The sequence below is a fragment of the Nocardia speluncae NBRC 108251 genome (assembly GCF_001613245.1).
GTDB classification, from domain to species: domain Bacteria; phylum Actinomycetota; class Actinomycetes; order Mycobacteriales; family Mycobacteriaceae; genus Nocardia; species Nocardia speluncae.
On the sequence record NZ_BDBZ01000050.1, the window covers coordinates 1 to 57671 of the forward strand.

48 protein-coding genes and 2 tRNA genes (1 of these 50 running past the window's edge) are annotated in these 57671 nt (G+C 66.3%); 41 read left to right on the forward strand and 9 right to left on the reverse strand.

All coding sequences use genetic code 11. The features are described 5' to 3' along the window. The 3 genes from NS6_RS32750 to NS6_RS32760 all read left to right on the forward strand — a co-directional run. On the forward strand, positions 1-1711 hold a 1711-nt coding region (locus tag NS6_RS32750; RefSeq protein ID WP_174552662.1), incomplete at its 5' end, for an NAD-glutamate dehydrogenase domain-containing protein. A gap of 41 nt (positions 1712-1752) precedes the next feature. Continuing rightward, positions 1753-2199: an acyl-CoA thioesterase gene (locus NS6_RS32755; RefSeq protein WP_068050204.1), complete on the forward strand. Its 447-nt coding sequence runs from the start codon at positions 1753-1755 to the stop codon at positions 2197-2199. Beyond that, complete coding sequence (locus tag NS6_RS32760; RefSeq protein WP_068050124.1) at positions 2172-2864, forward strand: DUF8185 domain-containing protein; 693 nt, start codon at positions 2172-2174, stop codon at positions 2862-2864. Before NS6_RS32755 ends, NS6_RS32760 begins: the two co-directional genes overlap by 28 nt. A gap of 287 nt (positions 2865-3151) precedes the next feature. On the opposite strand, the gene NS6_RS32765 is transcribed toward NS6_RS32760, so the two are convergent. Then, positions 3152-3880, reverse strand: coding sequence for an HNH endonuclease (locus NS6_RS32765; RefSeq protein ID WP_174552663.1), 729 nt, complete (start codon positions 3878-3880; stop codon positions 3152-3154). A 281-nt stretch (positions 3881-4161) separates the two neighbouring features. On the opposite strand from NS6_RS32765, the gene NS6_RS32770 reads away from it, so the two are divergent. The 3 genes from NS6_RS32770 (at position 4162) to NS6_RS32780 (ending at position 5462) form a co-directional block, all read left to right on the forward strand. Then, positions 4162-4593 (forward strand): globin, encoded by a 432-nt coding sequence (locus NS6_RS32770; RefSeq protein ID WP_068050208.1) that lies wholly within the window; start codon positions 4162-4164, stop codon positions 4591-4593. 124 nt (positions 4594-4717) lie between these two features. Next, positions 4718-5011 (forward strand): aa3-type cytochrome oxidase subunit CtaJ, encoded by a 294-nt coding sequence (gene ctaJ / locus NS6_RS32775; RefSeq protein ID WP_068050209.1) that lies wholly within the window; start codon positions 4718-4720, stop codon positions 5009-5011. Beyond that, positions 4998-5462 (forward strand): DUF5130 domain-containing protein, encoded by a 465-nt coding sequence (locus tag NS6_RS32780; protein WP_068050125.1) that lies wholly within the window; start codon positions 4998-5000, stop codon positions 5460-5462. Before ctaJ ends, NS6_RS32780 begins: the two co-directional genes overlap by 14 nt. A 74-nt stretch (positions 5463-5536) precedes the next feature. On the opposite strand, the gene pepN is transcribed toward NS6_RS32780, so the two are convergent. Continuing rightward, a complete protein-coding gene (gene pepN / locus NS6_RS32785; RefSeq protein WP_068050128.1) occupies positions 5537-8107 on the reverse strand; it encodes an aminopeptidase N in 2571 nt (856 codons plus the stop codon). A gap of 127 nt (positions 8108-8234) precedes the next feature. Here pepN and NS6_RS32790 point away from each other — a divergent pair, with 127 nt between their 5' ends. Beyond that, positions 8235-9059: a phosphoribosylaminoimidazolesuccinocarboxamide synthase gene (locus NS6_RS32790; RefSeq protein WP_068050129.1), complete on the forward strand. Its 825-nt coding sequence runs from the start codon at positions 8235-8237 to the stop codon at positions 9057-9059. A gap of 78 nt (positions 9060-9137) precedes the next feature. Here the strand turns inward: NS6_RS32790 and NS6_RS32795 are convergent, their stop codons facing one another. Further along, positions 9138-10358, reverse strand: coding sequence for an NAD(P)/FAD-dependent oxidoreductase (locus NS6_RS32795; RefSeq protein WP_068050131.1), 1221 nt, complete (start codon positions 10356-10358; stop codon positions 9138-9140). A 180-nt stretch (positions 10359-10538) separates the two neighbouring features. Between NS6_RS32795 and NS6_RS32800 the strand changes: the two genes are divergently transcribed. Then, a complete protein-coding gene (locus NS6_RS32800) occupies positions 10539-11186 on the forward strand; it encodes a mycothiol-dependent nitroreductase Rv2466c family protein (RefSeq protein WP_068050211.1) in 648 nt (215 codons plus the stop codon). A gap of 54 nt (positions 11187-11240) precedes the next feature. Here NS6_RS32800 and NS6_RS32805 read toward each other — a convergent pair whose 3' ends face one another. Beyond that, positions 11241-12284: a M48 family metallopeptidase gene (locus tag NS6_RS32805; RefSeq protein ID WP_068050133.1), complete on the reverse strand. Its 1044-nt coding sequence runs from the start codon at positions 12282-12284 to the stop codon at positions 11241-11243. 119 nt (positions 12285-12403) lie between these two features. Between NS6_RS32805 and NS6_RS32810 the strand changes: the two genes are divergently transcribed. Beyond that, positions 12404-12877 carry a ribose-5-phosphate isomerase gene (locus NS6_RS32810; RefSeq protein ID WP_068050135.1) on the forward strand — a complete coding sequence of 158 codons (474 nt, stop codon included), beginning with the start codon at positions 12404-12406 and terminating at the stop codon, positions 12875-12877. Positions 12878-12882: 5 nt separating this feature from the next. Continuing rightward, complete coding sequence (locus NS6_RS32815; protein ID WP_068050137.1) at positions 12883-13695, forward strand: Fpg/Nei family DNA glycosylase; 813 nt, start codon at positions 12883-12885, stop codon at positions 13693-13695. Positions 13696-13714: 19 nt separating this feature from the next. Here the strand turns inward: NS6_RS32815 and NS6_RS32820 are convergent, their stop codons facing one another. Next, on the reverse strand, positions 13715-14671 hold the full coding sequence (locus tag NS6_RS32820; protein ID WP_068050213.1) for a GGDEF domain-containing protein: 957 nt from the start codon (positions 14669-14671) through the stop codon (positions 13715-13717). 477 nt (positions 14672-15148) lie between these two features. Here NS6_RS32820 and NS6_RS32825 point away from each other — a divergent pair. Next, positions 15149-15219: transfer RNA gene (locus tag NS6_RS32825), tRNA-Gly, on the forward strand. 37 nt (positions 15220-15256) lie between these two features. Further along, a tRNA-Pro gene (locus NS6_RS32830) sits at positions 15257-15330 on the forward strand. A 37-nt stretch (positions 15331-15367) separates the two neighbouring features. Here the strand turns inward: NS6_RS32830 and NS6_RS32835 are convergent. Further along, positions 15368-16147 (reverse strand): MerR family transcriptional regulator, encoded by a 780-nt coding sequence (locus NS6_RS32835; protein ID WP_084471671.1) that lies wholly within the window; start codon positions 16145-16147, stop codon positions 15368-15370. Between the two features lie 492 nt (positions 16148-16639). On the opposite strand from NS6_RS32835, the gene NS6_RS32840 reads away from it, so the two are divergent. From NS6_RS32840 to NS6_RS32885, 9 genes are all read left to right on the forward strand, one after another. Then, positions 16640-16891, forward strand: a complete 252-nt coding sequence (locus tag NS6_RS32840) for a hypothetical protein (RefSeq protein WP_157113072.1) — start codon at positions 16640-16642, stop codon at positions 16889-16891. Positions 16892-16936: 45 nt separating this feature from the next. Beyond that, a complete protein-coding gene (locus NS6_RS32845; RefSeq protein ID WP_068050140.1) occupies positions 16937-17848 on the forward strand; it encodes an ROK family protein in 912 nt (303 codons plus the stop codon). Between the two features lie 398 nt (positions 17849-18246). Beyond that, positions 18247-19365 (forward strand): GAF domain-containing protein, encoded by a 1119-nt coding sequence (locus NS6_RS32855; RefSeq protein WP_068050215.1) that lies wholly within the window; start codon positions 18247-18249, stop codon positions 19363-19365. Positions 19366-19498: 133 nt separating this feature from the next. Beyond that, positions 19499-20443, forward strand: coding sequence for a conjugal transfer protein (locus NS6_RS32860; RefSeq protein WP_068050143.1), 945 nt, complete (start codon positions 19499-19501; stop codon positions 20441-20443). Between the two features lie 15 nt (positions 20444-20458). Next, positions 20459-20722: a hypothetical protein gene (locus NS6_RS32865; protein ID WP_068050145.1), complete on the forward strand. Its 264-nt coding sequence runs from the start codon at positions 20459-20461 to the stop codon at positions 20720-20722. Further along, positions 20719-21309 carry a hypothetical protein gene (locus NS6_RS32870; RefSeq protein ID WP_068050147.1) on the forward strand — a complete coding sequence of 197 codons (591 nt, stop codon included), beginning with the start codon at positions 20719-20721 and terminating at the stop codon, positions 21307-21309. The genes NS6_RS32865 and NS6_RS32870 overlap by 4 nt, the downstream gene beginning before the upstream one ends. Beyond that, positions 21309-23837 (forward strand): ATP-binding protein, encoded by a 2529-nt coding sequence (locus NS6_RS32875; RefSeq protein WP_068050148.1) that lies wholly within the window; start codon positions 21309-21311, stop codon positions 23835-23837. Before NS6_RS32870 ends, NS6_RS32875 begins: the two co-directional genes overlap by 1 nt. 7 nt (positions 23838-23844) lie before the next feature. Further along, positions 23845-24663, forward strand: a complete 819-nt coding sequence (locus tag NS6_RS32880; protein WP_068050150.1) for an NlpC/P60 family protein — start codon at positions 23845-23847, stop codon at positions 24661-24663. After that, positions 24660-26108: a C40 family peptidase gene (locus tag NS6_RS32885; protein WP_157113073.1), complete on the forward strand. Its 1449-nt coding sequence runs from the start codon at positions 24660-24662 to the stop codon at positions 26106-26108. The genes NS6_RS32880 and NS6_RS32885 overlap by 4 nt, the downstream gene beginning before the upstream one ends. Before the next feature lie 33 nt (positions 26109-26141). On the opposite strand, the gene NS6_RS32890 is transcribed toward NS6_RS32885, so the two are convergent. Both NS6_RS32890 and NS6_RS36305 read right to left on the reverse strand, forming a co-directional pair. Then, positions 26142-28460 carry a hypothetical protein gene (locus tag NS6_RS32890; protein WP_068050154.1) on the reverse strand — a complete coding sequence of 773 codons (2319 nt, stop codon included), beginning with the start codon at positions 28458-28460 and terminating at the stop codon, positions 26142-26144. Between the two features lie 7 nt (positions 28461-28467). Beyond that, the gene (locus tag NS6_RS36305) at positions 28468-28593 is read right to left on the reverse strand and encodes a hypothetical protein (protein WP_281211584.1); all 126 of its coding nucleotides are present in this window, start codon (positions 28591-28593) and stop codon (positions 28468-28470) included. A 274-nt stretch (positions 28594-28867) separates the two neighbouring features. Between NS6_RS36305 and NS6_RS32895 the strand changes: the two genes are divergently transcribed. From NS6_RS32895 to NS6_RS32935, 9 genes are all read left to right on the forward strand, one after another. Further along, a complete protein-coding gene (locus NS6_RS32895; protein ID WP_157113074.1) occupies positions 28868-30976 on the forward strand; it encodes a hypothetical protein in 2109 nt (702 codons plus the stop codon). A gap of 8 nt (positions 30977-30984) precedes the next feature. Then, positions 30985-33573 carry a hypothetical protein gene (locus NS6_RS32900; protein WP_068050158.1) on the forward strand — a complete coding sequence of 863 codons (2589 nt, stop codon included), beginning with the start codon at positions 30985-30987 and terminating at the stop codon, positions 33571-33573. A gap of 33 nt (positions 33574-33606) precedes the next feature. Next, positions 33607-35079: a PPE domain-containing protein gene (locus tag NS6_RS32905; protein ID WP_068050160.1), complete on the forward strand. Its 1473-nt coding sequence runs from the start codon at positions 33607-33609 to the stop codon at positions 35077-35079. Then, a complete protein-coding gene (locus NS6_RS32910) occupies positions 35076-35435 on the forward strand; it encodes a YbaB/EbfC family nucleoid-associated protein (RefSeq protein WP_068050163.1) in 360 nt (119 codons plus the stop codon). The genes NS6_RS32905 and NS6_RS32910 overlap by 4 nt, the downstream gene beginning before the upstream one ends. Beyond that, the gene (locus tag NS6_RS32915) at positions 35432-36112 is read left to right on the forward strand and encodes a hypothetical protein (protein WP_068050165.1); all 681 of its coding nucleotides are present in this window, start codon (positions 35432-35434) and stop codon (positions 36110-36112) included. The genes NS6_RS32910 and NS6_RS32915 overlap by 4 nt, the downstream gene beginning before the upstream one ends. A 17-nt stretch (positions 36113-36129) precedes the next feature. Then, entirely contained in the window at positions 36130-36492 is a 363-nt protein-coding gene (locus tag NS6_RS32920) for a hypothetical protein (RefSeq protein WP_068050167.1), read from the forward strand. A 43-nt stretch (positions 36493-36535) separates the two neighbouring features. Continuing rightward, positions 36536-36841: a hypothetical protein gene (locus tag NS6_RS32925; RefSeq protein WP_068050168.1), complete on the forward strand. Its 306-nt coding sequence runs from the start codon at positions 36536-36538 to the stop codon at positions 36839-36841. An 8-nt stretch (positions 36842-36849) separates the two neighbouring features. Further along, positions 36850-39360 (forward strand): hypothetical protein, encoded by a 2511-nt coding sequence (locus tag NS6_RS32930; protein WP_068050170.1) that lies wholly within the window; start codon positions 36850-36852, stop codon positions 39358-39360. Between the two features lie 86 nt (positions 39361-39446). Further along, entirely contained in the window at positions 39447-41396 is a 1950-nt protein-coding gene (locus NS6_RS32935; protein ID WP_068050172.1) for a type VII secretion target, read from the forward strand. Between the two features lie 372 nt (positions 41397-41768). On the opposite strand, the gene NS6_RS32940 is transcribed toward NS6_RS32935, so the two are convergent. Further along, positions 41769-42920, reverse strand: a complete 1152-nt coding sequence (locus NS6_RS32940; RefSeq protein ID WP_068050173.1) for a hypothetical protein — start codon at positions 42918-42920, stop codon at positions 41769-41771. 192 nt (positions 42921-43112) lie between these two features. Here NS6_RS32940 and NS6_RS36125 point away from each other — a divergent pair, with 192 nt between their 5' ends. From NS6_RS36125 to NS6_RS32995, 11 genes are all read left to right on the forward strand, one after another. Continuing rightward, complete coding sequence (locus tag NS6_RS36125) at positions 43113-44078, forward strand: C40 family peptidase (RefSeq protein WP_068050175.1); 966 nt, start codon at positions 43113-43115, stop codon at positions 44076-44078. Between the two features lie 15 nt (positions 44079-44093). Beyond that, positions 44094-45875, forward strand: a complete 1782-nt coding sequence (locus NS6_RS32950) for a WXG100-like domain-containing protein (RefSeq protein ID WP_157113075.1) — start codon at positions 44094-44096, stop codon at positions 45873-45875. 290 nt (positions 45876-46165) lie between these two features. Next, a complete protein-coding gene (gene eccA / locus NS6_RS32955; RefSeq protein ID WP_068050179.1) occupies positions 46166-47923 on the forward strand; it encodes a type VII secretion AAA-ATPase EccA in 1758 nt (585 codons plus the stop codon). Positions 47924-48025: 102 nt separating this feature from the next. After that, entirely contained in the window at positions 48026-49579 is a 1554-nt protein-coding gene (eccB, locus tag NS6_RS32960) for a type VII secretion protein EccB (RefSeq protein ID WP_068050181.1), read from the forward strand. Next, positions 49576-53586 (forward strand): type VII secretion protein EccCa, encoded by a 4011-nt coding sequence (gene eccCa / locus NS6_RS32965; RefSeq protein ID WP_084471673.1) that lies wholly within the window; start codon positions 49576-49578, stop codon positions 53584-53586. Before eccB ends, eccCa begins: the two co-directional genes overlap by 4 nt. Positions 53587-53710: 124 nt before the next feature. After that, positions 53711-54046: a hypothetical protein gene (locus tag NS6_RS32970; protein ID WP_068050184.1), complete on the forward strand. Its 336-nt coding sequence runs from the start codon at positions 53711-53713 to the stop codon at positions 54044-54046. Between the two features lie 27 nt (positions 54047-54073). Then, positions 54074-55465 (forward strand): PPE domain-containing protein, encoded by a 1392-nt coding sequence (locus NS6_RS32975; RefSeq protein ID WP_068050186.1) that lies wholly within the window; start codon positions 54074-54076, stop codon positions 55463-55465. Positions 55466-55505: 40 nt separating this feature from the next. After that, the gene (locus NS6_RS32980) at positions 55506-55922 is read left to right on the forward strand and encodes a hypothetical protein (protein ID WP_068050188.1); all 417 of its coding nucleotides are present in this window, start codon (positions 55506-55508) and stop codon (positions 55920-55922) included. A 61-nt stretch (positions 55923-55983) separates the two neighbouring features. Beyond that, positions 55984-56289, forward strand: a complete 306-nt coding sequence (locus NS6_RS32985) for a WXG100 family type VII secretion target (protein ID WP_068050189.1) — start codon at positions 55984-55986, stop codon at positions 56287-56289. A gap of 31 nt (positions 56290-56320) precedes the next feature. Further along, positions 56321-57181, forward strand: a complete 861-nt coding sequence (locus tag NS6_RS32990) for an ESX secretion-associated protein EspG (RefSeq protein WP_245669599.1) — start codon at positions 56321-56323, stop codon at positions 57179-57181. 30 nt (positions 57182-57211) lie between these two features. Continuing rightward, positions 57212-57671, forward strand: partial view of a CpaE/TadZ family protein gene (locus tag NS6_RS32995; protein WP_245669600.1) — the beginning only. 1226 nt of this gene lie beyond the right edge of the window; the window shows 460 of its 1686 coding nt (coding positions 1-460); it begins with the start codon at positions 57212-57214; the stop codon falls past the right edge of the window.

The following is a 57671-nucleotide window of genomic DNA, read 5'->3' on the forward strand; positions in this document are numbered from 1 at the left end:
CGGCGGAATCTACGACCGCACGGTGAAATCGGTTCCGATATCTCCGCAGGCCCGCGCGGCGCTCGGATTGCCGGCGAGCACGGTGTCTCTCGCACCGCCGGAATTGATCCGGGCTATTCTGCAGGCGCCGGTGGATCTGTTGTGGAACGGCGGTATCGGCACCTATATCAAGGCCAGTACCGAAACCAATGCCGATGCGGGCGACAAGTCCAACGACGCGGTAAGGGTCGACGGGAATCAGTTGCGGGTGAAGGTCGTCGGCGAGGGTGGAAACCTCGGTGTCACTGCATTGGGGCGGATCGAATTCTGCCGCGGTGGCGGCAAGATGAACACCGATGCACTGGATAATTCCGCCGGAGTCGATTGCTCCGATCACGAGGTGAACATCAAGGTACTGCTCGACGGTGTGGTCTCGGCGGGGGAGCTGGAAATCGCCGATCGCAATCCGTTGTTGGCGGAGATGACCGACGAAGTCGCACAGATGGTGTTGCAGGACAATATTTCCCAGAATTATCTGATCGGAATTTCGCGAGCCGAATCGGCGCAGATGCTGAATGTGCACAGGCGGTTGATCGAGGAGCTGGAGAACCACCGGGGTCTGGACCGGCAGCTCGAGGCGTTGCCGGCCGATACCGTGCTGAAGCGCCGGCTCGAGGAAGGGACCGGCCTTGCTTCGCCCGAACTCGCCAATCTGCTGGCTCATGTGAAGCTTGCGTTGAAAGCCGACCTGCTGGCGGGGGACCTGCCCGACAGTGCGTTCTTCGGCGCCCGCCTTCCCGACTACTTCCCGACTCCACTGCGCGAACGGTTCGGCGTGGCGATCAAGAAGCATCGCCTGCGCCGGGAAATCGTCACCACCATGATCGCCAACGAGGTGGTGGACCACGGTGGTCTCACCTACACCTTCCGGCTCGGCGAGGAGATCGGTGCCACCGCCACCGATACGGTGCGTGCGTTCGCGGCTGTCACCGAAATCTTCGGGCTGCACGAGATCTGGACCCGGATCCGCGCCGCCGACACCTCGGTCGGTGTACGCGACCAGCTCGAACTGGAAACCAAACGCACACTGGACCGGGCCTCGCGGTGGCTGCTCACCAACCGCCCCCAACCCATCGCCGTGGGCGCGGAGATCAACCGGTACCGGGTGGGTATCAGCGAACTCGCGCCCAAGGTGCCCAGCTGGCTGCGCGGGCACCATGTCACGACACTGACGGATCACGCGGCCGATTTGGTGGCGCACGGGGCGCCGCTGGATCTGGCCACCGAGGTCTTCGGGCTGCTGCACCTGTTCCCGCTGCTCGATATCGTCGATATCGCCGACATCACCGACCGCTCCGGTGACGAGGTGGGTTCGCTGTACTACGCGCTGAACGAGCATCTCAAGATCGACTGGCTGCTCGAGGCGGTGAGTCATCTGGAACGCGGTGATCGCTGGCACGCGCTGGCCCGGCTCAGCTTGCGCGACGATATGTACAGTTCGCTGCGCTCGCTCACTCTCGATGTGCTCTCCGGCGGCGACCCGGAGGAGAGCGCGGACGAAAAGATTGCATACTGGGAGTCCAAGAATCAGTCCCGGCTCGGTCGCGCCCGCGCGGCGTTGGCGGAACTGTTCGAGTCCGGAACCCACGATCTCGCCACGCTGTCGGTTGCGGCGCGGCAGGTGCGCAGCATGGTGAGTGGGGTGGGTGCCCAATCGGAGGTACCACGGTGACGAACGCTGTTTCTCACAACAGCAACGGTGCAGGTGCTGAGGTGGCCCCGGCCGCCCCGGCGCCGCGCTTCCACACAGCCGTCCATGTGCGCTGGTCGGATATGGACGTTTTCCAGCACGTCAACCACGCTCGTATGGTGACGCTGCTCGAGGAAGCGCGGATCCCCTGGCTGTTCGAGGACGACTGCCCCACGGTGGCGCTGCGCAACGGCTGTGTTCTGGCGGATCTGCACGTCAAGTACCGCGGCCAGCTGCGGCACGAGGACACACCGCTCGATATCGCCATGTGGATCGAGCAGTTGCGGGCCGTCGATTTCACTGTCGCCTACGAGGTGCGCGCCGCCAACGCAGCCCCCGGATCACCCGCCGCAGTCACCGCGACCACCCAGCTGGCCGCGTTCGATATCGAAACCCAGCGGTTGCGCCGGCTCACTGCGGCCGAGCGCGACTACCTGGCCCAATGGATCGCGGTGCCGAGCCCGTCGTGATATCCGACCAGCGGGTCCTGTCCGTACCGGATCCGGCAGAGCGCGAGAATCTGGCCACATTCCTCACCCGGGCCCAGCGGCTGGACCCGGCTGCGGTGGTGCGGCTGCGCCGGCGTGGAGAAGGGATGGTGACTGCCTGGGTCGCCACCGGGTTCGAAGCGCTGGCCACCCGCACGGTCGGTGCCGAACTCATGGTCGACGATGCGACAGTCGGCGCCGAAACGGTACTGGCCGCCCTGAACGCCCCTGGCCCGATAGACCTCGGTTACTCCCTGGATTCGGCCTGGCGTGGCGCTCTGCCGCCCGCCACGGGCTTCGGCCATATCGATGACCTGCCCGCCCGGACCCTGGTGGAGCTGGCCGAACGCGGAGCCGATCTGGCCAAGGAGCACGGATCGAACCACGGCCCGCCGGCGTCACTGCTCGATCAGACGGTGATCACCGTCTCGGCCGGCGAAGACGAGGTACAGATACCGATGCGGGTGGTGTTCGCGCTCACCTCCATGGGTTTCATCCCGCACTCCGGAGACCGTGCGCAGGCGAACCGGATCCCGCCGGAGGAGTCGGTCCGCGTCCGTGCGACCAGAACGTGGCTCCGCCTCGATGCCCGCTACGGTTCCGTCGCCCGGCGCAGGGCTGGGAGCATTTCGCTGACTCCCCAATAAGAGTCTTCACACACGCAGACTGCGCAGCCGGGTCCACCCGAATGCGACGTACTTACCGGCACCCGACTCGTAGAGCGGTCGCGCAGAGTTCTGGGTCGCCGGTCCGAGTCGGCTCTGCCCACGGCAGCGCCGAGCGCACAGCGATACTCGAGAATTCCCGCTGCCCCGAACCGAACGTGCCCAGCTCGCCCGGCGGGATGGCGGCCGGCGCACGGTCCGGCCGATCTGCAATGTCTTCCCGGTTGTGCAGCTGGAGAGGGAAGGGCCTGCGCCGCGGTGTGCCGGAACTATGCCGCGCCCTCGCCGAGGTATTGCAACCAGACCGGATCGAGTTCGTTGACCGTGGACAGCAGGCGCCAGTGCGGGCCTTTCGGGGAGACCAGCGGGGATCGCAGGGGCCAGCCCAGTTCGCTGAGCAGTTTGTCGGCTTTGCGGTGGTTACAGGGGGCGCAGCTGGCGACGCAGTTCTCCCAGCTGTGTTCGCCGCCGCGGCTGCGGGGGATGACGTGATCGATGGTTTCTGCCTTACCGCCGCAGTAGCCGCAGCGGTAGTGGTCACGCTGCATGAGGGCGGCGCGGGTCATCGGGACTCGGGCACGGTACGGGACACGGACATAGGTGCGCAGCCGGATGACCGAGGGAATGGTGACGGTGGCCCCGGCGGAGTGCAATACCGGGCCGGTGGGGTCGTGATGGACCGCGTCGGCCTTATCGCAGACCAGCAGCACGATGGCGCGACGAGCGGGTAGCGCGGTGAGCGGTTCGTAGGTGGCGTTGAGCAGCAGGACGCGGCGTTTGAGCCAGTTGATCTGCTGGGGGGAGTGGAGTACGGCGGGTCCGCCGCGAGAACGAGCGGAATCGATATCGGCTGCGGTCTCGGAAGTGTGCCGGTTGACCGCATGATCGGACAGCAGTTGCAGCGGAGGAGCCCCCGACCCACGAGCGTGGACGTCGGCGGGCTTCAGTTGTCGGTGGCGCATCGCCTCCGGTGATCGGGCGCCGGTCCGTTGCTTCATGTCGACCCCAAATTCTGCGTATCAAGATCATGTGGTATCTCGCCGCGAGACAAGATTCAGTTGACCATGGAACGCCCCGGAGTGCACGGTTATTTTGCACAATGGCTGGTGAACTGCCGCTGAAGCGACGTCCGAGGTCAACCGAGTCGAAGACGCCGGCGGGGTCCGGCCGTATCGGAGTGGCCGGATACTCCCTCGACGGTACGGGTATATCGCCGAATCTGCGAACCCGCGGTGACACGGGCACAATGGACGGCGCATCCAGCGAAACGAGAGGGTTCATGACTGCGGGTATTCCGGCTGCCGGTGATCCGGCCGGCGAACAGGCCACGATCTCCTTCTACGATGCCGTCGGCGGGGAGGCGACCTTCCATCGGTTGGTGGCAACGTTCTACCGCGAGGTCGCCGCGGACGAGATCCTGCGGCCCATGTATCCCGAACAGGACCTGGGCCCGGCCGAACGCAGGCTGCGCATGTTCCTCGAACAGTACTGGGGTGGGCCCCGCACCTACTCCGACGAACGGGGCCACCCGCGGCTGCGTATGCGGCATATGCCGTTCGAGATCGGGCCCGTCCAGCGCGACGCCTGGTTGCGCTGTATGCGGATCGCGGTCGCCGAGATCGAACCCGAGACCCTCGATGACGCCCACCGCCGCCAGCTGCTGGACTACCTGGAAATGGCCGCGAACTCCTTGATGAACACCACCTGGTAGCCCTTTCGCCCTCGCAGGGTGATCCAGGTAGCTGTTGCCGCTGTACGCCCCTACACTCCGGCGCCGAGAACACAGCACACCACCGGTGCACCATCTACTACAGAGGATCGTCTACCGTTATCGTGTGAGCATTCTCGAGACAGTGGCGATTTTCGCCGGTATCCCACTGGGGATCTACCTCATAATCGCTGGTTTGTCGTATCTCGGTAAGCCGCTGCCCGGTGAGAAGCCGGTCCACTTCGATATGAGCAAGAAGTGGACCTCCCCGCCGGTGCTGTGGAGTGCTACCGATGAGGTCACCGGACGCGGTCATTCCTACGATGCCGGTGAATCGTCGCATGGTTCGCATGTGGCGTTCGACGCCCTCGAATCCCCCCAGGAAGCGCTGATCGGAGGCCGGGCAAGTGGCAAGTACTAAGTGGCCTGCGGTGGTCGAGTCCGAACTGCCGCGGGGATATGTGATCACCACCAGCGGCCGGGTCTCCGGGGTGCACGAGGCCGGTGACGTGTTCAAGGAGGCGCCGTTCGACAACGACGAGCGGCTGGCCATGGACAATGTGCTCACCGAGGCGACCCGTGCCACCAAGGTCCGGTTCAACGTCTATATCGGCGACCTCGGTCCCGATGCCGGTGCTGCGGTGGACACACTGTTCCCCAGCATGCCCGAGGCAGCCCGTTCGGTGCTCATCGCTGTCTCCCCGAACGACCACGCCGTGGAGGTTCGCTCCGGCCGGGACGTGGCCGAGCGGGCCAATGACCGGGTGTGCCAGCTCGGTGTCACCGCCGCGCTGAGTTCGCTACGGCAGGGCGAGCTGATCGACGGTCTCGTTTCGGCGGTCCGCGTGATGGCGGCCGCCATCGGTCGCTGACCTTCCGGGAGCGCTCGCTATCGGCGACGACGGCGCGTCCACCAGTAGGTGGACGCGCCGTCTGCCGTCTCCGGTCAGGAGATATCGAAGGCGCGGGCGCGCAGCGACCGCTCGACTCCCGCCTTGCCTTCGCTCACCAGCCGCCGTAGGGCGGGCGGATGATCGCCGGCCAGGAACTCGCCGGCGCGGGCCACCGCTGCTTCGCTGATCGCCCAGGCGGGGTACAGACCGATCACCACGGTCTGCGCGACCTCACTGGACCGCCGCTCCCACACCGCGGGAATTTCCGCGAAGTACCGCTCCACGAAGGGCTGGAGCAGGGTGTCCTGTCCGGCGGGCGCGAAACCGTTGACGATGGAGCGCGCGGTGATGTTGGGCACCGAATCGTCCTCCATCACCGTTGCCCAGGCCGATGTCTTCACCTCGGCGATCGGGCGCGCCGTTGCCGCGGTGGCGGCCTGCCGGCGGCCCGCGGCGGTTTCGTCGTTGCGCAACTCGGCGTCGATGGCCGGGGTGGTGTCCGCGCTGCCGGTGTCGAGCTCCCCGGCCGCGGCGAGCGCGGTGAGCAGCCGCCAGCGCAGGTCGGTATCGACGGTGAGACCGGGCAGACCCACTCCGGCCGGGTCGCCGTCGAGCAGTTCACGCAGGACCTCGGTATGCCACGCAGACAGCTTCGCGCTGGTGAGAGCGTTGACGAACGCCAGCTGGTGGTCGGAACCCGCGTCGGCCTCCCGGGCCAGCTCCAGCAGGCGATTCGCGTAATCCTGCCAGCCGGTGGTATCGGCCCATTCCGGATCGGTGTAGCTGCGCAGGGCGGTATTGGCCTGCATGAGCAGTCGCTGCACCACCCCGATCTCGGATTCCGCGCCGATACCGCGCTGTACCAGCGCGACGAAATCCCGGGCCCGGAACTCGGCCTGCCGGGTCATCTCCCAGGCCGCCGACCAGGCCAGGGTGCGGGGCAGCGGTTCGGCGATATCGGCGATCTGGTTGACCAGGACGTCGAGTGAATCGGGGTCCAGGCGGACCGAGCAATAGGTGAGATCGTCGTCGTTGATCAGCACGAACTTGCCGCGCGGTACGCCGACGAGTTCGGGGATTTCGGTGCGTTCGGCGGCGGCGAGATCGAGTTCGACCCGCTTCGTGCGGACCAGTTTGCCCTCTTGATCGTCGTAGACACCGATCGCCAGCCGATGCACGCGCTGCTCGCCGGCTCCGGGGGCGGCGCCCTCCTGGATCACGGTGAACGAGGTGAACTTGCCGTCGGCGCCGACCTCGAAATCGGGCCGCAGAATATTGAGGCCGGTGGTCTTGAGCCACTGCGCGCCCCAGTCGGACAGATCGCGTCCGGAGGATTTCTCCAGGGCAGCCAGCAGATCGTCGAAGGTGGCGTTGCCGTAGGCGTGCTCGGCGAAATAGGCGCGCAGCCCGGCCAGGAACGGCTCCAGCCCGACATAGGCCACCAGCTGTTTCAGCACGCTCGCACCCTTGGCGTAGGTGATGCCGTCGAAATTCACTTCGACAGCAGCCAGGTCGGGGATATCGGCGGCGACGGGGTGGGTCGAGGGCAGCTGATCCTGCCGGTAGGCCCACGACTTCTCGACATTCGCGAACGTGGTCCAGGCGCTGGTGTACTCGGTGGCTTCGGCCTGGCACAGCACGGACGCGAAGGTCGCGAACGATTCGTTCAACCACAGATCGTCCCACCACTTCATGGTGACCAGATCGCCGAACCACATATGCGCCATTTCGTGCAGCACGGTTTCGGCGCGCCGCTCGTAGGAGGCCCGGGTGACCTTGGACCGGAAGACGTAATCCTCGAGGAAGGTCACCGCGCCGGCGTTCTCCATCGCGCCGGCATTGAACTCCGGCACGAACAGCTGGTCGTATTTGCCGAAGGCGTAGGGGAGGCCGAAGTTCTCGTGGTAGAAACCGAAACCCTGTTTGGTCTCGGTGAACAACCGCTCGGCGTCCATGAATTCGGCGAGCGAGGCGCGGCAGTAGATACCGAGCGGGATGCTGCTGTGATCGTCGGTGTAGGTATCGGTCCATTCGGCGTACGGACCGGCGATCAGCGCGACCAGATAGGTGCTCATCAGCGGGGTCGTGACGAACTGGTGCCGGCCGGCCTCGGCGCTACCGGCACCGTTGGAGATCACCTTCCAGTCGGCGGGCGCGATGACCTCGATATCGAAGGTGGCCTTGAGATCGGGTTGGTCGAAGCAGGCGAACATCCGTTTGGCATCCGCGGTCTCGAACTGCGAGTACAGGTAGACCGCATCGTCGGCGGGATCGACGAACCGGTGCAGGCCCTCGCCGGTGTGCGAATATTCGCAGTCGGCCTCCACCACGAGCTCGTTGCGTTCGGCCAGGCCGGGCAGCGGGACCCCGGTCGACTCGTCGTACTCTGCGATATCGAGAGGTTTGCCGTTCAGTACCGCCGAACGGATACCGCGGGCGACGATATCGATGAAGGTCTGCGAACCGGGCTTCGCGGTGAACGTGACCGTACTGCGTGAGAAGAACGTCTGCTCGCCCGGCTTCCCCGCTCCGTCGGTCAGGTCGAGGTCGATGCGGTAGTTCTCGACCGAGACGACGCCGGCGCGTTCGATCGCCTGTTCGCGGGTGAGGTTCGGTGCGGACATCGGGCTCCTTCGATTACACAGAGGTGCGGGCACGAGCGCTGTCCACAATGCCACGTCGGTAAGGTTTGCCTGGAGTCAAGTCGTATGACTCGACTCCAGTCGAGAACCAGAGGATCGGAGCCGCAACGTGAAGCATGTGCACGCCGGAAAGGTGCGCGACCTGTACGCCGACGGTGAGACGCTGCTGCTGGTTGCCTCGGACCGGGTCTCGGTCTACGACGTTTCGCTGCCCACGCCGATCCCGGACAAGGGCGCCCTGCTGACGCAACTCTCGAACTGGTGGTTCGAGTTCTTCGCCGATATCCCCAACCATGTGCTGTCCACCACCGATGTGCCTGCGGAATTCGCCGGCCGCGCCGTGCGGGTGAAGCCGTTGAAGATGGTGCTGGTGGAATGCGTGGCGCGCGGATACCTGGTGGGGTCGGGGTGGAAGGAATATCAGCGCAGCGGTTCGGTATGCGGGGTGGCGCTACCTGCGGGACTGCGCGAAGGTGACCGGCTGCCCGAACCGATCTTCACGCCGACCACGAAGGTATCCGACACCGGGCACGACGAGCCGATGACTTTCGGCCAGGTCGTCGATCAAGAGGGCCGCGAGATCGCCGAGCAGCTGCGCGACCGCACCCTCGGCCTGTACGCCCGGGGTGCGGCGCACGCCGCGGAGCGGGGCGTGATCATCGCCGATACCAAGGTCGAATTCGGCTGGGACGGTGATGTTCTCACCCTCGGTGACGAACTGCTGACCTCCGACTCCTCCCGATTCTGGCCGGCCGGTGAATGGGAGCCCGGCCGGCCGCAACCTTCGTTCGACAAGCAGTTCGTCCGGGATTGGGCCACGTCCACCGGCTGGGACAAGGAACCGCCCGGCCCGGAGATCCCGGCCGATATCGTCGCCGCCACCAGGAACAAATACGTCCAGGCCTACGAGCTGATCACCGGCCGTACCTGGTGAGGCGTTCCCGCGGCTGTTGCTGTCCGATCAGTGGCCGCCGCGGCGATCCGGCCGCGACGCTGTGCTGGGACCTGCTGTTCAGAGGGACGTCGAGGTGTCGGCCAGCCGGTCCGGGTCGACCGGGTCGCCGGAGAGGATGAGTTCTTCGATGCGATCGCCGACATCCCAGATGTTCACGTTCATCCCGGCCAGGACCCGCTGCTGATCGTCGAGCCAGAACGCCACGAATTCGCGGCTGCCGAGATCTCCGCGCACGACCACTCGCTCGTAGTCGCCGGGGGCGGCGAAACCGGTGTACTCCATACCGAGGTCGTACTGGTCGGTGAAGAAGTAGGGGAGGCGGTCGTAGAAGGCAGCCTTGCCCAGCATGGTCCGGGCGGCCACGGCGGGCTGATTCAGTGCGTTCGCCCAGTGCTCGACACGGATGCGGCGGCCCAGTACCGGGTGTTGCTGTTCCGCGATATCGCCGATCGCGACGATATTCGGATCGCTGCTGGTGAGTCCGGCGTCGACGAGAACGCCGGTGCCGGTGAGCAGGCCGGCGGCTTCGGCGAGTTCGATCCGGGGTCGCGCACCCACCGCGACCAGGACGGCGTCCGCATCGAATACGGCTCCGTCCGCCAACCGCACACCGCCGGCCCGGCCGTCGGAAACAGTGATCTCCTCGACGCGCGCATCGAACCGGAACTCGACGCCGTGCTCCCGGTGCAGGTCGGCGAATACCTCACCCATCTCCGGGCCCATCGCGCCCAGCAGCGGTGTGGTGGCCCCTTCGACCACGGTCACCGCCACGCCGGCCGCGCGCGCCGCCGCGGTGACTTCGAGCCCGATCCAACCCGCCCCGATGACAACCAGCCGGCGCGCGGTGCCGAACAGTTCGACCAGTGCGTCGGATTCTTCGACGGTGCGCAAGGTGTACACGCCCGCCGCGTCGGCGCCCGGGACGGGCAGCGACCGGGATGCGGCACCGGTGGCCAGGGCCAGCTTGTCGTAGGGCAGGGTCGAACCGTCCGGCAGCGCAACCGTGCGGGCGCCCCGATCGATAGTGGTGGCCTCGGTGCCCAGTAGCAGCTCCACATTGTGGTCCCGATACCAGGCGGAGTCGGCCACGGTGAACTCGTCCAGGGTCTTCTTCCCGGCCAGATACTCCTTCGACAGCGGCGGGCGTTCGTAGGGCAGCCGCTCCTCCGCGCCGATGAGCGTGATGTGGCCGTCGAAATCGTTGCCGCGCAACTCCTGTGCCAGTTTCGCCCCGGCCAGGCCGGCGCCGGCGATCACGAAACGCTGTGCAGATGTCATGGACGGACTCCCTTGTCGTGAGATGTTTCAGCGACGATCCGAACCTCTGGGGCCAGCCTACTGAGGCCGGCGGAGATGATCGCCGGGATCGGGAACGAAATCGGCGCGGCGGCGGTTGCTCGGTGGGAGGCCGGGACTGCGGCGCAGTGCCCGTCGAGGACCGAAGGAGAGGAACCGCCCGTGACCGATACGGCCGATAAATTGGACCTTGCCGAATTCTGGTTCGACCCACTGTGCCCGTGGTGCTGGATCACCTCCCGCTGGATCCTCGAGGTGGCGAAGGTGCGCGATATCGAGACCCGTTTCCATGTGATGAGCCTGGCGGTGCTCAACGAGGGACGTGATCTGCCGCCCGAATATCAGGAACTGATGGCGAGCGGGTGGGGCCCGGTCCGGGTCGCGATCGCCGCTGCCCAGCAGCACGGCGACGATGTTCTGCCGGCGCTGTACACCGCCATGGGCACCCGGTTCCACGACCGCCGGTCCGAGTTCGAGCAGGAGGGCGATCTCCGGGGCACCTTCGCGGCGATTCTGGCCGACGCGCTCGCCGAGGCCGGCTTGCCGGCCGAACTGTCGGCCGCCGCGGACAGCGGCGACTACGACGAGGCCTTGCGGGTGAGCCATCACGCCGGGATGGACAAGGTCGGACCCGATGTCGGTACGCCGACCATCCACGTCAACGGGGTCGCGTTCTTCGGTCCGGTGCTGTCGCGGATCCCGCGTGGCGAGCAGGCGGGCAAACTGTGGGACGCGGTGGTCACGCTGGCCGCTTACCCACACTTCTTCGAACTCAAGCGCACCCGTGACGAGGATCCGCAGTTCGACTGAAGATCGCGCCGACCGATTCCCGCCGCCCGGCCGGAATCGGTCACCGGGCCCGGATCAGTACAGAGTTTTCGACATCGTCACCGGCCGGCCGCCGGGAGTTCCCGGCGGGGGCGGTGGCGGGGTGAGCGGCAGTGACCCCGATCCGGGCCGCCAGAACAATCGGCCGTGACTGCTGCGGTCGCGTAACGCCCACATCCGCCAGGTGAGCACGGGATGGGATGCCATAGCGTTCACCATCCAGACGAAGAAACCGCGTTCCCGGGCGGCGCGGTCGGCCATTTCGTCGAAACCCACCGAGGTGTTGAGGTATTTGCCGGCTGCCAATGTGCCCATTGCCGGCGCCGCGCCTTGCGGCCGGTGGCAGTAGCCGTGGTTGTCGGCCGTGTACTCCTGTGACCGGATGAGCGAATTACCCAGGATCGGCAGGAACGGGATGAGGAACATCCCCAGTTGCCGCCAATAGGACGTGTGCCCGGCCGCGATATGACCGACCTCGTGACCGATGATGAACGCCAGTGCGTCCGGTTCGCGGGCGGCGCCGCCGACCTCGAACAGGTCGCTGTAGACCACCACATAGCGGCGGAATCCGTGACCGGAGGCGAACGCGTTGATCTGCCCGTTGCCGAGTACGACGTACGCATCCGGCGCCGATGCCATACCGAACCGGGCCGCGGCCTCCTGCACCATCCGGTAGCCCTCGGGGAATTGGGTCGGCGACATCTTCACGCCGTTGACCCGCTGGCGCGAAAAGTTGAGCCCGCGGCCCAGCCAGATCAGCAGCGGCGCTCCCACCAGGATCAGGATGTACTCGTTGACGGCGCCGAGGGCCAGCAGCAGAAATGCCAGCAGATACGCGACCCCCGTGAACAGCACCACAACGGTCAGCAGCGGGATCTCCCAGCTGTGCCGGGCGGGCATACCGAACGGTGACAGTCCACGCGGCTCGTGCGCCGGCCCCGGCGGCGGTGGATAACCGGCCGGTAGGGCCGTCGGAGCGCCCGGACGGTCGGTGAGCCACGGGTAGGGCCCGGGCTCCGGCGGAGTCGCGGCCCAGTGGGGGCCGGACCCGGACGGTTGCTGTGGGTCGTGCGGCTGCATACCCCGACTCTAAGCGGACCTCCCCGTTCGCCCGGCCGGGTACGGATGGTTGCGCCGGGTTCCGCAGGCGTGGCCTGCCCGCCGTCATCGGCCGTTTCCGGGCCTGACACAATCGCGGCATGCGCGTATACCTGGGTGCCGATCACGCTGGTTTCGAATTGAAGAACGTTGTCTCCGATCACCTCGAGAAGGCCGGTCATGAGGTCGTCGACTGCGGCGCCCTCGTCTACGACGCTCTCGACGACTACCCCGCCTTCTGCATCGAGGCGGCCCGCCGTACCGTCGCCGATCCGGGCAGTCTGGGACTGGTCTTCGGTGGTAGCGGTAACGGTGAGCAGATCGCCGCGAACAAGGTGCCCGGGGCGCGGTGTGCGCTGGCCTGGAGCGTCGAAACCGCCCGGCTGGCCCGCGAACACAACAATGCCCAGCTGATCGGTATCGGTGGCCGGATGCATTCGCAGCAGGAGGCGCTCGAGATCGTGGACGCCTTCGTGACGACTCCGTGGTCGGAGCAAGAGCGCCACCAGCGCCGTATCGATATCCTCGCCGCCTACGAGAAGACCGGCGAAGCGCCCGCGCTGCCTACCTCCTGACGCGAGTGCCGGAGGGACATACCCTGCACCGGCTCGCCCGCCGCCACGAACGGCGCCTGGCCGGTGCGGTGGTGCGGGTGTCGAGTCCGCAGGGGAAATTCGCCGCGGGTGCCGCCCGGGTGGACGGGCGTACCCTGCTGCGGTCGCAGGCGTGGGGTAAACATCTTCTGCACGAGTACGAGGGCGAACTGTTCGTCCACATCCATCTCGGGCTCTACGGGACGTTCATCGAATCCGGACTGCCGATGCCGGAGCCGGTGGGACAGGTGCGGATGCGGATGTACGGGTCCGGCCGCGACGGATCCGGGTTCGGCACCGATCTGCGCGGCCCGACGGCCTGCGAAGTCCTGGCACCGCCTGAGATGGCAGCGCTCGTCGCCCGGCTCGGACCCGACCCGCTGCGTTCCGATGCGGACCCGGACCGGGCCTGGGTGCGGATCAGCCGCTCCCGGCGCAGTATCGGCTCCTTGCTGATGGACCAGAGCGTGATAGCCGGGGTCGGTAATGTCTACCGTGCGGAAGTATTGTTCCGGCACGGTATTTCCCCGTCGCGAGCCGGTACCGGGATCGGCCGGGACGAATGGTCGGCGCTGTGGGCGGATCTGGCCGGCCTGATGCGGGTAGGGGTGCGCCGCGGGAAGATGCACGTCGTTCGTCCCGAACACGATCACGGTGCGCCGTCCTATGCTGCCGACCGGCCCCGTACCTACGTCTACCGGCGGGCAGGTGAGCCGTGCCGCCGCTGTGCCGCGCCGGTGCGGCACAGTGTCCTGGAGGGCCGGAACCTGTTCTGGTGCGCTGGGTGCCAGCCCGGCTGAGCCTGCCTGTTCGGCCCGCTCAGCCGGCCACGGCGGTATCGACAGCCTCGCCCGCGGGTTCGGCGCCGACGTACCGGCGGCCACCCGCGGTTTTCGCCGAGTACATGGCGAGGTCCGCGCGGCGCAGCAGTTCGGCCAGCTCGGCGCGGTCCTCGGGGGGCGAATAGGTGGTGCCTACACTCGCCGATACCGGTACCGGACCGGCCGCGGTCCATACCGAATCATTGAGCGCCAGCACGATATTCGCGGCCAGCTCGGGGACGTGGTCCTTGTCGAGACCGGCCGCCAGCACGAACTCGTCCCCGCCGTAACGGCAGACCACGGTCCCCGGTGGCGCGACCTCGCGCAGGCGCTGCGCCAGTTCGACCAGAACCTCGTCGCCGACGGCGTGACCGTAGTTGTCGTTGATCTGTTTGAACCGGTCCAGATCGACAACCAGCAGCCCGACCCCGCGCTGCGGATGATCGGCCATCTGCCGGACCCGATTGCGGAGCAATGTCCGGTTGGCCAGACCGGTCAGGGCGTCATGGGTGGCTTCGTGTTCGAGCCGCTGCTGGAGGGCGGCGAATTCGCGTACCCGCTGCGTGGCTTCGTCGGAGAAGTTCTTCTTCTGCTGCGCCAGCGCCAGCTCCTGCAGCGCCTGGGCGTAGCTGTCGATGGCCTGACTGGCCACCAGCGGCCACTGGGTCGCCACCAGGGAGCCGCGTGGTCCGGCAGGGAAACCCAGCAGGGTACGGGTCACCAGCGCCAGCATCCGCACCTGGTGCAGCGGCTCCGCGCACAGCCGCGCTCCGAGCCGGCGGGCGGCGCGGATCGGGAACGGATCGGACACCGTGAGCTCGAGTAGCTGCTCGAGGATCTCGACGAGAACAGGTTCGATCTCGGCGGCGGTGAGACCGGCATCGGGCCGGGCCCCGGCCGCCAGGGCCCATTCGTGAGCGGTGGAATGGACGGGTGGCCGACTTTCAGCAGCCATTGCGATCACCACATGCGAAGGTAATCGCGCCGCGAATGTGCGGCTTCGGTGCCGGGGCCACCCGGCTGTGTCGTACTGCTGTGCGGATGGTCCACCTTGTCGGGTGCACGCCACCGCCCCCTTTCCAGATACCCCGTCCGGTAAGAAGATCGTAGCAAGATGGTGGGGCCCGGAGACCTGTGTTCTAGAACAAGTTCTCGAACCCCGGAACAACAGCAATCTCTGGCGTATCGTCCGGAATCCGCCGGTGTTACACACTTTCGCGAAATTTCTGTGCGCAGCGCCGTGGAGTATCCGGCCGCCGTGTCCATTCGGTCGATCATGCCGGTTCGGGCTGTCGGCTCACGGGGCGTGGGCGGCTGCCCCGGATGATGCGCCGGGACCCGGAACGGGGGCTGATTGGCGAAAAGAAAGTGGCATTCGGTACAGTCGCTCATGCACGCGGCATCGTGGCGATCCCACCGGTGCCGGATGTATGCGGGTGTAGTTCAATGGTAGAACCTCAGCCTTCCAAGCTGATGGTGCGGGTTCGATTCCCGTCACCCGCTCTCTGCGAGACCGGAAACCGCCCCTTCGGGGGCACTACGGGGTGTGGCGCAGCTTGGTAGCGCACCCGCTTTGGGAGCGGGTGGTCGCAGGTTCAAATCCTGTCACCCCGACTTTTCTCGCCGGTTTCCCGGATTCGACTCCGGTGCCTCAGCTACGCGCCCGGGACGGTTGCTTACCGTTGGGTGCCCCGTTCCGCCGGACGGGGTAGGCGCGTGGCGGTTGCGGAGTCTCCACAGGTAGTTCGGCGCGGCGTCCGAAAGCCTGGTCGATCAGCTCCGACGCGGCGCGGGTGACGATGAGGCGCGCGATGGCCAGGTCGGTCTCCAGTTTGGTGCGGTCCTTGATATTTCGTTCGGACTGCTCGTAGCTCTTTCCGGCGAGGATATGGAAGACATCGGCGGCATACCGGTCGGCGATGCGGTCGCAATCGGTGCGGAGGCGCTCGATGAGCTGGAAGGTCACGTTGGGGGGCAGGCCCGCGTCGTCGAGGCGGGTGGCCAGATCGCTGCACCGCGGGTTGGTGACCCGGTAGACGTCGAACGGGTCGTCGCTGGCGGCGAGTGCCTGTTGTACGTACTCGGGTAGTTCGTAGGCCGGCTCCTCGGGTTCCGGCTGGGGCGGATGGTCCGGTGCCGGGTGGGCGGTCGCGCCGGGGTTCTGATCGGTGACGCCCAGTACGTCGGCGAGGCCGTCACCGCGGTCCCAGGCGGAGAGCAGTTCCCGGATGCCGTTGAGTTTCATTCCGCGACCCAGCAGTCGGCTGATGGTCTGCAGCCGGTTGAGATGGTCGGACCCGTAGTAGCCGATGCGTCCCCGGACGTCGGGCGAGGGCAGCAGTCCCCGCTCGTGGTACACGCGGACACTGCGCACGGTGGTCTCGGCGGCCCGCGCCAGCTCGTCGATCGTGTACTCGGATTCGCCAGGCATACCTATAGGAAACCATAATCCGGCCCGTAGATAAACGGTCCATAACCAAACGAACCGATGGGCGGCGGCTAAAAGATTGTGAAATGAACGTCAACGTGCCGTTAAGTAGCGGCACGAGGTCTTGCGTCCGTGCCGGTCGGTGTTCTACCGTCGTGATACAGCTGACATCAGCTGATTTCCGGGGACTGTTGATCAGCCCTGACGATCCGCCCGACCAACGGGACACGTATCGGTACCCCCGGCGTGCCCTCGGCAGTTCCGGAGACGGTGATGAGCACAGTACGAGCACGGTCGTTGAGCGTTGTCCTACCTCGGTCAACGGACAAGTCGCGGATATCCGCGCAAGCCCCTTCCGCATCGGTCAAGTCGGCGCAGCGCCCACCGTGCGCCGAGGTTCCCGATAGCTGGGACCTGGATTCCGGCACCCCCGACGCATGGCATTCGGCAGTACGTATTTGCTATGACTGCCCGTTGTTCGAACAGTGTGCCCGTTTGGCGCAGACTCTCATCGAGCGGGGCGATGCCCCGCGCGCCATGATCTGGGCGGGCATCGCCTACGACAACTCGGGCAACGTCATCGAGAACCTGGACCGGCACCGTACCGTGCCGATCGATCACAAACGACCGATGCGGATCATCCGCAACGGCCCGCGCCCCACTCACGGTGCGGTGGTTTCCGGTGCTCCCAAACGGCATATTGTGCTGGGGCGTCCGCTCTGCCCGGCGGGAACCGCCGCTGTCTGACTATGCTGCTGGAGCAAACGCGGAACTAGTTCTGGTGGTGCGTAGATGACAATTCTGGCGTTGGAGATCGGCGCGACCAGGCTGGCTGCGATCGAGATCGCCGACGGTGTCGGCTCCGACCGGGTCCAGGAGATACCGGTACCGCGACAGGGTGCCTGGGGCAAGGTGCGCGAACTCCTTCTCCATATCGCGGCGGGCCGTGAGGTCACCGCGGTGGGAATCGCCTCCAGCGGGCCGATCGATATGAGCTCCGGTGTTGTGGCGCCCGCGCAGGTGCAGGAGTGGCAGGCCGGTTTTCCGCTGGTCGAATCGGTCCAGAAGCTGTTTCCCGCCGCCTCCGTCGCGATGGCATTGGACGGCGTATGCCTTTCGCTGGCCGAGCGGCATTTCGGCGCGACTCGTGAGGTCATGGATTCACTGTCGATCCAGTTGTCGGAGACGGTGTTCGGCGGGGTGATGGTCGGCGGTTTCGTGGTGGTCGGGCGGACGGGGAACGCCGGCCAGATCGGTCATGTCCTCGTACCCGGCCACGACGGCCCTTGTGGCTGTGGCGGCCGCGGCTGCCTGGAATCGGTGGCAGGTGCGCCGGCGCTGACGGCTTGGGCGCGGCAGCAGGGCTGGGGTGGGGATACGGTGGCGGATCTCGCGGCGGATGCGCAGGCCGGGGACCGTATCGCCGTGGCGGCGCTGGAACGGGCCGGGGCCGCGGTGGGCCGGGCCATCGCCTCGGTGGCGGCGCTGCTGGATATCGATCGGGTGGTTGTCAGTGGGCCTATCGCCACCGCCGGCTCCGGGCTGTGGAAACCGCTGCACAGCGCGGTCGCGATGCACGCGCGGTTGCCCTTCCTGCCCGGGCTGCGGGTAGTTCCCTCCGAGCTGGCGGATCTGGGCCTACTCGCGGGCGCGGGAGTTATCGCGTTGACCTCGCAGAACGAGGATCCGCGCACCGCGCAATAGGTCTCACCGGGCGGGCCGGCCGTAGCTGCGGCCGGCGTGGCTGCTCGGCGGCCGGAGTGCTGACCGGGTGGATTGCCCGGGGTTAACGCTCCCGCCGATTGCGCTCATGGCAAACTGATCGCGGGTTCGATTTTCGGTGTGGACCATTCATCGAAGACTCGAATCGGCCGTGTTCGTGCAGGTTTCCGCATCATTGCCGGTTCGGCCGGCTGGGCGGTCGGCCCTCTCCGGCGGCGCCCGGGGCCGGACTCGGCGCCGGCTGTCATAACGGTTGCGATTTCACTGTTGAGCGTACCGCTGTGTAACGGTACATTATCTTCTGCGGACATTGTCTCGATAGCGACATACGCCGCGAAACGGTTGGACGCACGCGATGAGAGGGCGCAGTGATCCCCTGGGTGACGGTCGAAACTTTGGCGCCGGAAGGGTTCTCGGTCGCGTCGGTCGGGGATACCGCACGCGAGTTCGCCGACTGGCGCCGCGTACTGCAACGACAGCTTGCACGTACCCCAGCCCTCTACGACGGATTGACCACCGGCGACATCACCGAGGCCCTGCGCACCGCCATCGAGGGCGCCATCGACCTGGACCGCACCTTCGCCACCAGATCCGGGCCGCACCGGTTGATGGTCCGGCCGGTATTCGGGCCTGCCGGGGAAGTGCACGCGGTGCGCTGGTGGGCCGGGCCGGCGGACGGCCCGGTGCCGCCCTTACCCGCGGCGGCAGGGGCGATCTGGGATCTGGACAGCCAGACCCTGGCTCAGCCGAGCGGGATCACCACGCTGTCGGGTACCGCGCCCGAAGAGTACGTACCGCGTATGTCGATTGCCGAATTCTTCCATCGAATCTCGGCATTCGACCGGCACGCGGAAGTCCTCGATCTGCTGTACTGCCCCGAGTCCGGGGAGAAAATGCAATTCGAGGTCACTGTCCTGCGTGCCGCCGGGCGGGCAACCCGCTGGCGGATCTCCGTGCGGGCCCGAAACGACGAACACACTCGTGGCGCGTGGTGGCTGATCGAGGACATCACTTCCGAGAGCAATCCTGCCATCTGGCCGACTCTGGAAAGCGTCGGTCTGCGCGAGGCGCACCGCCGCGCGGGTAACCATCTCGCGGTCGTCCAACTGGGGTACACCAGTATCTCCCACTGGCTCACCGATCCGGCGCCGTGGTTACGCTGGGACTACCTGTTCCGCCCGGTCGATGTTTTCCATCCCGACGATCGGATCCGGTTGGTGGAACTCGGGGCCCGTGTCCGAGGCGGGGAAAGTGCCGGTGTGACGGTCAGGGCATTGAACTACAGCGGCGGCTACACCCCTACCTCGCTGCTGCTGTATCCGTACCCGGGATTTTCCAACCGGGAACTGGCCATCGCCCAGATGGTGCGCGTGGCCGACGATATCCCGGTGATGGAACCGGATCCGGCGGGTCTGGGGACCCCGGAGGGGCCGATCGGTTACGACGATCAGCTGCGGTTCCGGCTGGCGGGCCGGTTACGGCACAGTTCGGTGTCTTGAGAACGACCATCCTCCGGGGTCCCCATGCCTGGGAAGATGTTTTACGGTGATGGACAGGCCGCTCTCTACCATTCCGAGAGTGAGGACTGGGGCGGCTAGACGCGCGGATTCGGGCGAGGCACTGCTTCGCCAGATGGCTGCACGGCGCCGTCGCGACAATATCGTCGTCGTCGTTCTGGCAGTGCTCGCGGTTCTCGGCGGCGGGCATGCCGTCTACAGTTTCTTCGCTCCCGACCCCGCCCCGCCGGGCGACGAGGAGATGGTGCGGGTCACGGGGCACGCGAGTCTGGCAGCATCGTTCGCCCAGGATTTCGTCGTCGCCTATCTGAGCGCCGACGCGAACGATCAGGACGCACTGGCTCGCTATGTCGACGGGACACAGCGGATCTCCTTGCCGAAAACAGGTGCACAGGTGAGTGCGCCGCTGGTGGTCTACCTATCCCGCACACTCGACGCGGGGACGGTCGAGGTGTGGTCGGTGACGGTATCGGTGCAGACGGGCAGGCCCGGATCGGGCGCTGCGCGCCACTATTACCGGGTCCCGGTATCGGTCTCCGAGGGCAGCCTGCGGGCACTCACCCTGCCCGCCGCGGTGGAACCGCCCGCGGTCGGATCGGATCTGGCGCAGGCATATTCGGCACCGTGCGGTGAGGAGACGGCCTTCGCCCAGGTCGCCACCGGATTCCTGAGCGCATATCTGGCCGGCGCGGGGGATGTGGCGCGCTATGTCACCGTCGATTCCGGACTCTCGGCGCTGCGCCCGGCGCCGTTCACCGAACTCAGCACGGTGACCGTCACCGCCGAGGACTCCGCCTGCGGAACCGCCGGCTCGAGTGCACAGGTACTGGCCACCGTGACTCCGAAAGGGGCCTCCGGGACGGCGCCCGCGCTGGTCTATCCGCTCACCATGGTCCGCGGTGAGGGCCAGTGGCAGGTGCGGGCCATCGAGACACTGCCGGCACTGAAAGAGCCACTGACGCTCGTCGTACCACCAGGGGAGGACACCGGCCCGGCCACCGGCGACACTACGGGAGCACCGACGACCACCGCGGAGATCCCCCCGGCGACCCAGAACTGATACGAGGCGGCAACCATGAGCAATCTCAGCAACATCCTCTACGGCATCCTGGTATTCGTACGCTGGGCCGGACTGATCCTCATCACCATCGTATCGATGGCCGTGCTGATCTCCGAGGCTGCGAAATCCAAGCTGTCCCCGGCCAAGATCCTCGGTGTCGCGGGGTCGGCGATTCTGGCCGCCGTACTGTTCTGGATGCTGCCGACGCTGGTGAACTTCGCCCGCGCGGACGCCAATATGATCGTTCCGGACCACCCCGTCGGGGGCGGTTATCGGTGACCCCTCAGGTGATCAAGGTTTTCACGCCGGTCAAACGTGTTCCCACCATGATCGGCAAGGCCCAGAACGGGCAGAAACTGCCGTTCGGGCCCTACACCCTGCCGCAAGTGGCCGGTGTCGCCATCGGACTGATCGTTACGGGCGCGGCGGCGATGACCCTGCCGGCGAATCCGGCGATCACCTTCCTGGCCGGGCTGGCGCTCACGGCCGTACTCGGTTTCGGGCTGGGCCTCGTCCCGTATACGGGTGTGCGGTTGTTTTCGCGGGTGGTCTGGTTCGCGCGGTTGATCTGCTATCCGAAACCGGTTCTCGCCTCGGGTATGCCGGTGACACCCGAATCGGCCCGGATCACCATGTTCGTCGAGGAGACCGTGGTGGCGATCCTGCCGCACGAACCATCGCCGGGAAGTGCCCGGCCGAGCCGCGGCCGGCGCGTATCTGCCCGCGGCGGGCAGTTGCTGGATCTGCTGAGTACCAATCGGAATTCGCGTGCGGTGGAAGCGGTGGACTCACCCACACCGTCATCCCGCTGGCGGACGATGATCAGCGGTAACGGGGGGCGGCCGACGAACGGAGAGGGCCGCTGATGGGATTCAACCGGGACCTGCAACCCACGGCCGCGATCCGCGGGCATCTTCAGTTCACGCATTCGGGCCTCGTCACGGCCACGTACTTCATCACGGCGCTCGGATACGGTCTACGCAACGCCGCCGATAAGTTCGATGTCAAACTCGCCCATCACGCCCTGATCAACAATCTGCCCAACGGGTCGCTGCTGCTGGGGATCCAGGCCCGGCAGAACACTCTCGATGTGCTGAGCAAAATGGTCGAGGGCGTGGATCTGGACGAATGCGTCGACTACGCCGACGAGGTGTTCGCCTCTTATGAGCGGGTGCGGGCCATCTCCCCGCAGACCCGGATCTACCTGATCTCCATACCGGTCGGCACCGCCAGTACCAGTGGGATATCGGCACTTTCCCGGATGTGGCGAGGTAGCACGACGACGATCGACGCGACCGCCGTTTCCCGGGCCGAACTGGACTCCTATGAAGAGGAAGCCAACGAGATCCTGTCCCGGATCGGCGGGGATTTCGAACCGGTGCCGGTGCCCGCCGCAATGTTCCAGTGGCTGTGGGAGCACTACCTGGCGCGTGGAGCCGTCGGTGATCCGGTGGCGCCGACCCGCGCCGGTGCGCTCGACGACGCGACGGCGGCGGTGTTCAAATCCGCGGCGCTGGACGAAGGCGCTCGGGCAGATTCCCAGCGAAGGGTGCGCCCCTCTTTCGTCCCGGTGATCAAAGTGGTGCAACCCGACACCGGATACCGGCCGTCCTACCAGGCGATGCTGACTCCGCGGTCGTTCCCCTATTCGGGCATGGCGTTCCCGGGCGGTAGCGAGTTCCTGAATGTGATCGACGGCCTCGGCGGCGCCGTCACCGTCGACTGGGGTATGCGGATCTCCACCAAACCCGCCGATCAGGTACTCAAGAGCAACGAGGTGAATCTGCGCCGCCTCGGCGAACAGATGGACCAGCGCGACCAGGAGGTTTCGTTCGCGCAGAACACCCTCATGTCCAAAGCGCAGATGCTGGGCGAGTACAACCAGCACTTCGAGGTCAACGGCGGCGAATCGGAGGTCTCCTTCACCACCGTCATCGCGGTGGGTGGGCCCTCCCACGACGAGACCATGGACGCGGTGAACACGCTGCGCCGTCGTTACAAGCGCTTCCAGGTGGAGATGGTCACGCCGGTAGGGGCGCAGGTCGATCTCTGGTCGCTGCTGGTTCCCGGGAGTCCGCCGCGGCGGGCATTCGACGATTTCGCCCATATCGTGCCCTCCGATATGTGGGCGGGGTTCGTTCCGTTCACGACGAGTCAGATCGGTGACGACAGCGGCCCGGTGATCGGACTCAATCTGCTGTCCGGGCATTTCGAGCCGATTCATTTCGGGATCATGGAGGCCGCGCTGCACGACCTCTCCGCTTCCTTCGCCGTCACCGGCGAACTCGGTTCGGGCAAATCATATTTCCTGAAGCTCATGGCCGTGCTCGTCCACGATATGGGCGGGCAGTTCCTGGCGATCGACCGAAGCCAGGTCGGGGAATGGGAGCATTTCGCTTCCGCCATCGACGATGCCGTGGTCATCGACTTGGCGAACCCTTCGGTCTCGCTGGATCCGCTGCGGCTGTTCGATCCGCGCGTCGCCGGGGAACGCGCTCTGGATTCCGTGCTGCCGCTGCTGGACCTGTCACCCACGTCGGGTACCGGTGCAGTGATCAGCAACCTGCTGTCGCCCAAGGGAATCGCCGAGCACCACATCACCAGCCTGCTGGACCTCTACCGGGTGGTGTGCCGGTTGCGTGACGAGCCCGGGGCTCTCGACGAGTACTCGGATCTCGCGTCCAGGCTGGGAACCATCGTCGAACGAGTGCCGGTGCTGTTCGACCCGAGTCTCGCACCGATCCGGCTGGACGCCGCCGCCACCGTGGTCCGCAGCCACAAGCTGGCCCTGCCGACCGCCGAGGAACTGACCACCCCGCATCTCTACAACCGGCTGCCGTTGACCAAACGGCTGGGTACGGCCCTGTACGAGCTGGTCGGGGTGACGGCGCGAGAAGCGTTCCTGTCCGACAACGGACGCTTCGGGCTCCTCGTCGGCGACGAGGCACACCATTTCACCCAGACCCAGGTCGGTGCGTCGGTGACTTCGGATTTCAGTCGTGACGGCCGTAAACACCTCGCCGCCATCGGACTGGCCTCCCACGATCCCGCCACCGACTTCCAGGGGGCGGCGCACAACCTGATCCCGAACCGGTTCGTCTTCCGGCAGCGGGACGAAACGCTGGCCCGCAACAGTCTGGAATGGCTGGGCGTGGACCTGGAAGAGGCCCCGTACCTGCTGCAAGCCTTGCGGGAGGAGACCTCGCCACCGGTGGGAGCCGGTCGGCAGGTTCCGGAGGAACGTCGCGGTGAGATGTTCATGCGGGACGCGTTGAGCAGGATCGGGCGTGGCAAAGTCCTCGGCCCGGCCCGTACGGACCGGGCGGAGGCCATCACCAGTACGCCGAGCGTGGCGCCCCGTACCGCCCGGAGGGAACCGGAGGTGATCCGGTGAGCGGGATGTGGCGGGTGGATCGGTTGTGGTGGTGTCGAAGAAGAAGCTGATCGTGGTGCTGGCTTCGCTGCTGCTCTGTTGTTGCGGCGGGCCCGCGCTCTTGGTGGGGGCGCCGTTCGCGGAGTGGACTTCGATGGTGAAAAAGGATTTCGGGCTGCAGTGCGATGTTGCGCTCGGACCGGCCACCGGTACCACGCCCACTACCCCGGCCACCACCAGCGTCGTATCGGTTCCGGCCGCACCCGTTTCGGCTTCCCCCACGCCCACCGGAAACCCCTACGCGTCTTTGACCTTCGCGGCCGACGACCCGGATGCCACCCCGCGCGATCGGGAATGCGCCTCTGCCATGTCGGTGGCGCCCCGCCAGGGCCCGGCCGTGCAAAATGTCACCAATGGCCCCGCCGCGGTATGCGCCGCGGATCTCGCCCTGCAGTATCCCGAGGCAGGCGGTGCGGCGGAGATGTCGGACTACGTTCGAGACGTGATCTACAGCGCCTCGGTGGCTGGCTCTTCGGGGCAGTGTGTACCGGGCCGTGCGCCCCGCGTGTCCGAGGTCCGAAACTGTGGTGACACCGCCTCCACCGATCCGGTGATCTTGCCGGAAAACCTGCGGGAACAGGCATTCTGCGGGCATGCAGTGGATCTCGCAGCGATATCGGCCGGTGATCTGGTGTTCTGGGACTACCGGGACAACGCCGCGACCCGGGCCGGAATCGCGCTGGGATCCGGTGAGCTGGTGACGATCGAGGACGGGAAGTTCGTCCGGTCGAGGATCTCCGGCGCGGGTCACATCCAGATCAAGCGGGTACTGTGGGAGGCGTCGTGACCAGCGCGGAAATCGGGCCGTTCGCCGTCGAGGCCGAGTTCGACGACAATCCGGACGACGACGGTGCCACCGGCACCGGATCTCCGTGGACAGGTGAGCGCAGGCGGTGGGGGGCCGGCGGCGGCAACGCGAACGCACCCGGTGCACCGGCAGCGCCACCCGGCCCGGCTACAACGGCCGGCCCTACCGCGACACCGGTCGCCCACTCTGCGCCCGCCCCGGCGCCCATCGCCGCGCCGCCACCCGGTCTCGCGTTACCAGGGCTGCCGACTCTGCCGTTGCCCGGCCTACCCGCACCAGCAGAAGTTCAGCAATCGGCGCCCCCGGCCGCCGGGCATGCGCCCGCGGCGGCCCCGGTGGCCGATCGTCGTGAGGATGCCGATCCCGAGCCGCTGGTCGACCCCGAAATGCTGGCGCGGATGGCGCCCATGGCGATGATGGCGGGCACGGCCCTGCTGCCCATGATCGGTTCAGCACTCTCGGGTCTGACGGGTGGCGGTGGCGCGGCACCTGCAGCCGAAGCCGGCGCGTCGGGAATGTCCCCGGAGGCCGAGCGCGCGATGAAGGTTCTGAAATTACTCGAGGACATGTACGGCGAAGGCGAGCCGAAGGACCCCGAAGCGAAGAAACTGAAGGAGGACCTCGGCGGATCGGAGTCTGCCCGCGGCGAAGGTCCGGCCATGCTGAAGGCCAGGATGCTGTTCCAGGACAATGCGGCAAAAGCGTTCAACAACCTGGACAAACAACTGCTCGAGTACATTTCCGGGCTGGCAGGATCGAACAAGGTCGACAAGGGCGCGGTGCGTTCGCTGTTGAATCAGGTCAACGCGGCCCTGGCCGAGCTCGGCCCGATGGCGTACACGAAGGAAGGCCAGCAGAAGGTACGTCAGATTCTGACGGTGGCCCTCAAAGCGGCGCACAAGATCGTAGCCGGCGGGTCCGCGAATGCCGGTGACGCCGCCTCGGCCATCAAGCAGCTGACCAACCAGTACCTGTACAACCTCATGGGCAAGGATCTTCCGGGCGGGGTGAAATTTGCCTCCGGTAAGGACAAAGCCGGGAACGCCGGGAGCAAGGGCGGATCCGCCCGCGCACAGCACGCGGTGAAAACTGCCTTGAACCAGGTCGGAGATCCCTATGTCTGGGGGGCCGAAGGGCCGGACAGCTTCGACTGCTCGGGTCTCATGCAGTACGCGGCGAAGAAAGCCGGCGTGAACATTCCCCGCGTCGCCGACGACCAAATGAATTCGCTGCCGAAGGTGGCGAACAAGGATATCCAGCCCGGCGACCTGATCTTCCCCGAAAGCAGTTACAAGAACGGGGAGATGGGGCATGTGATGATGTACATCGGCGACGGCAAGTGCGTGGAAGCACCGAGCCGCGGCAAGGATGTCCGAGTCACCTCGTTGCCGAGCAGTTTCGCGGCGCGGCGCTGGGCGGACTGATCCGGCATCGGTGGCAGACAGCGCCACCGATGCTCATGAGTCCCAGGGGTCGAGACCGGATGCCGGATCGAGATGGTCCAGGTTGGCGAGTCGCATCTGCCACCGTGAAAGGTCGCGCAGGGCTGCGCGATCGCCCGGATTCCTACTGAAAGCCTGTGCTGCTCGGTCGAACCCTTGGGCTGCCTCCGTGGCGATCGTCCAGCGTGTGTCGCGGCCGACGGTATTCCACTGGTCGGGAGTGATGGCATTGCGCAGCGCGATGTCGGAGTCCCAATTCTGCCGCACCCGATTGACGAAGCCGTGGTTGACCACGGCTCCGGCGCGGGGCGCGGGGGTGTGCCGCAGAAAGTTCGCCGATGCCATAGCGGCCTGGGACGCAAATGCCCGGCGAGCCTCGATCGGATCGGTCGGGAGCATATGGTTCTCGACCGCACGGGCGGCAGCGACCGCCTTCTGCAGTGGGCCCCAGCCATAGGGATTGCCAGACATACTCGATTGCATGGCCGCAAGGGAGCGCATCCCCTGGTGTACCAGCACATTATCCGTGCCACCCGCTAGCAGGACCGCATTCATCCAGTTGCCCGGAACCTTCAGGTCCCCCAGTCCATCGAGGGAATGCGCGACACCCATCGGGGTGTTCATACCGCCATACGGTGCGGCCCTGGCCTGTGCTCGCATCAGCCAGTTGGCCCGCCCCTGGTGCGTCCAATCATGGTACTCCTCGCGTGCGGCCGCGCTGCGGATATTCGCGAGGTCCGAAGCCTTCTTGCCACGCGCCAAGGGGTTCAACGGCCCCGGGGTGGCCATCATGAGCCAGCCGGTCAGTGGCGAGTTGTTGACCGTGCTCAGGGCGGCGAGCATGCCGAGCCCGCTCAGCGAACCGCCGCCACCGGATCCACCGGCGCCGACACCCATACCCAGCGCCGAACCGCCGCCTCCGCCTCCGCTGCCCTGATTGCCCTGGATGGCCAGCGCGAACCGGTTCGCCACCCAGTTGTTTCCGCGGTCCAGGCTATTGCTGAGCCGCCGGATCTGGGCAATGGCAACGATCTCCACCACACAGGCGATCACGATCACCGAGATCACCTGGCCCGGTGCCTGTTCGAACAGATTACTCATGAACAGGATATAGATGCCGAGGAAACAGGTGAAGGCTGTCATACGTGCCGCGGCAACGAAACTGTCCACGACATTGCGGACGAGGTAGGTCTGAGTGGGACCGTAGACGAACCCGCCCGCCGCGAAGCCGAGTATCGCCATGAAGCCGTGATAGATGGTGTCCAGTGCTGCCTTGGTGACCTTCAATGCCAGGTAGACCGCGAACAGCAGTAGCAGTGTGGCACAGACCAGCAGGATCAATCCCGTGCCGACCTGGCCCATCGTCGGATTGGCGGCCTTGGCGACTGCGGCCTTGTTATTGCAGTCCTCCATGGCTTCCCGGACATAGTCGTCGGTTCCGGACAATACTCCGGAGGTCCACGCGGATTCGCAGGAGTGATAGTTGTCCACCACGTGCCCGAAGTTCCACACCTGTATGGGTTTCCGGGCAAAATTGTCGGCGAGATCGTGTTGCATATCGGTGACCAGAGTGACCGGATTCGGGTTTCCGTCGCCGGTCAGGCCGGCAGCTACCGAGATGCCGATATTGCGACCCTGGCTCAGCAATCCGTCCGAAGAAAGTACGTCGTGCAGGGGTTCGGCGAGGAAAATCGGGCCCAGGACCGCCACGCCGAACATGGTGATCACCTGCATTGTGGCCTTACCCGGGAAGCCGCGCACGATGAACCAGGCCACGAAGAACGCGCCGATCGTGACAGCGGTGATCAGCACCATGGGAGTGGCGACCTGGGCGACGAATGCGTCGGCCACTCCGATGAGCGCGTCGGCGAACATATCGAGCCAGGTGAAACTGAAGGTGAATCCGATGATCCAGATCGCGGTGGTGACGATGGATATATAGCCCGTGAACTCCAGGCCGAGAATGGTCCACAGAATCGTATTGCCCGGGTTCAGCAAACTACCCTTGTCGCTGGCGAAGATATACGTCGCGAGTGGAACCCCCTGGGAGTCCTTGACGTTCATCCAGCTGAGGCCGTCCACCTGGGAGACACCGCTACCGACCTGTGCGGTAGCGACGGCGCCGATGATTCCGGGGAAGACGACCAGGACGAAGAAGATCACCATCGTCCACAGCAGCCGGCGCCGCCACGGCCGCTCGTGTAACCATTTCTTGAATCGTTTGACGAGGGTGTCGGGATACCACTGCAGCGGGTCCCGCCGAGACCGTTTCCGCCGGGATCGGGCGGCGACGCCGGCTTCCGCGGGAGCGGGTGGCGATGTCGGCGTGGTCATCGAGTGCTCACCGCCATACCCGCAGGTTCGGGATCACCCGCGCCCTTACATCGGTGTAGTAGTCCAGGGAAACGGGGGAGAGCATCGGACGGATATTCACACTCGGCGCCTGCCTCGAATCGCGCAGGTTCATCAAGTGTTTCCTCCTGCGTCGATGTTCGGCCCTCAGTGGGTGAGGCCATTCGCGCGAGTTTAGGGCCGCATGCTCGATAATGCCGTGTTCCAGCAGGCCAGTGCTTCCCTGTGCTGGGAATCCCGGACAATGAAGTGCGTCACGAAGGGAGGCGCGCATGGTCGGCTGCCTGTACTTGAACCCCTCTGCCGGTCGGCACATCGGTGGCCACCGGGGGTTGGGGTGCGGGCAAATGGCTGTGGCCGCGTGCCGGGCACTGCGGGACCGGTGATTCGTGGGATTGGGTGAATTCTTCGGAAACAATTGGGACGAGCTCGTCGTCGGCGCCGCGAGCGTGGCGGGGTTTGCGCTCGGCGGGCCACCACTGGCCATCGTGCTCGGCGGCGCGGCTGGCGGTATCACCTCGGCAGCGCAGGGGGAAAACTTCTTCCTCGGCGCGGGTTTCGGTGCGGCGGGTGCGTTCGGCGGTGGCGTATTTAGTCTCGGAGTGGGTGGGGCATTGCGCCGCGCAGGCGTGAACACCCTGGCCCGCAACGGTGGATTGTGGGGTGCAGTCCCCAGAGCGCTCGGCGGGGGGCACCTCGCGGCGTGGCGGACATACATGGGTCTGCTCGGCTCCTTTACTGCTGGGTGGTCGGCCGACTCCACGCGGGATACCGTATACAAATATCTCGGATCCCCGGCTATACCGCTGATCGATATCAGCGTGGAGGAACTTTCAGAGATACCCGACGCTATGCCCCACGTTTATATGCCCGATGCGGCTCGGCTGCCGGAGGGCCTCGAATTCACCGCGCCGATGCAGAAGAACTTCCGGACGCTCCCGGAAGTCGAGCTCGACTGCTGGACGAGCTTCGGCAAGAAGCCCTCGGAGCCGGCGCCGGTTCCGGAAGAAAGCGATGTTTCCGATATCTTCGGTGCAGAGGGCGCCGGAATGCCGGAATACGCCCAGCGGGTCGAGGTTCTGCGTGATCGATACCGCACCATCAGATCCCGAACCGGTGTCGTCGCCGAGGCGGTGGAACGGTCCGCGCAACTCTGTCACGCCGGTCGTAAGGATCTCGGGGCATCGATCACGAAGCAGAAGGAGTATGTCGCTACCGACCCGCGCGATATGCAGAAGCTCACCGAACTGCTGGCCGGGAATGAGAAACCCAGTGAATACAGCGGTGTCTCCGTGTTCTACGTCGACCCCCTGCAACTGAGCAGCGCGGTTCACAGCGAGGACCTTTACACCATGGTCGTCCTGGAGTCCAGCTACGCGAGCGTCGAGACGATCATGGCCTATTACGCAGAACAATTCGCAGCGGCAGCGGCAGCCCTCGAAGGGAGGACGACGCCCAAGGATTCCGACTCCGACTCCGATTCGGAAGACCGGAAAAGCAACGGCTCCGGGCACGAACGGTCTCAGGGGCCGAGACGGCGTGGGGCCGATCCCGCCCGCGGTCGGCCGGACCTCACCGGTCAGGGTGAAGTGGCGGCACCCGAACCGCTCGACCTCGGCACGGATGCCGATACCGGCCGGGAACCCGACGGCGATTCGGTCAGTGCCGGTGGCCGCACCGAGCCCGAGATCGCGAGTGCGGTCCCGCCCGCCGGCCAGGTGGTGCCGCCGGCGGTGAACTCCGGCAGTGCGAGATCGGCAATGGGCGCCATGTTGCTGCCGCAACTCATGCAGGCTGTACTGAGTCGCCGAAATACGAACAACGGCGACGAGAAGGCCGGTCGCCGCAACGAGCACGAAGACACAGCGACGGGATTTCGTCCAGAGCCCGTCCCCGCGCCGGGCGCAGGGCCACCGCCCGCACGCCAGACCCCCGGACACGGTGCCACCCAGCCTACCGGGAGCCCGGCAAAAGCCGAGACGGTCACCGGTACGCCCGCACCGCCTCGGGGAAGGCCCGCTGTCGCAAGTTCTTCGGAGAATGTTGTATATACCTTCCCGGATGGGCGCACACAGGAGGTGTCGGCCGTGGTGGCGCGAGCTCTGGATACCGCATTCGGAAACGCGGCCGGCACCGACGCCCGGGCCGCGTACGCGGGCACACCGGCCGGATGGACAGACGAGAAGAAGATCGGTGCCCGGGTAGACCCGTACCGGCTGATGACAGGTGACGTCGGAGTCTGGACGGAACGAACGGCATTGCTCGTGGTGTTCGAGGGGCCGGATCCGTCCGGTGGGACGATTGAGGGGGTGATCGACGGTGCGCTGGTGCCGATTACGTCCCTCGCGGAGATGCGCAACAAGGCCGGGGAATTCGGGCCCTTCACCGGGTTCTTCCATCCGCCGGGTATCGAGATGACCACACCGGCGCCGGCCGGTGCCGTGGACGATGTGGCTGGCGTCGACCGAGCTGCGGCCGCTGCCGCGGTGCCGATGTAGGAGGAAGCGTGGTTGACGGCGGCGATATTGCCGGAATGGGCGCAGACCTCATCATCTCGTTCGCGGTCGGCAAGGCGACCGGAGGTCTGGGCCCGGTCAAACAGGGCTTGGCGGATGCCGCGGGCGGTTTTGCGGGCGGCTATGTCGCCGATGCCTTCTCGAATGGCTGGTCACCGGCGAGTAATGTGCAGGCGGGGATGTGGGGCGCCGGAGGTTCATTACTCGGGTCGGTGCTGGGGCAGGGTGCTAGCTGGGGTTTGAAGAAGCGCGGGCCACGCGCCGACAATGCTTTGAGCGAGGCCCAGAATGTGCACAGTACCGCCGCGGATCAGGCCCGGCGTCTTGAACAAGCCCAGGATGGCGTAACCGGTGCTGACGAGACTCTCCGCCAAGCGCGGAGGGCGCTCGACAACGCGAATGACAGAGCGCACGACGCGGAGACCAGGCTCAATCAGCTGAGACCAAGTGACCGCGGCTACGACACGGCCCTGACAGAGTTCAACGCTGCGACCGCTGCGAAGAGAGCCGCGCAATCGACGTTCGACGATGCCGATAACGCTGCCCAAGCGGCGCGGCGGACGCTCGGCGATGCGCAGGCCGCCCATCCCGGATTACAGACCGCCGCCGAAAACGCCGAGGCAGCGATGAAAGCAGCGGAACGCCGGGCCAAGATGTGGGGAAAGAAAGGTACTGCGGTCAAATGGGTCAAACCACCCCTGGTGATGACCGGCTCTGGGGCTTTCGTAGCCGGGAAGGTGATCAGTTGGGGCTCCGACGGTAGTTCGGCCGAGCCGGTCCCGCTTGTATGGGACGGGCGCGCCGCCGCCGCTGCTGCAAGTCTTGCCGGGCAGGCACCGTTCGTGGAATCCGAGGTCGGTCCGGGGGTGACAGTGGTCGGCGGGCAGGGCTTCTTGCTTCGCCCTGAAGACAGTTTGCTGAGCCCCCAGGTAATTTCTGCCGTCGGCGGTGTGACGGGTAGTTTGGCCGCCTCGGTAGTGGATATCTATCAGATGAGCGGCGACCTCGAGAAGAAGATCGAACTGCGGCTCGATCCGGCCCCGCGCATGCCGCAGGGCATCACTGTCGGCAGCAGTAGCGGCGGTGACAGCTACAACCAGGCGACCGTGGACGTTGAGTCTGCGCTGGACGACCTCTACGAGTCGGAGGTGAGCAATAAGGCGAGAGCGGAAAAGATCGAAGAGATCTCGGCCACGGTCAAGGAGAACGTGGGGTTTCTGATCGCCGGTGCGAATACGGAGGTGCAGCAACTCACGGCTTCGAGCGAACTCGAAGTCAAGTTCATGGATATCGTTTCGCAGGGGTTCGAGGAGCTGATCGGCATCCTCGAGACCGCCGCGAGCGCGATGGAACGGGTGGCGTCGGGGATCGAGGATCCCGGCGCCGGAGACAAGGAAGGCTCCCAAGAGCTCAAGGACAGGCTGCGCGCCCTCGAGAACAGTATGAACGACCCCGGGCTCCAGCCGGACGGCTCGAATATCGGTCTCACCGATCCTGCCGGGCTCGACGGTCTCGGCGTAGGGAACCCGGAATTCCCGGGAACGGCCAGTGCCGATCTGGCCGATGCGGCGAAACAGATGGAAGAACGGGCGAACGACGCACTGCAGGCCAACAGTGATCCGGGCTCACTCGGCGGTATGACCGATCCGGCGGCCGCGGCGAATATGGCGGGCGGCAACCCGATGGACGCTTGGTCCCGCATGATGATGATGTCGCAATTGATGGGGCGTAACGGCGCCGACAGCGATCTGGCCCGCCGGGTCGACGATATCGATCCTGCGCGTTACGACGCCGCGGCGCCGCCCAACATGCCCGTTGCCCGGCCGGCGGCCACTACTCCATGGTCGACTCAACCGGCTGCTCCACAGACACCGGCTCAGCCGGTGAATCACCAGTCGGCGCCACCCACCGGGGCGACATCGAACCAGACGGGTTCGGGGATGCCGAAACGAGTGCCGGGCGCGGACGGACTGGTGGTCTACCCGTTTCCGGATGGCCGGACCCAGAAAGTCACTCTCACGCGGGCATTGGGACTCGACAACGGATTCGCGAACAAGTCCGGAACCGACGCGCAGGCGGCCTATGCCAAGACGCCGGCCGAGTGGACGAACCACAAGGATATCGGCGCGGCGGTCGACCCGTTCCAGCTCTCCACCGGCGACGTCGCCATGTGGCGTCGTGCGGCGAAGGAGGGTGAGAAAGTGCCCGCCGGCGCCGATGCGGTGATAGGTACTGCTATCGCGGGGCCCGCGAACGATGATGAGAACTCGCCGGTGAGCGGCCCGGAGAAGCCCGAGGGCCGGCAGTCCGGCGATTCCGGAGGTGAACCGGAATACCGGACCGCTGTACTGGTCGTCTTCGGAGACGGAGAGAGCGGGACAGTGGAAGCCATTGTGCAGGGCGAACTCCAACCCTTCGAGCCGGAGATGGCGGATGCGGACGGGGCGATGGGGGAATTCGCCGGGTTCAAACGTCCCAACGGGTTGGAAGACTCCGGGGCCGACGGCCAAGATACCGATACGGCGATGAATACCGACCAGCCGGCGATGGATATGCCGGCGCTGGCCGGGCCGGCCTGACAGTGCGAGAGTGACAGGTGAGAGGAGACCGGTATGCCGTTGAATGTCGATCTCAATGAGCTGGTGGCCGTAGCCGGGCGGTCCGCAGATATGGCACGCCTCACCGGCGCTGCGATGCCCCGGGAGTGGGTGCTGCCCGCCGGCGCCGACCCGATATCGGCGCAGGCGGTTCCACAGCTGAATGCTGATGCTGCGACCGTGTTCAATGCGACCGTAGGAGTGCTGAACAAGATTCAGCGCGACGCGCACCACATCGGGCAGGCGGCAGTCGAATACGCCGCTGCCGACGACAACGGTGCTCGTCTGCTCGACGCTTCGGGCGCTGACCTCGTGAACAACCCCGTGCCGGCCGTAGAGCAGGTAGGGCTACGCCGGGTACCGCCCGGGCTGCGCGATATGTCGGTGGTGACCGGCGACCCGCTGACCTTCGCGCAACAGTTGCACAGTGGCCCGGGCCCGGAACCGGCCCAACGGTTCGCCGATTCGGTCCGGTTGTTCAACACCAGTGCCCGGACCCAGGCCGCCGACGATATGGACCGTGCGGGTTCGGTCCTGCAGCATTGGACCCCGGTCGGCTCGGAGGTGGCCGGACGGTTCGCGACCTACCGCGGCTGGATGGACACGCTGGGCGACGCGATGGAGAATCTGGCGCGGGGGGCGGAGTCCTACGGCAACGCATTCGCCCGCGCCAAAGCGAAACATCCGACGCCGGAAGAGATCCTGGCCAACCGGAAGAAGATGCTGGCGGCGGCGCGCGCCAAGAACGAGGCGGCGCTGACCGCGGCGACCCTGGAGCACAAAAACCTGAACCTCCGGGCCGGCGAAGCGACGGGTTCGTATGGTTCCGAAACCGGTATCGGGGTGGCGGATTCGTCGCAGGGCTCCGGCGCGGCGGCGCAGACCGGTGCCGGTTCCGGCGACCAGATGTCACAGATGCTGCCCTTGCTGATGAGCATGATGGAGATGGGGCAGAACCAGCTGTCGTCGACCGAAGAGATCTCCGACGACTATTACGACGACTATTACGACGACTACGGACTCGGGGATTACAGCGTTCCGTCCTACGGCAGCCCTACAGGTGGGGCTCCGTCGGTACCCAGCGGTGGAATCCCGAGCGCTTCGAATGTGCAGACGGTGTCGTCGTCGACCGTCATGCCGCTGACCCCGGCTGTGGGCGGCAGCCTCGGTGCGGCGCCGAAGATCCCCGGGGCGGAGGGCGCGGCCGGCGGCTCGGGCGGCGCCGCCGGGCGTGCGGGATCGCCGATGATGCCGATGATGCCGATGGGCGGAATGGGCGGCGCCGGTGCCGGCGCGGGTGCAGGCGGTGGCGGCGGCGACGAACGCAACCGCATCGTGGCCTGGCACCCCGATCGCCTGATGTATGTCGACGACACTCCCCATACCGAACCCGTTATCGGGGAACGGCCCACCATCGCGCCGACGGTCACGCAACCGACCCCGGCGCCGGCCAATCAGGCCCCGACCCGCACCGGAGGCAACGCATGAGTATCCATCCCGACGTGCAGGCCGCACTCGACGCGGCCCGAGAACTGCGGCACCGTATCGCCGATATGCGCGAGCGTATCGACGAAGTGCGCGCCCGGCGCCCGTCCCCGAGCGGCACCGTGATTCCGGAGGTCGACGCCATGGGCCGGTTGACCAGTTTGTATCTCGCCCCGGGGGCCGCGGATCGGTTCACTTGCGAGGAACTGGTCGCCGAGATCATGGCCGCTATCCGGGAGAGCACCCAGGACGCGGCCCGGCAATACCAGGTGATCATGGAGACGGTGATCACCGACAACGCCGAGGTCGCCGGCGCCGACGACCTGGAGCCGGCCGGAGTGGGGGATCCGGCACGATGACCGCTCCGGAACAGGTGGAATCCGAGGAAACGGTATCTGCGGCCGATGCCATCGGCTGGCTGCACGAGGAGGGGCTGGCTCGGCTCGCGGCATTGGGTGGCGATTCGGGTCACCCGACGGTCGCCTTCGCCGTGGACGTGGCGACCGGCATCATCACGAAGTACCCGGCCGCCAACGGCGGGATCGGTGCGGATTCGAGCACGGTCGGCGCCGATGATCTTCCCGGGCCGCTGGAAACCGCCCGCCGGCTGGTGATCGTGGGAGTCACCAGCAATGAACAATTGCTGGTGGTGGATCTGGCGGGATCGTTGGTGATCGGGATCAACGGCGACCGTCCCGAATTGGCCGCACGATCGTGGGTGAGCCAATTGCTGCTCAATCCCGAGGTCACGATCACGACCAACAGCGCCGATGTCGCGCTCGGTGCCGGCCTGCGCTGCCGCAAGAGTTTCATCCCCGGTGGCGGTGGTTCGATCATCAGCGTGGACGACGGACTTCCACCTGTCACCACCGTATCGATGAATTCCGATGTGGACTGCACCGATTACCTGGAGTTGCTGGGTGACGGCACCGGTGAAATGTATCTGGGCGCTCGAGTCTGGCAGTTGAACCTGGTGCTGACCATTGCCGACGCACCGTGGTCGGTGCTGTCGGAAACCCTGGCGGAATCCGCATAGACAGCGAGGAGATTGCGATGGCCGACGATTACGACGACACTGCCGACGACTTCGACGATGCGCCGGAGGTGAAATCCACTCCCGCGCCGCAGATCCACGAGGTTTTCAACCCCGACCATACGGTCGGCGTGGCCTGTGGGCGGGACGGTGAGGTGGTGGGGATGCACATCACCGATGACGCCAAGGAGAACGGCGAGGTCTGGCTGAGCGCCGAGATCCTGAAAGTTGCCGGCCTCGCACATGCGAAATCACGGCTGGGACTGCGTCGTGAGATGGAGGCCAACGGGGCGCGCGCCTACACTGTCGACTCCTTCGGGCTGCCCACCGAAGGCATGTATCGAGCGATGGAAAACGAAGCCTTCGGCCTACGGCCCGCGTGAACCGTGCCGGTAGCTACCGGTACGGCCGAGAGAGGACACGACCATGGTGAAAATCCATTCGCTGGACGATTTGACGGCGATCGTGGGTGACGCCGCCGGTGCGTTGACGGTGATGACCGACTGTGTCGGCACGACCGTGGATTCCTGGGCACCGGGGTCGAAATCCGAATGTGAGCTGGATCAGGCCACGCTCGGGACGCTGGATGTGATTCGCGAGCTCTTCGATGCGGGGATGACGGAGGTACTCGAACAGTCGGGTATCACTGTGCAAGCCGCCGATCTCGGCCGGACTGTACTGCGTGATGCCGATATCGACGGCGGCGCCGCCGTGCAGACTGCCGAGGTCTGAACGGCCAGATGGCACCGGAGCAAACAAGTCCGCATTGGGACCGGATCGTCGGGGACAACTGGCCGCAGATACCGCCGTCGGCCTGGCACGGGCTGGAGAGCGCCGCCCGGGAAGGCGCGGCGGCGCTGAACCTGACCGATGTGGAGCAGGCGCGGCGCGCCTTCGAGGAGACGGTTGAGCAGTCGGCCGGCCTCGAATACATCCGGATGGCGCTGATTGCGCTGGAGAACAATCCGCGAGTGTTCGCGGCGGCGTTGACCGCGGCGGCCGATACCTTCGGCACGCTCGGCGATATCGTACGGCGCACCCGGAATCAGATCCTCGATGTAGTCGAAAATACGGAGGACCGGATCGACGCCGCCACCCGAGGCGACAACAACGACGACGGTGTAGAAGACGACGAAGCCGAGGCCGAGAAGGACCGGCAGGCCACCGAGGCGATACTCGCCGAAGCGCAGGGCGACGTAGAAGATATCGTCGCCGCGGCGCTGCGTTCGCTGGGGCCGCAAGGACTGCCGCGATTGGACGATATAGCCGAAGCACTGGGCCAACCCGGCCCGTGGGCCAGTGGCGCGGGCCCCGGCGGGGCGCCACCTGCGCCCGGTACCGGCGCTCCCGACGGTGGCGACTCGTGGGGGCCGGGCTCCGGAACGGATCCCGGAACGTGGCACCGAAATCCTGGCCTCGACGGATTGGTGCCGCCCGACGCCGCGCTCGGCCAGGTGCTGATCGACTATTTCTGGGATCTGCTGACACCGGGCCCGGTGCCGGCGGACCTGACGCAGCCGCTCCCCGGCGGCGAGGTAGTGGGCGCACCCGACGTACCTACCGGTATGCCTACGCCGGCGATCCCCGGCCAGGACGCGCCAGGGCAAGATCAGACCCTCGTGGGCGCGCTGCCACCCGGCGAGGGGGTAAACGTACCGGCCTCCGAGACCGACAGCAGCGCAGCCGGAGTATCTGCTGAGGAGGCGCCTGCCGCCGGCGGGAGCGAAACAGGCGGGCAGACAGAGGAATCGCCTGCCGAAGCCGAATCCACAGAGGAACTGGAGGATTCCGCGAGCGATTCCGCCACCCGGACAGATCCGGAAGGTTCGGGCATATCGCTGGAGGACGCACGGACCGAACCACCCGCCGGCGAAACCACGGGCGGGGCGCCCGGCATGTTCGGGGCAGGGCTAGCGATGGGAGCGGTGAGTACAGCGGGTTCGACCGGCTCGGAACCGGCGGCGACCAGGAGCGCCGCTTCGGCCGGTGGCACGAGCCCGGCGGGTTCGGCGACCGGTTCGGCCGCGCTGCCCTCCACACCGGCGTCTCGTGGTGCGGCGGGACCGATCGAGGCGTCTCGTGGCCCCGGTGCGACCGGGAAGATGATCAGCACGGCGAACATTCCCGGAGTGGTGGCGCCCGGCGGTAGAGGTCCGGGCGCGCTGCCGGACGGCGATTCGGGCGGGGATAAGCGTCGCGGTGCCGAAGAAGCCGTGCAGGGCGCGGTCGGTGCGGCCATGGCTGCCTCGGCCGCACCGGCGTTCGTCGTCGGCGAGCGGGTCGACGGAGACCTCGTGCTCGCCAGGACCCTTCTCGGTGGTATCCGCGCCGCTGCCGATCCGTGGGTGGTGGGCGTGGACTGGGCGGTGGCCGTATTGCGGCATCCGAGTGGTGTGAGCGCGTTCGTCACCTCGAACGAGGGCCGTGGGTGGCTACCGGCGCGGTTGTACCTGCCGACCGAGCTGTCGTTGCCGTGGCTGTGGGCGGTTGCCGAGGATTCCGGTTGGGAAGGTATCGCCGATCCGGCGCGTGTGCTGGTGGAGTTCGCGATCGCCTGGGGTGCGAAATCGGGGTCCAAGCTGTCGGCGCTGGCGTCCTCGCAGCCGATCGATCCGGCGTTGGGCGGTCAGCTCACGACTGTCGCACTGGCCGGTTCGGTGGGCCCTTCGGAGGCCATGGATCTGCGCACACCGACGGCCGGGATGCTGGACCGCCTGGGACTCACCGCAACTCCGCGACTGCTCGATCGTGCGGTGTCGGTTCCGGACCACAGTGTGGCGCTCCGGTGTCTGGAATACGCGGTCGATGCACATACCCGGGTCGAGCGGGCGGGGATCCGGGCGGTGGACGCGATGGGCGCCCCCGAGATCAGGCTCCGGATTCTGCGGGCACTACGCGACGGTCGCGAGTTCGCGGCCGGCTGGTGGGAGGAAATGCAGGATGCGGACGATCTGATCGCGGCGACCATTCTCGGGCACCGGGCCGTGACCAGCCGGATCGCACTCGGTGAGCTGCGGCCCGCCGCCACCGATTTCGAACCGGATTCGGAGTTGTCGGTGCTGCGTGCGCTGACCTTCCAACGCCGGTGTAATGAGCTGGTACTCCTGTTGGGCGAGGATCGGACGCGGCAGACTCTGCGTGACGCTGTCTACACACATTCGCAGATCCTGGCGCACCCGCATTTCGTGCGGTCACCGGCGGCCGCTCCGGTGCCGCAGCGGGGCGTGGTATCCACCGGCACCGTCCGGTGACCGTGATCGCCCGTCATCTCCGCCACTCCCAACGTTGGGAAGAATCGACAATGAGAGGGTCGGTGGTCGGAAAGGATTGATCAAGCATGCCGGAACGGCTGGATATCGACCCTGAGTTACTACGCCAGCTGGCTCTGCAACATCAACTGGTCGGGGACGAGACGTGGGATTGGGCGCAGCCGCCCACTGACTGGCTCGCCAACTTCGAACCCACCTACGGCAAGATCGCCAACCCGGTGAAAGAGGCTCTCGAACGCTATTACGAGGCCCGTCAGCGAGCGGGTGAAGCCCTCGCCCGGGAACATTGGCAGACTGCTCGATCACTGCGTGATTCCGCGGACACCTATGAACGGACCGATGCCGAGGGCGCGAACACGGTCGCCGACTCGGACGGAGGGGGCCGCCATTCGGACCCGATGTTCGGCAGCCCTGCTCCGATGGTGAACGGCGGTCCGGCCGCGGGCAGCACCGGCGGCCCCACAACAGTCGGTGCTGTTACGCCGAACGGATTCGGTACGCCGCCGCCCGCGGGTACCACTCCACCCAGCGGTATCGACCAGCCGGGTGCCGGCGCGCCGACGGCGGGCACCGGCAGCGGGACGCCGGGCGCCACGGCCGCACCGGGAGCTGTGCCCGGCGGCGAGAACACGAGTCCGTCCGGCGCGGCTCCTGGCGCTGCGGGCGCTCCCGCCGCCAGTGCCGGGACAGGTCCGGCCGGTGGCACCACGATGCCACCGGGTGCGATGGCCGGCACCGGTATGCCGGTAGGCGCGGGCTCCGGTGGCGAGGACCGCGGCTCCACCGCGCCGCCGTCCGGTGCAACAGCGGACAAGACCGGGGTTGTACCGGTTGTGCCGACCCCGTTCAATTCGGCGGTATCGGCCGCCAAGGACAATGAGGCCGAACCCAACTACATCGTCGGCGATGCGGTGCACGAAGACCTGGTACTCGCCCGGACCCTGCTCGCTGCGGTGCTGGCCGCAACCGATTCCCAGGTCGGGATGACGTGGGCGGTGGCGGTCCTGCGAGGACCGGCGGGTGCCGGGATGTTCATCACCTCCAACGAGGGGCGAGGCTGGATGCCCGCCGGGCTGTACCTTCCGCGCCAGGTCTCCACGCCCTGGTTGTGGGACGAACTACTCGGATCCGGCGGGGACGACCCGGCCCCGTGGGAGGGCGTCGCGGACCCTGCGCGGGTACTGGCCGAATTCGGCCGGGCCTGGGGCGCGAAGGCCAATGCTTCTCTGTCCGCGATCGTTTCGTCGGGGCCGATCGACCCGGGTCTGCGCGGTCGGCTCGGTGAGGTAGCCATGGAAGGGCTCGTCGCCCCGGCCGCCGACGTGGACCTGCAGGTACTGACACCCGATACTGCCGACCGGCTGGGGATCACCGGATCGGTTCCGGCGCTGGAATCGGTATCGGCCGTGGCCGACGCCGAGGTGCGTGCCCGCTGTGTCGGGCTTGCGGTGGAGGCGCACGCCGAGCTCGGTCGCGTCTCGATACCGGGGTATCGAGACGCCTTCGGGGTGCGTGCGCTCCGGGACCGGATCCTGGCCAAGGTGGAACGGGACGAGGAGGTCCCGGAATCCTGGTGGGACGAACTCCGGGACGCCGACGATCTGCTGGCAGCGACCATGGTGTCGCAGCGCGCCGATGTGGGCCGGGTCGATCTCGGTGCCATCCGGGTGGATGACGAGGTCGCGATGTTGCGTGCGCTGGTCTGGGAACGGCGCTGCAACGAACTGGTGACTCTGCTGAATCAGGAACCGGATCGTCAGGTTCTGCGCGACGCCGTGTACGCGCACGGTCAGATCCTGGAACACCCTGGATTCGTGACGCAACCGGCCGCTGTGGAGGCTGGAGTGGACACTGCGGTGGAGCGTCCTACCCGGGCCCCCGGTGCGGTCAGCGCCCCCACCGGCGTGGTGGGCGCCCCTACCGGTGTGGTGAGCGCTCCGGATATCGGCTCCGGTCCGCCGGCGGGTGCCGTACCGCCGCCCGTCGCGCCGCCGCCGGAGCCTCGGCAAACCCAGTGACTCTTCCGGCTGCGTGCCGTGGGGCGGACCTGGCAAATCGCTGAAAGCGATCGCGGATCGGTGGATGGTGTGGCCGGGTTCCCCTGCGGATTGCTCCAGCTGCCGGCGCAGTGACGGATTCGGTGTCGGCTCGAGCGCGCGGCGGCGGTCATCCTCGGGCCGGCAGCCGCTCGCCCAGCGGTCCTGGGCACTGCGCAAGATCCGATCTCGCCGAGATATCGACAGCCCTCGCGGTCGGTGTCCGGGCTGCGGCCGGTTTCCGTACGGCCGAGTGCCGGTGGCTTCGGTGACCTTCCGGCGCGCTCCGCGTCATGGGATGTTGCGGACTCGATGAGGCGAACCGGGCAGCGGCCATGGCCGGCCCGTGTGGGATCAGACCTGTTTGCTGGGAGGTGTCGGGCCGAAGGGAATATCGGTCTGCGGTGTCCCCGGCGGTGTATTCCCGTTCGGTGGAGCGGTCTCGCCCGGAGTGGGCGATGCTCCCAGCGGAGCGGTGGGGTCGATGGGGGTGGGCGTACCGGCGGACGGGGCAGGTTCGCCGGGCGGGGCCTCGCCCTCTTCGTCCTTCTCTTTGTCCTTGTCCTTCTGCCCCAGCAGTTCCGGCAGCATCGGCATCAACGCCATGGGCAGCATCGCCAGCATGGGCAGCATCGATCCGAGACCACCCATTGCGTTCCCCATGGCAGCGCCCGCCGCGCCGGCCCCGCCCGCAGCGCCACCTCCACCGGCCCCGCCGCCCGAACCACCGCCTGCCGCATCGATATTCGTGTCCTGGGCGGCTTTGACCTTGTCGTGGACGGCCGTTACCGCTGCCGCGAGATGATCGAAGATCGCGGCCTGCTGGGCGGCGCTGAGCTTCTTGCCGCGGACCGATCGCAACGCCGCGTTGAGATCGGCCTCGATGTGCTGGATGCTGAACAGGGTCTGGGCCTGCTCGGCCGCGACTCGCTGCGAAGTGCCGCCCACCTGGGCATCCATATCAACCATGGAGTCCTGCCGCACGCCTGCGGAGGCCACCTGCTGTTGATACTGGTCGATGGCCTTTCCGGATCCGGGCAGGTAGGCCGCCTGTATCTTGTCCGGAGTTTTTCCGCTCGCGGGTGGCGGTGGCGGATCGGTGCGTCCGAAGCCGAGGATGTCCACGGATTTCTGCATCGCTTGTTCCGCATCTGCGATGAAGGCGTTGACATCCGGCTCGTCGGGCAGTCGCACCAGAGAGATTTGATAGAGCGGTTTCGAGCCGCCGGGCGCGGAGATGACCTGTAGTCCGCCGGATGTTCCCGCGGCGGTGGCGGAACCGGATGCGGCCTCGCCTGTTGCCGTTGTGGGCGTCGCAGTGGTTTCGCCCGTGGTCTTGCCCTCGGCGGGCAGAACTCGGTTACCGTTTACGGAGGTTGTGGCCCCGGGTTCCGCTGGGCCGGATGTGGTTGTGAGCCTCCGCCCGGTGAGGCCGGTGTCTCCGGGCCGGGGTTCCGAGGTCGTATCGGGGGTATCGAGCTCCGCGTCCGTCGCCGTTGTTTCCATCCGCTGTCGTCGCCCTCCCGTGCTGTCCCTTTCATTGTCTTGTCTTCCTCGGGATGGGAATAGGGCGACCGCCGTTCACGCGGGTGTTGTCGCATAGTCGAAACAAATAACAGGGCGAAATTGCCGATAAGTTGCCCGGGGTGCCGGGGCAGGGAGGTATGTCGGTGCGATGGGCGAGGGTGAGCTGATCGTATGCCGGCACTGACCGACGACGTGGACGGCGTATTACAGGAGTTGCTCCGGCTGTACGGGGCAGGACGGCCTGCCGACCGCGTCGCAGCCGCGTTGGCGCAGAGCGCGGCAGCCGATCTGAGCCGGCTTTCCGGCGTCGGTGCCCAAGGGTACGGGGAAAAGCTGGGTGTCCATCGAACCGTCCTCGAAACCCAACACGGCCGCGAGGGGACGGTAGGTAAGACGGTGACCGAGTCGGGAACCGGCACGATGAACGGTCGCGGGGTCCTCACGACTCAGATCTCCGATCTGCACACGCGCATTCAGGCAATCACCGCCGTCGGTGATACGAGATTCAGCGGTCCGGCACTGCTCGATTCGGCCCAGCAGACCATCGCAAACGCGACCAGGCAGGTGAATGCCGATATCGATGCGGCACGTAGACAGGCGGCGCAGATCATGCCGCCGGTGGCTCTCGCCAGACGCGCAGTTCCCCCCGCGCCGGTTCCCCGTAAACGGCGGCGGCGCCGGCGGCCCCGGATGGTGTCGGGCCAGCAGGTCGCGACACAGCCGGCACGCCGGGGAACCCGCCGGAACTGGGACAAGACGAAGGGGGGCATGGCGGCGAAGGCCGCGGACGGTGCCCTCGGACTGCCCTACATCTGGGGCGGCGGCGGCGCCGGTGGGCCCAGCGGCGGCGGATTCGATTGTTCCGGGTTGACCCAGTACGCCATCGCGCAGGCCACCGATGGTGAGGTGGTGCTCCCGCGGACCACCTATGAACAGATCTACGCGGGGGAACGTATCGATCCACGTGATGTGCGGGCCGGTGATCTGGTGTTTCCCGCCGGATCGTTCAGCGCTCGCGGACCCGAGCATGTACAGCTGGCTGCCGGCAACGGAATGGTGATCGAAGCGCCGTACTCGGGGGCTACGGTAACCTACTCGTCCATGTCCCCTGATGCTGTGGTGATCCGCGTCGTCTGAGCAGGATTCCCGACCTTGGCTGTAGAGCTTCCTCAAGAAGTCGTGGTGTTCCTGAACTTCATCGGTGTGCCCTATCCGGATATCGATGAAGACCAGGTACGCGAGCTGGCCGGGCATGTCCGCACCTTCGCGAGCGAGGTGTCGGGAACTCACGAATCGGCCACGGGCACGATCACGGAAATGGGCGCGGTCTATCAGGGGCAGTCCTATCGCGCGTTGGTGGAGTCGTGGGCGCAACTGAGTTCCACGCATATGGAGCGGCTCGACGAACTGTGCCGAGGCGTCGCTATCGCCCTCGAGGTCACCGCGGATGTCATCACCGTGGTGAAGGTGGCAGTACTGGCCGAGCTCGCGTTCCTCGCGGCGGCGTATACCGCGGCGATGGCTGCCACCGTGGCGACCTCCGGGGCCTCTGCGGCGGTGGGACAGAGCCTGGCTTTGGCAGCCCGGCGGCTGGTGCGGGCCATGGAGGAGATGCTCGTCGCCTACATCTTGGCGGAGGTGCTGGGCAAGGCGATCGAACCGCTGGAAGAGGCGGTATCGGACATGATCAGCGGTGCGGTGTACGGAGCCACCGCCGACCTGCTGGGGGTGGACCCCGGGGGTAAGGACGTGGTGCTCGTCGAACCGGATGAGCTGCGACGGTATGCCAAAGTGCTCGACGATCACGCCGACGAAATCCTGACGCATGCAGCCGACTTCGGCCAGAAGGTTTCGGCCCTCGATTTCAGTACGCCGGCCGGTCCACCGGGATTCGCCACAGCTCCCGATGGCGGCCGGTCCGGTACGACCGGGCCGGGGCCGGCATCCGCCCGGAATGGGATGCCGACTGCCGAGGTCCCGGCGAACAACCCCGTTCAGCGGAACTGGATCCCCGATTCGGCTCGCGGCGCGGATTTTCCGGCGGAGGAGACCGCCGCAAGTCCCTCGGCGAGCCCGCCGGTGACAACTGCGCCGGAGGGAACCGGGGCGTCGACGGTGCCAGGTGGCGCATCGGCGCCGGAGAACGGATCGGTCCCCTCGCCTGCCCAGTCTGCGCCGTTACCCGCCCAATCCGTTCCGTCCGATACTCGTTCGGGCATCGATGCGGCCCGGGCGGCGGCCGCGCCACGGCCGGAGGATGCCGGTAGCCGTGCCGAAGCAGGGCCTGTGCCGGAGTCGGCTCCAGCCTCCTCCGGGCATACCGCGGCGCCCGCCGGAATCGACCCGGCCGGCCGTTCGGAGCCGGGTGTGGAGGAGGACGGAAAGGGTCCTGCTGTCCGGCCGGATACCCCGGCCGCGGCGTTGCCGGGCGCCCCTGCCCCGGCCGGCCAGGGGCGGGAGCAGCCGAATCCGTGGAGCCGGCCCGCCGCACAGACCGGCGGTCCGGCGAATCGCGGCGGGGGGCCGGCGTCGCCGGCGAAATCGTCCGGTGCTGCCGCGTTGAACCGCCCGGGTGCTCAGCGCAAGGGCAATCCTTGGGGCCGGCCGGCGAGCGAACCGGTCACTGTGCCCAGCCCGTGGTCGAGACCGGTTGCACCTGCGGCGCGGCCGGTTCCGGATCGGCCCGCGGTCGAGGTGGCGAGGGATACGGCGCCACCAGCGCCGGTGCCACTGTCCGGATCGCGGGCGAAGCCCACGGATGCCGCGTCTACACCGACGCCCGGCCCCTCCGTAGCGTCACCCGTCGCGGCAACTCCAGAGGGCAGGCCGGAATCCGATGCGGAAATCGCACTCGAGTCGCGACGTACCGAGGGTGAGCATGCCGCAGCGGTTTCGCCACCGTCGTTGCGGGACGAAGGTCCACCGCGGGGCTGATATGCGAGTGCGGCGGCCGATGGATCGCTGATTCCACCGGCCGCCGCGGGGCAGGTCATCAGGGATGAGGGAACTGATGACCTGAGAACGACTATATCCCCAACTATCGTGCCGTTGGATAACGGCCCTATCACTATTGGTGGGAATTTGGGAAATCGTCGGCGCGAGTGTGTGGGCCACTTCATCGAAACCGACGCCACTTCCCAGTGGGGGGAAATGTCCGAAGGGTGGGTGCGCCGATAGTGGCATACCCTGCCACCAGGCGAGGGTCGGCGGAAGGGAAGTCCGAGTTGTCAGCGGCCGAAGACGCGTTCTACACAGGCGTGCAGAGTTTGGGACTGGTCGCCGGTGGGGTGCGCAACGAGGAACATGCGCGCGCCGCGTTCACGGCGGCAACGGATCTCGATCCGGATATGTGCGATGCCTGGTTGGGCCGGGCGATGGCGGGCGAGATCACCGCGGAGGTGATCTACGGCGCCTACCGCTCCTCGCACAATCTGTACCGCGACCAGCAGCGTGCCGGGTTGGCCGACCGGGCACTGTGGTGCCAGGTGGAGATCGGCGTCTTCGGGCTGCGCGTGGCCATGGCCGATCGCGACCAGATAGCCATCTCTCAGGCCTGCGCCTACGCCGACGGTCGTGAATGGCAGGAGGCAGCCGCCATTCTGGCGGAGCTCCGGGGTGACGATGTCGCCGATTTTGCCCGGATATCGCTGTTCTATCGCACGGGCCGCTGGCCCGATGTACTCACTGCGCGGTCGGAAAAGCCCGTTCTCGAGGACGGGTTGCTCGATATCGCCGCCGAACTGATGGCCGCCAGTGCCCTGGCGCACCTCGGCCGGTTCGGGGAGGCGATGCCGCGCGCCCAGCGGATCGTCGAGGACAGTCAATCCGGCAACCTCTCCTACATCTGGGCCGATGCGCACTACCTGCTGGGCATGATCCAGCGGCACAGCGGCGACCACGAGATGGCGGACAAGCTACTCAAGGGGTTGCAGGGTTCGGGTCTGTGGCCGAATCGTCCCCAGTGGCAGCAGGCCGTGCGCGACAAGAATTTCCGGCTCGAGGTGACCACTCCCGCGGTGATCGCGTCGCGCATCGATATCTGGGATCCGAAATCGGGCGACGATCCGGCCGAGGTGGCGGCGAGCGCGGCCAAGGCGGAACGCGATGAGCTCTTGGACGAGGCATCGAAACTATTGCAATCGCAGATCGGGATGGATTCGGTCAAGGAGCAGGTCGACCGGCTCAAATCCGGTGTGCTGATGGATCAGGTGCGTGCCAAGCGCGGTCTGGCGGTGGATTCGCGGTCGAACCATTTGATCTTCTCCGGCCCGCCCGGAACCGGAAAGACGACCATTGCCCGGGTGATCGCGAAGATCTTCGCCGGGCTCGGGGTGGTCGAGAACGCCGAGGTCATCGAGGCGTCGCGCAACGATATGGTCGGCACTCACCTCGGGCATACCGCGCCGAAGACCAACGCACTGATCGATTCGGCGCTCGGCGGCGTATTGTTCATCGACGAGGCCTACACCCTGATCCAGGAGGGCCTGTCCAGTGGTGACGCCTTCGGTAAAGAGGCCGTCGATACGCTGCTGGCGCGGATGGAGAACGACCGCGACAAACTGGTGGTGATCATCGCCGGTTACGAGGCGGAGATCGACAGATTCCTGCAGTCGAACGAGGGGCTTTCCTCGCGTTTCACCAAACGGATCCGGTTCCCCAGCTACGACCCGGCCGAATTGGTGCAGATCGCCGACCATATCGCAGGCAAGAAGGATTCCATCCTGTCCGATCAGGCGCGTGAGGTGCTGCGCGATCGGTGCACCGAGATGTCGGAGCAGAGCCGGAACGGCCGGCGATTGATCGATCTGGCGGGCAACGGCCGGTTCGTGCGCAATGTGGTGGAGGCTGCCGAGGCCGAGCGCGATTTCCGGTTCACCCGGCAGAATGTGGATATTGCCGCGCTCACCGATGAGGAATTGATGACGGTCGACGCCTTCGATATCACCACAGCACTGCAAGGGTTGACGCCCGCCGGAAAGTAACGCCACTCGTTCACCTCGAACTGCATTCCCAGCGCTGGGAGGTCTCCGGCGTCGGGGTGCGGGTTAGGTTGTGGCCGAGGTCGGCGGAAGGAACATATACCGGTGGCACGCTTCCGGGTGGTGACCAAACACCAGGTTTCGGGTTGGCGGTTTCTGCTACACCGCATCGAGCACGCCCTGGTGCGCCGCGACGCTTCGATGATCGACGACCCGTCCCGGGGCCGGTCCACCGCACTGTCCATCGGGGTCGTGCTGGCCTGCGTCGGCATCGCCGGGGCGGCCGTCCTGGCATTCTTCAAACCCGCCAAGCCGGTGGCGAACTCACCCATCATCGCGGAGAAGGACAGTGGTGCGCTGTATGTGAAACTCGGCGAGCGGCTGCACCCCGCGCTCAACTTGACCTCGGCCCGGTTGATCGTCGGGCAGGCCACCAATCCTGTGGAAGTCACGCGCAGTGAGCTGGAAAAGTACCCGCGCGGGGCCTGGGTGGGTATCCCGGGCGCACCGGGACAGATCAACGACGCAGCAGAGAAGGATTCGGAATGGACGGTCTGTGACACCGCCCGCACCGGGGCCGCAGCGCCGGTGGATCCGAAAACGGGGTTGCCCATCCTGTCTCGCTCCGCGGTACTCACCACGGCAATCGCCGGCCCGCTGAGCGTGGACGACGACGCCATCCACGAAATGCGCGCACCGCAGGCCCGGTTGCTGCGTGGTGAGGACGCGACCTGGCTGGTCTACCACGATTCGGAGCAGGGCGTGGTGCGGGCCGAAATCAATATGGCGGATTCGCCGGTGCTGCTGGCCCTGGGAATCGACGCGACGGCCACTGTGGCCGCCGCCTCGCCCGGTCTGCTCGGCGCCATCCCCGAAGTGCCGCCGATCCGAGTCCCCGACGTACCGGCTGCCGGTGCGCCGGTGACCTTGAAACCCGCGCTGGATGCGGTTGTCGGCTCCGTCGTCACGGTAGCCACTCCGAACCAGCCGGCCGCCTATTACCTTGTGTCGAATGCCGGGTTGGTGCGGGTGAGTCCGGTGCTGGCCGCCATCGTGCGTAACGCGAATTCACACGGTGTGGTGACCACGGGAACCATCAGTCCCGATGTGGCCGCGGCAAATCTGCGCCCGGGCGACTGGCCGGGTACGGCCACCTATCCGGCACAACCGGTCGAGATCCTGGACCCCATCCGCGACCTCATCACCTGCTACCACTGGGCCCGGACCGGTACCGATCCGAATGCGCACACCAGGCTGCTGTTCGGCCGTGAGCTACCGCTCACCAAACAGGAGCGGGGCCGGACCGTGCAGCTGGTAACGGCGCCCTGGTCCGGTGGCGCCACCGCCGATTATGCGTACCTGCCGCGGGACACCGGAAAGTTCGTCCAGGTCACCGGCGCCGAACCCGGTTCGCCCCTGCGTGAGTCACTGTTCTGGATCACCGACAGCGGTGTCCGCCACGGGCTGGTCGTGGAAGTACAGGGCGGCAGCAGGGATCCGACGTTGTCCGCGCTGGGCCTTCAGGAACCCGTGGTCGCGCCGTGGAGCATCGTTTCGCTGTTCGCAGTCGGGCCGACGCTCTCGGCACCCGACGCGATGATCCAGCACGACGGTATACCGACGAATATGACGGGCGTGCAGATGCAGGGCAAGAAATGACAGCCACTCGCCGATTCGTCCGGCCTGCCCGCATGGTCCGGGGGCCCAAGGCGCCGGCTGTCACCGAATTGCGTTTGCAGCCACCGACCGAGCTGCCCCGGCCGGTGCCGATGTCACGGATGAAGATGATCATGCCGGTGATCATGGTGCTGGCCATGGTCGGGATGATGGCGATGATGTTCTCCAGCGGGCGCGCCATGTCCCCGATGATGATGATGTTCCCGATGATGATGATCGTGTCGATGTTCGGCATGCTGGGCGGGACATTGGGCGGCAGCGGGGGAGCGAACAGTACGGCCGCCGGGTTGAACGAGGAACGCAAAGACTATCTGCGGTCGATCACCGACAACCGCAAAACCGTGCACGAAGCCGAAACCGAGCTGTACGAATACCTTTCCTACACCCACCCCGGCCCGATGGGACTCGGTCGGCTGACCGGAGGCAACCGGATGTGGGAGGTGCAGGTCGCCAACCCGCAGTTCCTGCGCGTGCGAATGGGGCGCGGCCGGATCGCGAACCAGGTCCGGGTCATCGTTCCGGAAGCGGCCCCGACCTCCGATCTCGACCCGGTCGGTGTGGTCGAGCTGACCCGGTTCGCCAAGGCGTATTCGACGGTCGGCGGAATGCCGGTCGCGATCAATCTGCTGTCGGCGCCGCTGGTCGCCCTGGACGGTGATGCCGACGCGGTGGCCGGTCTGGCCCGGGCGATGGTTGCCGAGATCACCGTCCTGCACGGGCCCGATCAGGTGGCGGTAGCCGCAGTACTGAACGATCCGGACAGTCCGGAATGGTCGTGGTTGAAATGGCTGCCGCATACCCAGCATCCGTCCGATACGGACGCCGTCGGGTCGAGCCGGATGGTGTATCGCACCGTGGCCGAGCTGCGAACGAAAGTTCTGGCCGGACTGAACCGCGGCCCATTCTCCGCGAACAACGAACCCACGATGGATAAATCGCATTTCGTATTGCTCGTCGAATCCGGGGGGGCGAACACCGACCGGGATATTTCCGGGATCGACGGCTGCACTTGGCTGCGCTTGGGCGAGTCGGAGCAATCACTTCCGCGTTCACTACAGTTCAACGTCGCGGCCGACCACATGCTCGAGGAGATAACACCGCGCGGCACGCGTCTCGTCGGCACCGCGGACACCATGTCGGTTATGCAGGCGACGGCTGTGGCTCGCCGTCTGTCTCCCTACCGGTTGTCCACTGTGGTGGAGGCGGTTGCCGCGGAGCAGGCCAGTGGAAGTACCTCTTGGGAAGACACGGTAGGGATCACCGACCCGGGAAACATTCGCGTGGACAGGCAGTGGCCGACACGCCGTGACGCCGACCGCAGTCGCCTCAACATTCCTTTCGGTCACGACCCCACGGGGCAGCCGGTGTTCCTGGATATCAAGGAATCCGCCGAGGAGGGTATGGGCCCGCACGGTATGTGCATCGGCGCGACGGGGTCGGGCAAATCGGAGTTCCTACGCACCCTGGTTCTCTCCGCCGTCGCGCAGCATTCCCCGGATGTGCTGAACCTGCTGCTGGTCGACTTCAAGGGCGGTGCGACCTTCCTGGGGTTCGACCGGCTCTCCCATGTGACCGCGGTGGTCACGAATATGGAGGAGGAGGCCGACCTCGTCACTCGTATGGAGGACGTGATCAACGGCGAGATGGCGCGCCGCCAGCGCGTCTTGCGCGACGCGGGGAACTTCGCGAGCGTCGCCGACTACGAGAAAGCACGGGAACAGGGCGCACGGTTCGAACCGCTGCCGACTCTGCTCATCATCCTCGACGAATTCGCCGAACTGCTGGAACAGCACCCGAGCTTTTCGAAGCTGTTCGTAGCCATCGGCCGCCTGGGCCGCTCGCTACGGATCCACCTGCTGCTGTCCTCGCAGAAGGTGCCGGCGAACCGGATGGGCGAGCTGGAAGCGCACCTGTCCTACCGGATCGCGCTGCGCACCAACCAGACCAGCGATTCCCGCGATGCTATCGGCACGGCCGACGCCTACCATCTGCCGAAGAAGCCGGGTTCCGGCTATCTGCGGGTCGGCGCCGGTGATCTGCAGCGGTTCCAGGCCGCTTATGTCGGAGGGCCGTACAGCCCGCCGGCGCAGGCCATCGCGTCGAGCGCGCAGCGAGCCCGTCGTCCCGGTGGCGGGTACAAGCCGCCGCAGCGTTTCACCGCGGCGCGGATCGTGGAGTCGCGCACGGTACAGGTGGTCGAGCCGGTTTCGGTGCCCGAACCGCAGGACAACGATGCCGAGCCTGTCACCGTGATGGAAACGGTCCTGGAGCAGTTCGCGCGGCACGGCCGCCCGGCGCACAAGATGTGGTTGCCACCGCTCGGTGTGCCGCCGACACTGGACCGGCTGACCCAGGCAGTCGAAACCGGCACACTCCGCGTGCCGTGGGCGATCATCGACAGACCGCGACAGCAGCGACAGGACGTCTGGTCGGTGGATCTCTCCGGGGCCGGGGGACACGCCGCCGTCGTGGGTGGACCGCAATCGGGTAAATCCACTGCGCTGCAGACGCTGATTCTCTCGGCCGCGCTCACTCACTCGCCCGAGCAGGTGCAGTTCTACTGCTTCGATTTCTCCGGCGGCCTCTCCGGATTGCGCACGCTGCCGCATGTGGGTGTGGTGGCCTCGGTGCGCGATGTGGACCGTATTCGCCGTACGTTCGCACTGCTCCGCAATCTGCTCGCTTCCCGGCAGGCATTGTTCGACCATCTCGGTATCGACTCCATGCGGGAATTCCGCCGGCGGCGGAGCACACCGGAAGGCACCGCCGAACTGTCGTCCTACGGCGACGAGCACGGCGATGTATTCGTGGTCGTGGACGGCTGGGATATCGGATTCGCGGTCAACGGGCCGTACTACGACGAGTACATGCCGATCATGGAAACAATTGCGCTGCAGGGGTTGAACTACGGTCTGCATCTGGTGGCGAGCAGCTCCCGGTGGGCGGCGATCCGCCCGGCGGTCAAGGACCTCATCCAGACCCGGCTGGAAATGCGGCTGGGTGATCTCACCGATACGATGTTCAGCGCCCACCGCGCCGTCGTCGCCGCGGTCCCGCCGAACCGGCCGGGTAGGTGTATTTCGGGCGAGGGCCTGCACATGATCACGGCACTTCCGCGAAACGACGGGAACGGTGATGCGGATAGTGCCGCGGCCGGGCTCAGCGCGGCGATAACCCAGGTCGGCCAGACCTTCTCCGGACGACGAGCTCCCGAGGTACGTTTGCTGCCGAGCCAGGTGACCATGCCCGAGATCCTGGCAAATGTTGCGCCGCCGACCAATCTGGCCGAGCGACTCCGGGTGCCGTTCGGAATCCGTGAATCCGATCTCGGCCCGGCTGTGCTCGATTTCGGAGTATCAACCCATTTCGTGGTGCTGGGCTCCTCGGGGAGCGGGAAGTCGACGGTGCTGGGGGCTCTACTGGAATCCATTCGAACCCGCTTCACTCCCGATCAGGCGCGGGTGCTGCTGATCGACTACCGCCGGCGGCACATGGACGCGGTGCCCGAGGAGCAGTCGATCGGGTATCTGACCAGTAACCGCGATCTGACCCATGATCTGCCGTTCGTCGCGCAGAAGCTACGTGATCGGCGCCCCCCGGAAGGGGTGACATCGCAGCAGTTGAAGGAACGCTCCTGGTGGAGTGGGCCGGAGATCTTCGTGGTGGTGGACGACTATCACATGGTCGTTCAGCGGGGGCAGATGAATCCGCTCGATGCGCTGAAGGAACTCATCGTCGACGGCCGCGATACCGGTTTCCACCTGATCGCTGCACGCAGTATCGCCCAAGCCGACTCGGCGATGTACGACAGTGTGCTCGGTCAAGTGAAAAACCTGAACTCTTCGGGGCTGATCATGGACGGGACGAAGATGGACGGAATGCTCATCGGCGATGTGAAACCCACCAAGCAGCCCGTGGGACGCGGAATCCTGGTGGAACCGCTGACGTCGACGAAGGACCTGGTCCAGTCGGCTTGGATACCTGAATGACGGCTGTGCCCGGTGGGCCGCTCAGTGGGACTCACCAATATTGGGAATGGCCTAGCGTTCTGTGTGTACTGCTCTGTTGCCGGAAGTCGGTGACGGGCGTGGAGATTGATCGATCGGAGCTTCGATGATCCCTATCCAAATCACTCCTGATCTGCTGCCTGGGATCAGCTCAGGTTTTACTGCCCAGGAAGCCAATCTGGTCGGCACGGTCCGGGCCGAAACGCCGGAGTTGATGCCGGCGCCCACCGGATTTCATTTTCCGGGCATGCTCATGTCGGTCGGCTTCAGCTCGTTCGGGGCAGTGTTGTCCACTCTTATTGGTGCCGGTAGCGCCGTAAAGCTCGACGGCGTCGCCAGAATCATCCCGGCCGCCGGTACCTTCACGACGACGGACGCTGCCGGGAGCGTGACGGTCGCCGCGGTCGGCGATTCCGTGGCTGCTTCTGTATTCGGTAACTGATCGACCTCGTCGCGGAGTGAGGGTGCAATGCCATTCTTCGAGTACTTCGCGCTGGAGCCGATCCAGAATCGGGACCTGATCGATAGCGGGCCCGGTGCGGCTCCTATGTACGACGCTGCGCGTGGCTATTCGACAGTCGACTACGCGCTCGAATCGGCAGCGGCCGGCACCGAGGGGCTATTGGGCGACCTGTCGACGGCATGGCCCAGTGGGTTGGGCGCCGAGCGTGCGCAGGCGGCGTTCGGTGAACACAACCAGTGGGTGCGTGACCAGGCCCGGATCTCGGCGCAGGTCGCCGCGCTGGCCGGTCGTGGGGTGAGTTTGCACGAGGCGGCACTCGCGGCGATGCCGCCCAGGCTGGAAATCCAAGCGGTGATGGCGGCGTTGGCGGCCACGGCTGCGGTGATGGCCAGCAGTGGTGCGGTCGCCTCCGCCGGCGCCGGGCCGGTGTCGGCGGGGGCAGCCCTGGTGTTCGCCGGGGCGAGCGCGGCCCATGCTGCGGCGGAGGCGAAGTATTTCGAACTGAGAATTCGCGCCGGCAGTGCCATGGCGGGGTATGAGGTCGGTGCCGTGGGGCTGCTCATGGACCTGGCCGCGGTGGCGGGTTCGCTCGCGCCGCCGCCGCCGATCGCGATGCCGGGACCCGATGCGGTGCCGACGCCCGATCCGCAAGTGACCGGCGTGCTACGGAGCTTGGCGGACAATGGGCCCGACAGTCCGCATTTTCCTGCGGACTCCAGTAGTGGTCCCCACCAGGCCGGTGGGGGGTCCGAAACCTCCGGCAGCGGCCCGGACTCCGGCGGCGGGGACTCCGGGCCCGGCGGCGAAGGGCCGGACCCGGGGCCGTCGGGGTTGGAGCAGCAACCACTCAACGATCCGCAGCAATCACTGGCGCCGCAGTCCGGGCCCGACGGCTACGATGGCTACGACCCGGGTACTTCGCCGGCCAGCCCGCTGGCCGGCGTCTCCTCGGGATCGTCCACGCTGGCCGCTCTCAACGGCGGCGCCGGTGCGCTGACCGGATTCGGAATGATGCGGGGCGGATTCGGTTCGATGCCGGGCGCGGCAACCGGCTTCCGGTTGCCCACGGGCTGGAGTCCGGGCTCCGGTACCGCTTTCGGTGCGCCCACCAGTGCCGCGCCGCCCTCGGCCGCTCCGGCGCGCAGTGCTGCGAGGCGAGTATCGGCACCGACCGCCCGGATGCGACGCCGCCGCGACGAGGAAACGAGAGAAGGAAAGGTCTTCGCGCCAGGCGAGCATTTCGAGGTTCCGGAACTCGAACGGCCGCCGGCGATCGGCGTCATCGAATACACGGACGAGGAACCGGATATCGAACTGTCCGAGGACTCCTCACTGGTGGGAGTACTGGACCGGCTCGACGAGCCGGCCGAGTCGGAGAATGGATTCAGTACCCGGTGAATCGGCCGGGATTCACTGGAGTAACGAAAGGGAGAGAATCATGGCCAACTTCACAGAAGCCGACGAAACTACGCTGACAAATTTTGCCACCGGAATGAACGGGCCGTTGCAGGATTTGGAGAAGAACCTGAGCAGGCTCGGCGGTTCGCAGAATACCCTCCAGACCGCATTCGTCGGCCAAGCCGGTACTGCGGTCGAAAACGCTTTCGCCAACGTCCTCGACACCGGTCGGAACGTGGCGCTGAAGATCGAAGAAATCATGGGCATGATCCATAAATCGGCCGCAGAGTTCACTTCCCGGGATGGGGAAGCGTTGCAGGCGCTGATCAGTGGGATGGGAGAAGCCTACACGGACGGGAAAGTGGAAACAGGGGGTACCGGCAGCTGGAATGACGGCGCGGTCGATCAGCGGGTTGACCCTATGAACCCGACGAAAGCGAAGACCGATTGGTTCTGATCGCGTATCGGGAAGATTGCGCACATAAATTATCTATACACCCGAATGAGGAGGGTTTCTGATGGCTGTTCCTGGAAAAATTTATAATGACAAAGGTCTAATTATGGAGGCCTTGGGTCAGGTGAAGGGTGTCGTTAACGATATGGAAGACGACATCACTAAACTGAACAAAATGAAAGAAGACCTGCTCACCCAGTTCCAGGGTGATGGTGCCAGTGGTTACGACGAGGTGGCAAGAGATCTGGACCGGCGGCTCAGAGCCTACGAGCAAAGCATCAGGAATCTCGACAGGTCGACGAACAATGCCGCCGATATGATCGGTAGCGCGGACCAGGACGTCGCTCGGATGTTCCGAAACCTACTCTGAAGCGCGTGGTGCGTTGACCGAAAATACACCGGTGAGAAGTTCCCCGGCAGCGGAGGAGTCCGGCGACCCGGTGTCGGTGGATCTGAATGTCGATGCCGCCCTTGCCCTCAAAGACATGGTCGGCATCGACACTTATCCGCTGGTCCTTGCGATCATGCCGAATATCTTCCGGATCTCCGACCGCGACCGAGTGCGGTCTGCTGTCGTGGAACAGCTCACCGCGGACGGAATCGTCTCCGGTGGCGAGGTGGATCCAGTGGTGGCAGGTTGGCTGCGGTGCCTGGAACGTCCGGATACCGAGCTGGCTGTGCGGGTGATCGACAACGGTCGTGCCGGCCACGTCCCGACGATGCTGCGCCTCTCGTTCGTTCGTAGCGGGGAACGACACGTTCTCGCTGTGCGTTGCGATGACGAGGTCGTTATCCAGTCGGTGTTCCACAAGGGTTCGCAGCTGGATACGCTCACGGCAGTACTGGAATCGGTACTCGGTGAGTATCCGGTACTGGATTTCGATCCTTTGACCGCGGCCGATCCGGAAGTGGGCGACCCGCCGCAGGATGCGGACGGTGTGCGCGCCGGATTGCGTGAACTGGGCGCCACAGCACGAACCGCAAACGTGCTCACCCGGGCGCTCGGTGAGATCGTCCGCGAGGCCGAGGTACTCATGATCGAACATCGGGACGGCGGACCTGAAACACCCGACTTCACAATCTGTATGAAGGTGGTGGACACGTTCCCCGGACGGTTCGTGATCACACCCAGCGTGACGTTGGACGGGCGGACCCGGTCGACGTTCCGGCCTGGTGATCACGCGGCTCTGCACAGTGGTATCAACACCCTGGCGGAGCTCCTGCCGGGGGGGAGTTGGTTCAATACCGCGCGCACCGGTTGACGTTCCAGTGCTGGATGAGAGGACGGTGAGATGAACCGGGCACCGACAACCAACGGCGACGCCTCCGCGGCACTCGCCAAAGGTGGGTACGACGCGTACTTCGAACAGCTCGAGGGACCTCCGGCAGACGGCTCCGGTCCAGGACCGGCGAGCCCCCCCGGTGCTCCGGCCAGCGATAGGCCTTCGGTACCCGAGTCCCGGCCTGTGGAACCCGCGGCCGGTGAGGTCTCCCCGGCCGCTCCCGGTTCCTCCTCTTCTCCTGGTGTCGCCGCTCCATCGCCGAGCGCCGCACCCTCGGCGATATCCGGTCCCGCTCCGCAACCCGCCGCCGCATCCGCCGAATCCAATGGTGTCACCGACGGTGAGTTGGCCGAGCTGCGCCGGCGGGCTGCCGATACGCATCAGCAAGCAGCAGAAGCCGAGCGGCAGGCCATAGCGCAACGTCAACAGCAAGGAATGGCGGGGGCGGGCCAGGCTCCGGTGGGTTCCG

Bases quoted from the DNA above. Each gene is read 5' to 3' on its own strand.
- NS6_RS32915 (WP_068050165.1), top strand. From the start codon at position 35,432: ATGACCGCTCCGGAACAGGTGGAATCCGAGGAAACGGTATCTGCGGCC.
- NS6_RS32935 (WP_068050172.1), top strand. From the start codon at position 39,447: ATGCCGGAACGGCTGGATATCGACCCTGAGTTACTACGCCAGCTGGCT.
- NS6_RS32805 (WP_068050133.1), bottom strand. From the start codon at position 12,284: ATGCAGCCGCACGACCCACAGCAACCGTCCGGGTCCGGCCCCCACTGG.
- NS6_RS32970 (WP_068050184.1), top strand. From the start codon at position 53,711: ATGATCCCTATCCAAATCACTCCTGATCTGCTGCCTGGGATCAGCTCA.
- NS6_RS32905 (WP_068050160.1), top strand. From the start codon at position 33,607: ATGCCGTTGAATGTCGATCTCAATGAGCTGGTGGCCGTAGCCGGGCGG.
- NS6_RS32795 (WP_068050131.1), bottom strand. From the start codon at position 10,358: ATGACATCTGCACAGCGTTTCGTGATCGCCGGCGCCGGCCTGGCCGGG.
- NS6_RS32980 (WP_068050188.1), top strand. From the start codon at position 55,506: ATGGCCAACTTCACAGAAGCCGACGAAACTACGCTGACAAATTTTGCC.
- NS6_RS32765 (WP_174552663.1), bottom strand. From the start codon at position 3,880: ATGAAGCAACGGACCGGCGCCCGATCACCGGAGGCGATGCGCCACCGA.
- NS6_RS36125 (WP_068050175.1), top strand. From the start codon at position 43,113: ATGCCGGCACTGACCGACGACGTGGACGGCGTATTACAGGAGTTGCTC.
- NS6_RS32770 (WP_068050208.1), top strand. From the start codon at position 4,162: ATGACTGCGGGTATTCCGGCTGCCGGTGATCCGGCCGGCGAACAGGCC.
- NS6_RS32890 (WP_068050154.1), bottom strand. From the start codon at position 28,460: ATGACCACGCCGACATCGCCACCCGCTCCCGCGGAAGCCGGCGTCGCC.
- pepN (WP_068050128.1), bottom strand. From the start codon at position 8,107: ATGTCCGCACCGAACCTCACCCGCGAACAGGCGATCGAACGCGCCGGC.
- eccCa (WP_084471673.1), top strand. From the start codon at position 49,576: ATGACAGCCACTCGCCGATTCGTCCGGCCTGCCCGCATGGTCCGGGGG.
- NS6_RS32760 (WP_068050124.1), top strand. From the start codon at position 2,172: ATGGATCGCGGTGCCGAGCCCGTCGTGATATCCGACCAGCGGGTCCTG.
- NS6_RS32975 (WP_068050186.1), top strand. From the start codon at position 54,074: ATGCCATTCTTCGAGTACTTCGCGCTGGAGCCGATCCAGAATCGGGAC.
- NS6_RS36305 (WP_281211584.1), bottom strand. From the start codon at position 28,593: ATGAACCTGCGCGATTCGAGGCAGGCGCCGAGTGTGAATATCCGTCCG.
- NS6_RS32930 (WP_068050170.1), top strand. From the start codon at position 36,850: ATGGCACCGGAGCAAACAAGTCCGCATTGGGACCGGATCGTCGGGGAC.
- NS6_RS32985 (WP_068050189.1), top strand. From the start codon at position 55,984: ATGGCTGTTCCTGGAAAAATTTATAATGACAAAGGTCTAATTATGGAG.
- NS6_RS32940 (WP_068050173.1), bottom strand. From the start codon at position 42,920: ATGGAAACAACGGCGACGGACGCGGAGCTCGATACCCCCGATACGACC.
- NS6_RS32920 (WP_068050167.1), top strand. From the start codon at position 36,130: ATGGCCGACGATTACGACGACACTGCCGACGACTTCGACGATGCGCCG.
- NS6_RS32860 (WP_068050143.1), top strand. From the start codon at position 19,499: ATGGCTGCACGGCGCCGTCGCGACAATATCGTCGTCGTCGTTCTGGCA.
- NS6_RS32925 (WP_068050168.1), top strand. From the start codon at position 36,536: ATGGTGAAAATCCATTCGCTGGACGATTTGACGGCGATCGTGGGTGAC.
- NS6_RS32875 (WP_068050148.1), top strand. From the start codon at position 21,309: ATGGGATTCAACCGGGACCTGCAACCCACGGCCGCGATCCGCGGGCAT.
- NS6_RS32820 (WP_068050213.1), bottom strand. From the start codon at position 14,671: ATGGCTGCTGAAAGTCGGCCACCCGTCCATTCCACCGCTCACGAATGG.
- NS6_RS32910 (WP_068050163.1), top strand. From the start codon at position 35,076: ATGAGTATCCATCCCGACGTGCAGGCCGCACTCGACGCGGCCCGAGAA.
- NS6_RS32845 (WP_068050140.1), top strand. From the start codon at position 16,937: ATGACAATTCTGGCGTTGGAGATCGGCGCGACCAGGCTGGCTGCGATC.
- NS6_RS32865 (WP_068050145.1), top strand. From the start codon at position 20,459: ATGAGCAATCTCAGCAACATCCTCTACGGCATCCTGGTATTCGTACGC.
- NS6_RS32810 (WP_068050135.1), top strand. From the start codon at position 12,404: ATGCGCGTATACCTGGGTGCCGATCACGCTGGTTTCGAATTGAAGAAC.
- NS6_RS32835 (WP_084471671.1), bottom strand. From the start codon at position 16,147: ATGCCTGGCGAATCCGAGTACACGATCGACGAGCTGGCGCGGGCCGCC.